Origin of the sequence: Streptomyces sp. NPDC093109, from assembly GCF_040701725.1 — a bacterium.
GTDB lineage: Bacteria > Actinomycetota > Actinomycetes > Streptomycetales > Streptomycetaceae > Streptomyces.
The window spans coordinates 1-48,438 of the sequence record NZ_JBFBEZ010000052.1; the positions used below are offsets into that span (position 1 = coordinate 1).

Sequence of the window (48,438 nt, forward strand, 5' to 3'; positions counted from 1 at the left end):
GGTCGACTTGAGGGCGAAAGCACTGCGTTGACCTGCTGAACTGCGTATCTGCCGCCCGCGCGTTCTCTTCACGAACCCGCACGGACTCCACTTAGGCCCTGGGCGCGCAGCTGGCGGCGGGTGGCCAGGCCCTCATCGGTGGGGGCCATGCGCCAGGGGTAGGTGGGGAGGCCGCCGTGGTGCTCGCCGGTCGGGTCGAAGTCGCGTGCACGCACTGGCTGTTTCCCTCCGGGTGAGTGGGTGGTCTCGCTCGGTGCAGGACCACCATGCCAAAAACCTCTTTCCTCTGTCAATGGGTTTACAGGTGAAAGGCGTTGACAGGGGAAACCGGACAGGTGATCCTCAAGGAATGACGACCCCACCGCCGGCCGACCACGTCGGCGTCACCGACATCGGAGAGATGCTGAAGGTGAGCCGCCAGCGCGCCAACCAGCTCGCCGCCCGCACCGACTTCCCCGCGCCCGTGGTCCAGACCCGGGCGGGCCGCCTCTGGGACAGGGCCGCCGTCGAGCAATGGGCGACCGCCTGGGACCGCCACAACCCCGGCGGCCGGCCCCCAACGGCCCAGCCGTAGAACAACCCCGCAAACGCGGCGGTGCGCCGTACGGAACTTCGGTCCGTACGGCGCACCGCCGTTTGCCGTTTCCGCATGCCGCCGCGTCAACCGCGCGGGCGGCCGGTCCTGCGGCGGGCCCGGCGTATGAGCGCGCGGCACCCTCCGCGCCGACGGCTGTGAGCGGGAGCGTCAGAGCGACCGGATTCCGGCAGCGGGGCGCTCACCCGGCGGCTGTGAAGGCCGCCGTGCGGGCGCGGTGGACGTCGTTGCGGCGCGGGCGGGTGCCGCTGTGTGAGGTGCACAGGTCGCCCGGCTGCGCGTCGCACGCCGGACAGGCCACGGCGAGGGCGGGGAGCTGCAGGGCGGGAGTGTCGGTTTCGTCGAGATCGTGGCTGGAGGTACGGGCGGTCACGGGTTTCTCCTTGTCGACGCGGATGGTGCGGGCCGGCTGTTCCGGCTCCCCGCCCGGCCCCGGCCCCGGAATGGGGTCGGGGCCGGACAGGCAGTCGTCAGCGGTCAGTTCACCGACGGGAGCTGCTGCTGGTCGGGGGTGTTCGGGGTGTACGCGGCGGGCTGGGTCTTGGGAAGGTGGATTTCGGCGCGGATCTCGGGGGCCGGGGGTGCCGGGGGTGTGATGTCGACGTAGACGGCCGGGGTGAGGCTGAGTCCGCGCAGGGCCAGGACCGACAGGGCGGCCCAGGCGAGCAGAGCAATGCCCGCAGCGACCTGGCGGCCGGGGGCGGGAGTTCCGTACCACGTCATGGCAACGGTGAGGGCGCCCCACAGGGTCCAGGTGAGGCGGGCACCGGCGGAGTGCAGGTAGCCCAGGGCGAACGCGCCCGCGCCGACGGCCTGCCAGGTGGCGTAGGCGGTGGTGACGCTGACCGGCAGGGACGTGGTGTGGGTGGCGAGGTAGTGCCGTACCGGCTGGTCGATGGTGGCGAGGAGGCCGGTGTGATCGTCGTCGGCCGGGAGGGGCCAGGGCAGGGCGTGGCCCCAGCCGATCAGGAGAGCGCCCGTCCAGCGCAGCGCGAGGACCGCGCCGGCAGTGGCGCCGATGATGATGAGGGTCTTGATCCATGTGGCCATCAGGGGCCAGCCGTGAGCGGGGGCCGTCCGTACGTCGTGGACGCGGCGGGCGAGCCAGCCGTGCTCGCCGCCGAACCGCCCCCACACGCCTCGGGTGGAAGTGGCCTGTTGGGGGGCGGGTTCGGGCTGCTCCTGCTCGTGGCTGCTGCGGGGTCCGGGGAACGGGGTGTTCATGGGGGTGCCTTCCGTGGTCATCGGGACGGGGTGAGCTGGGCGGGGTCGGCGGGTCAGGCGTGCGGGGCTTCCTGGGCGGGGGTGGTGGGCACGGTGTCCAGGGGCCAGCAGGGTCCGGCGCAGGGGGTGCGGTCGGGCAGTTGGTGGGGGTGGAGGATGGGGGCGCCGCCGGTGGCATGCATGCCGCGGTAGCGCCATACGACGCCGGGGCGGCGGCGGTTGTGGTCGGTGGGCAGGTGGTCCGCGGTGAGGTCGACGGTGTGGCCGGTGGCCGGGTCGGTCCATGTGTCCGGCCGGTCGTGGGCCTGGTTGATGAGGCCGGTACCGGGGTCGGTGTAGCGGTCGACGAGCTGCTCGAGGCCAGCGCGGATGCTGTCGGCGTTGGCGCGGATCCACTGGGGCAGCAGGTGTTCCTGGCCGCGGGCCGCGTAGTAGGCGGCGCTCTCCTGCGGGTCACCGGCGGCGGCCTTGGCCAGGTGCGCGATGGCCGCGAGGAGTTCGGTGACGACGGGCGCTTCGATGCGGGTGACCCGGGCGGCGTGCTCGCAGTACCGGATCTCGGTGGCGTTGATGGTCAACGTGGGACAGCTCCTTGATGGCGGGGAGGCCGGGTGGCCTGTCCGGTCCCCGGCACACTCCGCGTGCACGCGGTTCCGGGGCCGGGCGGGTGGCCCGGTTCAGGGCGCGGTGGAGGAGGTGGTGCCGGCGGGCGTGGTGTGGGCGGGCTGTGCGTCGGCGGGGGTGGTGTCGGTGGAGTGGGAGCCGAGGTAGAAGCCGCCGACGAGCGCGGTGACGGACAGGACCTGGTGGCGGTGGGCCTGCCACCAGGACGGCTTGGGCGGGGTGAAGGGCTGGAGAGTGAAGACGGGGGCGGGCTGCTGTTTGGGCATGACGAAGTCGCTCCTCGGCGGGGGCAGGTGGGGAAGAGAGGGGTGGGCGGGGCCGGTCGGCCTGGCCGGTCCTCGGGTCCGCCGGCGGGGCGGGACCGAAGGCCAGACAGGTCGGCGGGGCAGCTCGGGTGGGGGTTACTGCTTGTTGCGGTTGTGGTCGCCGATCTGGATGTTCACGTTGCCGCCGCGGCCGATGAGGCGGGTGCCGCCGGTGTCGATCTGCGGGGCGAAGAGGACCACCGGCTCGCTGAGCGTGTCGGTGCCGCTGTCCGGCTCGGGGTTCTTGTGGAACAGGGCGCGGGCGACGGTGAGGGCGCCCAGCAGGAGCACGGCGAGGGTGAGGGCGACTTTCCAGATGGTGTCGAGGATGTCCACGAGCCCTCCCAGGGCGGGTGCGGCGATGCGGAGGGCGAGCGCGCCTCCGAGGGCGAGCGCGGTGAGACTGCCGGCGACCATGCCGACGGCCTTGGCCCAGGCGGGCATCGGCTCACTGGGCGCGCCGGCGGCCGGTACCGGGGTCAGCTCGCGTTCGACGGGGCGGGCCCAGGCGGTCCGGCCGTCGGGGAGCTGAACCTGGACGGCGCCGGGGACCGGTACCTGGTAGAGCGTCAGCGCCGGTACGGCGGTGTGCTGTACGGGCTGGGGGGCGGGCTGCCAGACGGCGGTGGGCACGGCGGGGGTGAGGGGGCCGGCTTCCTGGCCGACCGGGTGGTGCTCGGTGTTCATCGGGCGCTCCAAGGGAGTCGGGAATGCCGGAGGCCGGCCCCCGCGTGGCGTGGCGGGGACCGGCCTCCGGTACGAAAAGGGCCGGCGCTGCGATGGGGCGCTGTGTTCCGTTCAGGCGGCGGTGGTGTACTGGCCGGCGTGGTCGGTGTGGATCCAGGCGCCGTGACCGAGGTTGGTGATCGGCGCGCCCGGGTCGTCCTTCATGCGTTTGAGCGCGGTACGGACCTGCGGGCCGGTCAGGTTGAGGGTTTTGGCAATGATCGCGGGGGCGGCGGGTTTGCCGTGCTGGAGGAGGAAGGCGACGATCTTCCGCGCGGTGGCGGACAGGCCCGGTCCTTCCGGCTCGGCCGCGAGAGGAACTGTCTCCTTCTCCAGTGAGGGAGCGGGGGTCTTGGTCTTCTTCCTGGCCGGGGCGGGGGTGGTGGTGTCGAAGCGGTCGGGGTCGTAGGTGTAGTCCTGGCCCGCGTTGCGCAGACTGAGCATCAGCTCGTGCTCGGCCAGGACGTGACGGACGATCGGCAGTGCGTCGATCGTGGTCTGCTCGATGCCGGTGGTCTCGCCCTCGTGGGCGAGGCCGTAGGGGTCTTCTACGAAGGGGGCGCGCCACATCGCGGTGCGGTTGTCGGGTCCGGCGAGGTAGCCGAGGCCGCCGGTGCTGGTGCCGTCGTTGAATTCCTTCGGGATGGCGCCGGGGTCGACGCCGTCGAGGGCGCCGCCGGCGGCCCGCTTGCCGGTGGCGGAGGATCCGGAGCGCAGGACGGCGTTGTTGCCGCCCTGGAGGATGTCGCGGATGAGGGTTTCGCCGCCCAGCTCGCTCGCGTTGGGGGACTGGTTGGCGAGGCGGAACTTGAGGCCCACCTTGCGGGCCTCCTTGGCGAGGTCCCCGATGATTTTCACGGCCTCTTCGCCGTATTCGGGGTCGTTGAGGAGGTCGTGGGCCTCGTCGAGGGTGATGGAGATCAGCGGGTCGGGGTCGCCGGGGACGAAGAACGCGCGGCCGACGCGGGTGCGGCCCTTCTCGTCGGTCCACTTCATGCGGTTGTAGCGCTTGCCGCGTTCCTTCATGATCGCGTGGACGGCGCGCAGGACGACGATGCCGAGGTCGTTGCCGGGGGCGAACACCGCGACGCCGTCGGGCCAGTCCGGCAGGGACAGGCCGGCCTGCGGGTCGATGACGATCGAGCAGACCAGCGGGCTGCGCCGCTCGATGCCCAGGAGCGCGTCCAGGAGACGGGACTTGCCGGAGCCCGAGGTGCCCGTGACGAAGGAATGGACTGCGCCGGAGCCCGGCAGGAAGAACCGGTAGCTCGCCTGCTCGCCGTCGTAGTAGATCCCGATGGGGGCGAGCCCGGTCTCCGGGTCCAGGACGTGGCTGTCGCCGAAGAGGGTGCCCTTCTTCAGCGGGTTCTCGGTGAACACGGTGATCCTGCCCTTGCGTGGGGCGGTCTTCTCCAGGGCGACCAGGTCGGGGTCGTCGATGGCCAGGGAGGACAGGACATCGTCCAGCGACTGGATCCGGAAGGACTTGCCGCGCGGCACGTGGATCTCCGCGCTCCAGCCGCCCTTGGGCGTGGAGATCGGGGAGACGAGCGTGCTGCGGGGGTAGGGGCCGTCGGCGGCGGCCGCGAACTGGGTCCAGTCGAGCATCTGCTGGGTCAGCTCGGGTGCCTTGCCGGTGGCGGGTCGCTGTCCCCAGCGGGTCCAGGCCCAGGTGCCGTAGGCGGCGGACCAGAGCAGGGAGATCCCCCACCCGGGGTTGTCGCCCCACTCGGGCCCGCCGGTCGCGGCCATCGTGGTCAGCAGCGCGCACCCGGTGAGCGGCATCGACAGGCCGATGTAGCGGTCGTTCATACCGGGGAGGGTGCGGGCGGGGCGCCACAGGCCGCGCCACTTGACCAGGCCGGGCAGCCAGCCCCAGGCGCCGGCGCCCGCCGCCCCGGCAGCTCCGAGGGTCAGCGCGGTCTTCCAGCCGTCACCGGCCGCGGACAGCACTTCCCCGGCCGGGCCCATACTCGCCGCGGTCACCGCGATCGTGAGCTTGCCGCGGTTGTTGAGCGCCCAGTCCTTGACGGTGCGGGGCTTGCGGCCGGCCGCCGCCCGCGCGGTGGCCGGGCTGGTCTGCGCGGCGACGAACGCCGCGAGGTCGGTGTACTGGGGGGAGGGTTTTTTGGGGGCGCGCACGGGCGGGGTTCCCTTCATGTTCGGGGATGCGGAGGACGGGGCCAAGGGGGTCCGGTGCTCCCCACCGCCCCCGGAACCGCACGGATGGCGGGGCCGGGGGCGTCTGGGCAACACGGGGACCGGACTCCAGCAGGAGCCCGGTAGCGATGCGGTGGCGCGGTATGCCGGGGTGGCTATTCGGCGCTGTAGAAGGTGTTGTCCGCCATCGGAACGTCGGCGTTGGCCACCGCGTCCTGGATACGGCCGTGGTTGCGGTGCGCGGTGCGCGCGGCGACCTCGGCCTGGACGACGGAGGTGTCGGCGGCACTCTTGTAGCTGGTGGCGGCCCGGGCCTGCCCGGCGATGCTGTCGGCGACGGCCGCGACGTTGCCGACGGTGTAGTAGTCGACGTTCAGGGCTTTGAGTTCCGTGGAGACCACCCGCATGCGGGTGGCCATGTCGCGGGACCAGGCAGTGAGGTTGGTGACGTCCTCCTGGCGGGACTCCACCTCGGAGCGGATGGCCTGGAGCGCCTGGAGCAGCGTGCGGTGGCTGACGACGTCGGGGATCTTTGTGATGGCCATGCTGGTTTCTCCTCGAGTTGTCATTCGCTGTCGTAGTAGCCGGCCACTGCGGCCAGCTCGATCGGCGAGGACTGGACGGCCTCGGCGATGCCGCCGTGAGACTTGTAGGCGGACTGGGCGACGACGGTCGTGAGTTCGGCGGAGTCCTTGGCGGCGAGGCCGTACCGCGCGGCGGACTGTGCCTGGACCCGGATGGACTCGCGCAGGCTGTCGACCTCGGCGCGCGTCGCCGCATCGACTTCGAAGTCCGCCATCTCCGCCTCGATCCGGTCCAGCAGGTTGGACAGGGCCAGGTCGTCGGCGGCGACCGCGTCGGCTTCCTCGGCGCGCATCAGGCACATGGCGCTGGTCATCGTCAGGGCGTTCATCAGCCCGTCGAGGGTGCGGATCTCAGGGATCAGCGTGGCGGACATGGACTCTCCATTCGTCGGTTCAGGGGCAGTCCGCACCACGGTCAGCCGCGGCCGATCCGCCCCCGGAGCCGGATCGGGGTCGGGGGTGGGGGTGGGGGTGGGGTTCTTCTCTTCCAGTTCGCGGATGCGTTCCTCGGCTTCCCGCGCGGTCTCTTCAGCCCGCCGGGCCCGCTCGTTGGCCTCGGCCGCTTCCCTCTGAGCGGCCAGGATCCGGTCCATCGCGGCCCGTGCGCGGGCCTCCTCGGCTTCGCGCCGGGCCTCCTCCGCTCTCGCCTCGGCGGCCTCCGCCCGCACCCGGTCCCGGTCCACGTCGTCCGGGTACAGGAAGGGAAAGTCGGGATCCGGCGGCACCGGGGTGTCTGCCGGGTCCACCAGCACGGACCGCGGTTCCGCGCCCCCGTCCTCCGGGGCCGTGCCGGGAGGAAAGGACGGAGGCGGGCCCGCCGCGGCGAAGGCTTTGTCCGCTTCCGCCTTGGCCAGCGCTGCTTCCTTCGCGGCTTCCTTCTCCGCCTCGCGCCGTACCGCGCGCTCGGCCATCTTCTTGCGCCGCTCCGCGCGGATCTCCGGCCACCGCTCCCGGTAGCCCTCGACGGTCGCCTTCCACATCGTGGAGCCGGTCTCCGTGAGCACCGCCAGCGGCACCGCCGCCTTCCCGCCCAGCAGGGCGCTGCGCGGGGCAGAGGAGCTGAACGTGCCACCGGGCTCGGCCGGCCCCGGCGCCTTCTTCTTCAGCTTGTCGCCCGCACCGTCCGGGCCGTCCGGGCCGTCCGCGATGGCCGCGACCGTCGTGTCGGCGCCCGCGGACAGGCCGCGGTGACGGCGGTCGGAGGTGCCGGTGAGCGACTCGACACCCCGGGCTCCGGCGTAGGCGATCGCCAGTAACAGCAGGATTTCCATCGGTCAGCAGACTCCTTCTCTTTTATGCGATGCCGAAGGCGCCGGCGACGAGCCCGGCGATATTGGTGATGGCCCAGGACAGTGCCGACTGGATTCCGCGTCCGACGGGGCCGGGGATCGTGGCCGCCAGAACGGGCAGCAGCGCGGCCACGAACAGGGTCCGGTGTTCGATTCGCCGGGTGATCATGTCGTTGATGAAGATGAGGGTGGCGAACAGGCCGGGCAGGCCGGTGACGATCAGTCCGGCCCACTGGCCGACCAGGCCGATCGCCCAGTCGTTGAGGGAGTTGACCGTCTCGTTCCACCAGGCCCCGGCCGGCGTCGCGACCATCGCCGCCGACGCGGTCGCCACCAGCGCCGCCTGAATCCGGTCGGTGTGAAGCTTGTGGGTGAGCTTGGCGATGCCGGGGAGCTTCTCCGAGCAGTAGAGGAGAGCCGCGGTCCCCGCGCAGGCGCCTCCGGCAGCGGCCGTCACAGCAGTTTCGATCATGAGAGATTTCCGTCCTTCCAGACAGAGATGACACTTGACGGGTAGTTACAGAGCGTCGTATCCTCGCGCGCGCACCTGCGCGCCCACGCGCCCCCGCACGGGTCGGCCGGATTTTCGCGGTCACAGCCGATGTCACAGGGCCTGTCACAGCCCCGGTCACAACCGGCCGTTACTGCGCGTGCTGCTCGCGGACCCGGTCGACGGCCTGCGCGAGCGCCTCGTAGGCCGTCTCCCGGGCCGCCTCGGGCAGCCGGTCCAGCTCGCCTCGGGCCCGGTCGAACACCATCGCCGCGTACGCGGCCGGCCCGGCCTCGCGGGCCGCCGCCAGACGGCCGCCCCAGTGCCCGGCGCGCCGCGCGAGCTTCTCCGCCCGCTTGTCCCGCAGCTTCTTCTGCCGCGTCGGCGGGCTGCTCCAGGGGCTCGGTTTCCCCTCGTTCACGAACCGGTCCTCCTTCCATTCCGGCCCGAAATCCGGGCCACCCAAATCGGTACATTCCAAACGCCATTCAGGGCCCTGCGGAGGGCGGCGGAAGGCGGTTCAAGACGCTCGGGCGTCCATGCCGAAGCCCGCCCTGTTCGAATCCAGGACGGGCCTCAACAAAGCAGCCGGAACAGCCATCGAGCAGGCCCCGAGCCCTGTGAAACGGGCCCGGGAGCGGGGTGTCAGCGGCGGCGCAGCCGGGGGTGGCACCACCAGCAGCCGGCGCCGTGGTCGTGCCGGGTGCGTCCGTGGATGACCAGGAACGGGGTGACCAGGAGCATCAGCAGGATCTCGATGGCCACGGCGACGGCGAATACGTACTGCATGACGGGGTCCTCATCTCAGCGGGATGGTGGGAGTGTGGGTTCGGCGTTTCGGCGCCCCCGGTCCCCGAGGTGACGTCAACATCTCGGGGACCGGTGAGACGGGCGTGAGACGGGGTCTCAGCCGGTTGGCGGTTCCGCTGCCGGGGTGTCTCACGCCGGGCGCCGGGTGAGACCGCCCGGCCTCCGTGCGGGTGCGCGCCGGGCGGTTGAGACCGGGCGGGTCTCAACGGGCGGGGGTGTAGCGGTTGCGCGCGATCTCAAGGCGGCGTCCCGCGGTGGCCCGTGAGACGTTCAGGATGTCCTTCGCCTCGGTGATGGAGACGGTGTCCACGCCCTTGCGGCGGTGCATGAGACTGAGCAGCGCGGTGATCTGGGTTTCGATCTCAGCGTCCTTGGGGGGCGCGGTACGCGCAGTCTCACTGCGGCGGGTGGCCAGGGCCACCGAGATACCGCCGGTGAGACCGGCCTCAGCGTCTGACCTGCCGGTCTCACGCGAGTGAGCCCCCGTCTCACGGACGCTCACCGCGCCGCCCGTCTCACGCGGCACTGTCTCAAGCTCCCTCCCAGTCTCACCGTGCGCGGTCCCGCCGGTGCGGGTCTCACCCGGCATCCGGGGTGAGACCAGGCTTCCGGTTCCGGGGAGAAAGGAGGGCGCGGGGCGGGGTGTCTCACCGGAGGCTGAGACGGGAGCGGTCTCACTCCCCGAGGTCTCACCGGATCCGCCGGTCTCACCGGGCGTTCCCGTCTCACCGTGCCTGGTGGTCTCAGCGGGGTCCTTGGTGATCTGGTGGATGCGCCACATCACCCACGGGGCGATCGCGGCGACGAGGACGATCAGCCACCACAGCGGCTTCTTGTCCGCGTCGACACCGACCAGTCCGGCATCCGCCAGGTGATAGATCGCGTTCGCGGCCACCATAAGGATCAGCGCGCCAGTGACGTCGCGGTGCCGGCGGAACGCCTGCACGACATACACGTCGATGCCCAGCGGCAGCGCCCAGGCCACCTGCCACGGCCAGCCGGACAACTTGGCGAGCGCGAACTCCCCGGACGCGGTCAGGACGATCGTCGCGCCCAGCGCCACCCTCGGACCCCAGGTGTCCACGAACGCCGTGCGCTTCTCCTGCCGCGCAATCAACGCCTCCGCGAGGGCCGCCTCCTCACGGGTCTGCGCCAGCTGCCGCTCAGCGGCCAGCTGCTCCTGGCGCGCGAGGGCGAGCACCGTCTCGGCGCGGGAGGCGGCCTCGGCCACCAGGCGCTCCGCCTCCTTCTCCGCCGCGCCGACCCGCTCCACGGCGGCGGCCTCGGCACCGGCGACGACACCGGCGGCCTTCGCCTCGGCCAGCGACCGGACCTTCAGGACGTCCTCCTCGGCCTGCGCCTGAGCCTGCGTCAGCGTCTCCTGCGCCTCACTGCGCTGCTCGTGAGCATCCTGTTCGGCCTCACGGATCAGGGAGGCGGCCTCCGAGCGGGCACTGTCCAGGAGCTGGTCCGCTTCCTCCTCAGCGGCCGTGACCGTCTCCCGGGCCTGCGTCCGCCACTGCTCCGCGTCCTGCTCGGCCTCGGCCCGGGACTGCGCGGCGGCCTCGCGGCGGGACCGGGCGTCGTCCTCGGCCGCGGCGACCAGAGCGGCCGCCCGTTCCTTGGCCTCCTCCACCAGGTGCGCGGCGTGGCCGGCCGTGGTCTGCGCCTCCTGCTGCACCCGGGTCTTGTCCCGCCCCGCCTCCGCGAGGATCTGCTCCGCGCGCACCCGGCCGGCCTCCACGATGCGTCCGGCCTCGGCCTCGGCCTCGCTCTGGATCCGGTGCGCGGCCTCCCGGCGGCGGGCGAGGGTCTGCTCGGCCGCCGCCAGGTCGCCGTCGGCGATCGTCCGGGCGCGCCGTACGGTCTCCTCGGCCGCCGTGATCTGCTGCTCGTTGAGCAAGCGGAGCCGCTCGGCCTGCGCGGTCGCCGACGCGGCGATCTCCTGCGCCTCGGCCGTCGCCTTCGCGGCGCCCGCGTCGGCGTCGGCCATCTGCCGGCGTGCCTGCGCGAGCAGGGCGTCGGCGTCCGTGCGCGCCTGGCCGAGCAGCTGTTCGGCCTCGGTACGCGCCGCCTCCACCAGTCCTTGCGGATCGACCGCCTCGGCCGACGCGGCGGGCCCGGCCGTCTCAGCGCTCTGCGCGGGCTCGCTCTTCGCGGCCGTCTCACTGTCCTGGGCCACCTCGCTCGGCTTCGGCTTCGGCGGCGTCTTGACTGCCGCACCGGAGCGGCGGGGCTGGGTACGTCGGGTGGCCACGGTGATCCCTCTCTCTCTCAAATCGGGGGCCGGCCCCGGAGTCTTCCCGGGCCGGGGCGGTCAAAAGGCCGGCCGCCCGTACGACGGGCGACCGGCCAAGGGGCGTGCGGGCAGACGGGCAGAAAACCCGTTCCGCCTCCCGCCCGGCGGGAAGGAGAAGGACGCCGGCCCATCGGAGTTGACGAGACCGGCGCCGTGCCCGCGATCAGTCGGAGTCGCCGCGGGCACGGTCCTTCAGGCGCTTGAGGTAGGCGTCCTGGAGCTGGGCGAACGCCGCGTACAGTGCGCTGCCCGGCCTGCAGGACTGGTCGTTCCGGCAGGCCGGGCAGGTGTCGGTGTGACGCTGGTAGGCGCCGCCGGCCTTGACGTACCGGCCATGGAGCTCGTCAGCCACGCGCGGCGGCGGAAGCGCCGGGCCCGTAGGCGCGGGCGAACTGCGCGCCGGCGATGAGCAGGGCGGTAACGTCGGGATGCGTACGGTGAAGTCGCTGCGCCCACGCGGTGGCGCGGGCCGTTGTCGAGCCGGTGTGCGCCTGGACCACCAGCGTCAGGACCGCGTCGGCAATGTCGCGGGTGTCCGGGTCACCGTGCTCGCTCTCACCCGCGTGACGCAGTGCGGTGTCCATGGTGCGGCGCGGGTCGGTACGCATCTCGTCGCAGACCACGCGCAGCAGAGTCCTGACCATGGCCTCGACCGTCGTCGACTCGTCGTGGACAAGATCCGTACCGGCCGACCAGTCCGCGCTGCTGTCGTAGTCGCGGATCCAGCCGTCCTGGTCGAGCAGCGCGATGGTGGCCTCCAGGTGGCGGGCGACCGCCTCGCCGGAGGACTCCTCACCGGAGGAGCCGGTCCACAGCGGCCGGTAGGCGTCGGCGGCGAGGTCAGCGGCCTTGCGCAGCGTCTCGTCGGTGAACACCACGGCGGCCGCGGGGAGGGGGGCGGTGGTCGTATTAGGCATGCGAGCCTCATCTCGGTCTGGAATCCGGGCTGTCCGGTTCCCCTGTGACTCAGCCCCGGCCGCCCCGCGCGGTATGAGCGGGGTGACCGGGGCTGAGCAGGCAACCGACAGAACGGGGGCTACCAGCCGTTGAGGACGGCCTCGTACATCGGCCAGCCCTCGCGGGCGGCGGCCGCGTGCTCCTGGGCCGCCTGGGCGCCGCGCCGCCAGATCCCGGCGGCGATGTCGTGGCCCTCGCCCGCAAGGCGATCGGCCTCCGCGTGCTGCGCGAGGGCCGACCGCGCGTGGTCGGCGGCGATCGTCTGCATCTCCGCCGGGCTGTAGAGCGGCGGAACGTGGTGAGCAATCTCGGTCAGGACCTCGTAGCTCTCATGATCGGCCGTCGTCCACTCCGTCATGTCGATGTGCGCGGAAAGGAACTGCTCGGGCGTCAGAGTGTCGAGCAGATTCAGCATCGTGGTCCTCCTGACACACGGTGGGACGCCCTCCGGGCTGTTCCCGGGGGCGGATGGATCTCGTGCACGTGATGACCGGCCCTGTACGCGCCGACGGCCGTCATCGCGGCGGCGGCCAGCAGCGCTCGGGCCAGCGGATGCCTGAGCCCTAGGCGGGCAACCGCTCGGGCCGCGCGCAGTTGCGCGGCCCGAGCGGTTCTTATCTGCGGAGTCAGAATCAGGCTCCTACCGGCGGCCCTTGGGCTGCGGCTCGGGCTGCGGGGCGGGGCGCTGGCCGCAGGTGCACGGCTCGTGCCCCACGCCCTGGTACCGCTTGCCGTCCGCGCCAGTGCGGTTGTAGGTGATCAGCCGGTCGGGGTGTCCGCAGGGGGCGCTCATCGGGCCGCCTCCCGCAGTCCGCCCGCGCCGACCAGAAACGCGTCGTCGGCACCAGCTACCGCGTCCCGACGGACCAGAGGCGGGATCGTGTCGGCCGGCTTCCGTACCGGCAGCGGCGGAGGCGGGGGCGGCGTGTCCGCCATACGGAGCCGCATGTCGTGCAGCGTGCGGGCCGCCCGGCGACCGGCACGGGCAGCGCGCCGGTCGCCGTCGGCCACCAGGTGCCGCAGCAGCTGGCTGAACTCGGCGGGGCTGTAGGGCTTGCCAGGCTCACGGCGCGGCAGCGGCGGCTGGCCAGGCGCCACCATCGCCGCGGTGCGCGAGTAAGTGTCCGTCTCGTCCCGCTCGGGACCGCGCCGGTCGTCGTCCTCCGTCATGTCCTCGTAGAGTCCGGCGCGGACCGTAGGGACCGAGGCGAGGCGGGGCGGGATACCGCACCGGCACGATTCGAAGCTGCCCTTGCAGGTCGGGCAGCGCTGCTCGGACATCGGGGTGATGACGGCCGCTCCGGGCCGTGCAATGATCGTTCGCATCAGGCGTCCTTTCAGGGTGTGCCTGTCTGCGGCGTCCGGGAGGTCTAGTCCCGGACGCCGCGCTGCGTGGTGGTGCTGGGGCCGGCCGTTCCGGCGCCCATCACCGGCGCCGCACCCTGTGGGCGCGGTTCCGGCGAAAGGCGACGTTCAGCTGGCGAGGCGGGCAAAGTCCGGCCGGGCGTCGGTGTTGTCGATGGTCGTACCGATAGACACGGTGTTGTCGGGGTACTCGTCGAGACGGCGCATCGGCCTCGGCGACAGGCCCCGTACGGCGGGCGCCGCCAGGCCGGACGGAATCTCCTGGGTGCGGTACGCAGCATGCGGTGCCGCAACCGCATACCGAGTGGCCATGGCCTGCAACATGCGCCATGCCTCGGCATGGCTCTCGGGCAGCACCCGGATCTGGGCGACAGCGGCCCAGACCTCCTGGGTGACGTCGTCGGTGTCGTCGACCGGATCGGCGCCGCCCAGGTCCAGGGTGTGCGCAACCTGAGCGGCGATGCGGGCGGAGTAGCGGGCGTAGAGGTCGACCAGGGTGACGCGCATGAGGACTCCATCAGGGTGGCGGGACGGACCCCCGGGAGTACGGGGGTTGCTGCTGTACGAGCAGCCGCGGCCCCGGCCTCCCCGATCACTCGGGATGGCCGGGGCCGCGGTTGTTCGTCGTGCAGTCCTAGCGGGTGAGCTGCTCTTCCTGCGTCGCCAGGAGCGTGATCGCGTTCATGAGGCCGGCGCGCTCCCCTTCGGTGAGCTGCGGAGCGTCGGCCTTGTGCGGGTTGAGCGTCTGGATCAGCGCGGCCAGGGTGTCGCGGACACGCCGGAGTTCGGTGTCGGCGACCATCTCAGAAACGTTCTGCCACTGCTGCTCGTGCAGCAGGCGCAGGCCCCAGGCGCGGCGGTCGTTCCAGTCCTCACGGTCCATCTGCGCCTTGCGGCGGGCGGGGCCGAGGCGCTTGGTGTGCGCGGCGAGCTGGGCAAAGCGGCGGCCGTCCGTGCACCGGGAGGTGAGGTCGGCGACGCGCAGGATGGTGCCCTTGTCGTCCTTGATGGAGCAGGTGGAGCAGCCGCGGACGTGGGCTTCGTCCAGTTCGCGAACCGTCTTGTCGTCGACGAGGCCGCCGACGATCTGCATGACAGCCGGGGTGGGCATGGGCTGGGGCTTGCGGATGACGCGGTCGGCGCGGCGGCCGTTGGTCTCCGCGACGCCCTGCTCCAGGCGGCGGGACCACTTGGCGACGCTGACGTCAATCGTGACCAGGCGGTGGCTGCCGAGGCGGCAGCGGACCGGGTCTTCGGTGCCGGCCTGCTCGGTGTGGTGGGGAACCAGCTTGGCCGTGGCCCGCTCCGTGTCGGCGACGCGGATCGGAACCCACGTGCGGCAGGACGGGCACACCAGGGAGATGCAGGCGGGATCGAGGTCGTACTCGTGCGCCGGGAGCTGGGAGACGACGATCGGGCCAAGGTGGCTGATCGTGCGGGACCGCGTCCGGCGCTTGCGCTCCTGGCTGACGGTCTGGACCTCACGCTCACGGACGGATGCGGTCATGGGGAAACTCCTCACGAAGCAGGCGGGTCGGGTAAGGCGTCGCGGGTACCCTCTCGGCCACGCCAGCACCCACCGGAAGGGCCGGGCGTCCTGACGGACCGACAACGCATACGCGCTGCGACAGTTCAAACAGCAGTCACGGACACGGGGAGGAGTTAGTTGCCTCAGACTCCCCGAGGCCACCGAAGTGGCGACTGGTCATGCAGTGGTGCAAGGCAATCCGTCCCTGACGGAACGACCGCCTTCGCAACTTCGATATCGAAGTTGCAGTACGATGGTGCTCGATCTCCCTATCGATGTCAAGCACATCGATAGAGATGTACCCGCGCTATGTCGTCGCGAGCCGCAGCTGACGCTGAGCATCGAAGCCCTTAGGATCGCTAGCGAAGTTAGGAGACACATGGCAGGCGGAAAGGGCTCTGCGCAGCCCAGATACCTCCAGATCGCTGACGAGCTGAAGGCTGCGATCGAGCGTGGGGACTACCGGCCCGGGGATCGACTGCCGGGGGAGAACGCCCTTGCGCCGCAGTACGGCGTCGCCGTGATGACGGCTCGGCGAGCCCTGCGCGCGCTCACCAACGAAGGGCTCGCAGAGTCCCGGAAGGGCGCGGGGGTGTTCGTTCAGGCCTTCCACCCCATCCGTCGACGCGGTATTCAGCGTCTGGCACAGGATCAGTGGGGCGCCGGGAAGTCGATCTGGTCGGCTGACGAGGACCGGTCCCTGACAGTCGACCAGGTCTCCGTGCAGGAGGTCGTTCCGCCAGCGCACATTGCCGAGATGCTCGACCTGGACGCCGGCGAGACCGCCTGCGCCAGGTCCCGGCGCTACGTCCTGGATGACCGGCCAGTCATGCTCGCCACCTCGTACCTGCCCTACGCCCTGGTGGAAGGGTCGGCGATCACCCAAGCCGACACCGGGCCGGGGGGAACTTACGCTCGCCTCGCTGACCTCGGGCATGGCCCGGTTCGCTTCCGGGAGGAGATCCGCGGACGGCTGCCCACTGCTGAGGAAGCGGCCACGTTGGGCATGTCCCCTGAGCGCCCTGTCCTGAAGATGTGCCGGACAGCCTTCGACGCCCAGCGGCGAGTTGTTGAGGTCAACGAGATGACCCTCGACTCCGCCTCGTACGTCCTGGACTACGAGTTCGATGCCTGACGGCACGCAGGACTCGATGCGGGCACGGCACTGGGGTGTGCCCGGGATCGCCATAGTTCCTCCGGCCGGAATTGCGGGCGTGGATCAACAAGAACCAGCATCCGCACCAGGGACCTTGAGCGAGATGTCCGGCCGTGGAAGTGGTGTAGCAACAGCGTGGCAATAGGGCCGTTGATACCTGGAAGGTGACCGCCAAGGGGGTGTGTAGTGATCGCTGTGGACAGGTGGACAGGTGAGGAGGCGCTGCTGTTGCGGTCGGTGATGCGAGCGTCTGTGCGCGAGTTCGCCGGTCGCCTCGGCATCAGCCCTCGGACCGTCTCGAACTGGCAGCGGAACAAGGCGAGCGTCTGTCGTCCCCAGATGGCGCAGATCCTGGACACGGCGCTCTTCCAGTGCACCCCGGCTGAGCAGGAGGCGTTCAGCCTCCGTCTGGCAGCCCTGCGTGGAACGGCAGTTCCCCTCAACGCGGAGTCGGCAGCGCGTCCGGCACCGTGCACGGTCGTCTCCCACAAGTTCTTGCCGGTGTACCTCGGTGAGTGCAATGCGCCCCTCTACGCTGCGGGTTCGCCAGGCGAGCCGGGACCAGGCGGCTTGGAGCAGCGGGTCCTGCCGGCTGACCACCACTCCGCGCAGTCGTCGACGGTGCACATATACGCCTGCGGTGTCGCGGTGGTGCATCTCGAGGAGCACCACCGCCTTGAGTCGTTGACCGAGTTGGCGTTGTGGCGTTACCGCACGTACCTGAAGGAACCGGGCTGGGTGGGGGAGTGGATGGATCACCTGCTGACCCGCCACGGCGACGGCAAGGATCAGCCTGCCCAGTCGCTCATTCCGCAGTACGTGCTGTCGGCCTACGAGCTCCGCACACATTCCTGGTCGAGTGCCGGCCTGGATACGGCTCTTCAGCTGCTCGCGACGCCATCAGTGCTGGTCAACCGGCAAAATCCGGCAGATGTGGTGCCGCTTGGGCCGGGGGTAGAGGAAGCCAAGTTCCGTGACGGCTGGGCTCACCCCGAGGCCGTGACGTTCGACGGCGGAGTCTCCCGCGGCGTCGTCGGCTGGTCGGGGGTCGCCTATCACCCGCAGCAGGACGAGCGGGCTCTGACCATGAGCCAGATCGTGGCCCTTGAGCTCGACGTACAGGCCCTCTGGGCTCTCTCGTCGCACATCCTGCACACGATCGAAGACGGCCAGGACCCGGTGATGCCGACGGCCTACCGCTGGCGCTTTCTGCGCAGTGCCTACTTCCGGCTCACGACCGCGCGCCCCACTGAGACCGCTCAACACCGTGTGATGCGCGAGGCCATCCTGGCCACCAGCGAACTTCCTGATCGGCTGCGCGCCGCCCAGGACGCTCTCCGAGACAGCAATCCGTGACGGCCATGTGGAAGGCGGAGTGGGTGGACCCTCGATCGACAGCGCTGCTGGTCATTGACGTGCAGCAGGGCTTTGTCAACCAGCACAGCCGCGGAGTCATCCCAGCGGTTGTGCGGCTGGTGGAGGGCTGGCAAGCAGCCGGCGCTCCAGTGGTGCTGTCGCGGTTCCACAACGAGCCCGGGTCGCCGTACGAGACGATCACCGGATGGACGCGCTTGCGTACTCCCGAAGAACAAGCCCTCGTTGCTGACCTGGTCCCCTTCACTGCCAACGCCGCCGCGATCATCGACAAGCCCCAGGCGTCAGTGTTCACCCCCGAGGGCGCCCGGACCATCCGCAAGGCGGGCTGGACCGATCTGGTGCTGTGCGGCATCGACACCGACGCGTGCGTATACGACTCCGCTGTTGCGGCCTACCAGGCCGGATACCGGCCGTGGATCGTCACCGACGCCTGTGCCTCCACCGGCGGAGCCCGCTACCACGACGCCGCACTCCTGCTCGCCTCCCGGAACATCGGCGCTGAGCAACTGGTCACGAGCGAGGTTGTCTTGTCCCGAATCAGTGGAACGCAAGGAGCCCCCGCATGAACACACCGCATGAGACAGATGTGCTGGTAGTCGGCGCAGGGCCGTCAGGAGTGGCGGCCGCAGTGATGGCGGCCAGCCTGAACCTCCGAACGGTCGTCGTGGAGGCCGGTGCAGTAGGCGGCAAGCTCCATGTCATCGGGGCGCTGGGGAACGTCCCTGGCAACTGGTCGACCGGCCCCCAGCTTGCTGAAGCCCTTGCCGCCGACCTGGAACGCCTACAGCAGGCTGACCGGTGCTCCGTCATCCAGGCCCGTGCGGTGAGTGTCACCGGCTACGACGACCGGGCGGAGCTCGGACTCGAGGACGGGCGCGTACTGAGCGCACAGCTGATCGTGGTCGCCACCGGCGTGGCTGCCCTGACTCCGCCCGATGCCGACTGGATCAGCGCTCCTACACGCTTGTCCGTTCCTCCGCTGTGGCGCACCACGCCGACAGACCTAGCGGGCCGGACCTACGTTCTCGGAGGGGACCGTCCCCTCGGAACGTGGCTCCGCACCCATCCGCACTCCTCAACAACCTTGCATGTCCTTTGCCCGCCGGCGGATGACTACAAGATCGCCGAAGTCGCGGGGAACGAGCGCGTGCGCGTCGTCCCTGTCTCTCACGTCGCCTTGTCGCCGATGGCCTACGGAGACGAGTGGAGCTTGCAGGTCAAGGACCGGCAGGGAGAGCGTAAGTCCTACGTTGCCAAGACGGTGCTGAACAACCTCGGCAACACACCAGCCGGTCTGGACGGTCTCACCTCGAGCGAGGACGGCTACTGCCCTCCCGGCAAACAGCACCCTCGGATCCAGGTCGCCGGCGACTTGAGGTCAGCCCAGTTCCAACGCGTCACGACGGCGCAGGGCTCTGGAGCGGAAGCTGTGCTCGCGTCCTACTACGCATCGATCCTGAAGCCATGCTGAGGCCCGATGCCCACCGCCACATCGGCGTATCGGTGCATGCTGCCAAGATCGATCCCGTGGTGTATCTTTCAGGGATTCGGTGATCATGAGAGGTTGGGGCATGTCCGACGCGGATCCCATGCAGCGGGTCAACGCTCTCCTCGACGACGTCCTGCCGTCGCCGCGCGTGCGGCAGCAGCTGCGCCTCGCTGCGGGGCTCACTCAGCAGGAAGTCGCAGACGCCGTAGGCGTGAAACGTCTGGCCGTAGCCCGCTGGGAGCTAGGTCAAACCCACCCCCGGCGGCCCCATCGCGCGGTTTACATCCACTTGCTCAAAGGGCTCGCGGAGCGTTTTCCCGACGTCGCTGAGCTGGATGCAGGCAGCACGACGCCGGCCTCCGGAAGGGGGTCGGGATGACCTAGCGGCCATCGGCCGCGCGCGCGAATGAGGTGGACTGCAATCCACTGTGGCCCCGCGCGGCCCGTCTCGCCGACCGTCAGGTCGGCCGCCCAGTCCCCGGTTGGCGCCGGTTCTGGGCTCCAGCTCATCGAGCTGGTCTTCATTCCTTCGTAACACCCCGCCTTGGCAGGCGGTTCGTTCCACCCGGTCCGCTTTGGCAAGCGGGCCACCCCGGCTCTCCAGGAGCCCCTTTGGCAGGGGGCCTCTGTTGAGCCACCAGCGTCACCCCGGGTTCCGGCGGCTTTGGCAGGCCGTTCGGTGCTCGGGGCTCCGTCCGCATAGAGCGCTCGGCCGTGGTCGGGTCCCTTGGCAGGGGCCTGGTCGCGGTCGGGGCGATCCATATGAAGGTTGGTGTCCCCGCCATAGTGCACGAGATCGGTGTCCCCTGTCAGCTCGACCGTGCCCGATTCACACCGGTTCGAGCCCCCCGCGCTTCCCGCGTGACGGGATTCGCACACCCTGTTTGCCCTGTTCGCGGCATTAGTCACGAAGATTCTTCGGGGTGGAGTGTCACACCGCCCCCGGTCCCCGACACCTTTACCGAGAGGGGGACCCCTGTCCTCCTGGCGACGCCGGCCGCCGCGGTGCTCCGAGGCTGCGTCCCGTGGGGCGGGACTCGATCGGAAGTTGTTGCCCGCCCGGCGGGAGGGATCGGCGCTCTTGCCGGTTCCCGGCCTCTGTCCACAGGCGGTCCGCGCAAGGCTGCCGGGATGATCTCTGTCTCGTACGTCGGGGCGGGCCGGTGAGCGCCGTGGCGGCGCCAGCAGCCGTGATGCTGCCCGCCCCGCGTCCGTCGGTCGACGACGCCGACGCGGTCACCGTGCTGCCCTTGCTGTTCGTGCCGGAGGCGTCGCAGTGGCTGTCGACGTCGCCGGGGCGGATCGCGGGTGAGGGCTACTCCTGGATGCAGGCGGTGCACTGGGTGGCCGGGTCCGGGCTGTACCGGCCGCGGCGGCACCGGTCGCACGGGCCGCGCAGCTTCGGGCCGACGACCGTGCGCGTCGCGCAGGAGCTCGCGCAGCTCTTTCCGTGCCGTCCGGGGATCGAGTACCTGGTGCGGCGCACCGGGCTGTCGGAGCGGTCGGTGGAGTACCACCTGGGGATGCTGCGGGAGGCCGGGCTGCTCGCGTGGATCGTCAAGGGCACGCGGGTGTCCAGCGGTCCGGCGCAGGCCAGCGAGTTCGCGCGGATGATCCCTGTGGAGTTCGACGTCGCGCTGGGGATCCGCACGGTGCAGCGGGATGAGGCCGCTCCGGCGTACACGCGGACGGCGTCCGGGATCGCGGAGGCCGGCCGGGAGCTGATGGCGAAGCTGGCGAAGAAGGCGGCCCGCAAGGTCCGCAAGCCGCGCTCGAAGGCGTCGTCGAAGGCCCCGGCGAAGGCCTCGGTGAGGGGTGCTGAGCAGGGGGTTGTGACGGCTGATTCGGATGAGGTCCGTTGCACCCCAATGCAGGTTGGTACCTCAGCGTCTTCTACTGCGGGTACTACTTCCTTCCCCCCTGAGAGCAAGCTCGCAAGCGGGCAGAGCGATTCCCCCACCCCGAAGAAGGTCAAGCGCGGCCGCCGGAAGCTCAACAGCGTCGGGCGCCGTTTCCAGCTGGCCTCGGAGCTGATCCGACGGGTGCCGTGGATGGGCCGCGCTGCGGTGCCCCGGATCGCCTGGATCCTCAAGGAGGTTGCGGACGCGGGCTGGACGGCCGATGAGGTGATCGCGTTCCTGGACTGCGGCGACGCCCCGGGCACCGTGCACCGGCCCTCCGGGTTCCTCGCCGGACGGCTCAAGACCGCGACGGCTGAGTGGCCGCACGCCGAAGGCCGGGCCCGCGCCGTTCAGGCGTACCGGGACTCCCGGCGCGCTGAGAAGGCCCGCCATCAGGAGTGGGAGGGCGACTGGACGCCGCCGCGCAGTGAGTCCGTGCGCCGCCTGGTCGCCGATGCCCTCACCCCGAAGCAGCCGCAGTACGACCTCGCGGCCAGCCACCAGGACGCGGGCGAGACCGGCCCCGACGTGCCCGACGAGGAAGAGCTCACGGAGCTCCGGGACGTGGCCTGGCAGGAGTACATGCTCGGCAGGCCCGACCAGGTCGTCATGACGCTCGACACCCTCGGCCCGGCTGGCGCTGAGCAGATCTACGGCGCTGACCTGGTGCGGCGCGTACGCAAGCTGATCAGCAGCACCAACCACATGACCGTCGCACGCCGGTAGGAGGCCGTGATGACCGAAACCCTGAACACCACCACCAGCGACGAGCAGCCGGCCTCGGGACTGTCGGGCGTCGACCTGGCCCGGGTCGCACTGCACCAGGCACGCGAGGCCGCCAAGGCCCGCGGCGAGTCCGGCACCCGCAAGGCGAAGCGCCGGACCGGGACGACGGTGCGGCGCGACGGCCGGGAGCCGACCGGGTTCGCCGCCGTTCTCCAGGGCCTGATGGCCGACCGGGCCTGGGACATCCCGGCCGCTGGCGGAAGCATCCTGGCCCAGTGGCCGGACATCGCGGCCGGCCTCTCCCCGAAGCTGGCCGCGCACGTCCAGGCGGTCGCCTTCCACGCGGAGACCGGACAGCTGGACCTGCGCCCGGACTCACCCGCGTACGCGACCCAGCTGCGCCTGATCAGCTCCCGGATCGTCACCGCGGCGAACGACGCGGTCGGCACCCAGGCGGTCCGCACCGTCCGCGTCCTGGCCGTGGGTGCGACCGCCCCGGCGCTCCGGGAGCCGGCCGCCGCCTCGAAGGCCGCGGCAGCGCCCGAGGCGCCGGTGAAGACCAGGCAGGAGGCGTCGCCCGGCTTCCACCAGGCGCTCGCCGCGCACCAAGCCGTCACCCCCGCCCAGCGGCTGGACCCGGGGATCACGGAAGCTGTCGAGCGGCAGACCAGGGCGATGCGCGAGCTCAGCCGGAGGGCGTTTCCAGAGACGGAGGCTGCTGTCGACGATGCGCCGGCTCCGATCAGCGCTGCCCATCTCCAGCGCCGCCGTGAAGCCGCCGCCACCGAGGCAGCTGCCCTCCGGCGGGCCCGCGCGGAACGTGCCGCCCGGCAGGCCGGGACCGCTGCCTTGGTCCCCGCCGCGCCCCTTCCGCTGCGCACCACCGCATGACGGGGCGCGTAGGCCCGGGGCTACGGCACCGGCAGCCCGAGGCCGGGCAGGAAGACGGCGTGGTCGGAGATGTGGAGACGGGAGGCCATGCCGGAGGTCACCGGCTCGTCGTAGCCGGGGACGGTCCGTAGGTGAACTCTCCAGCGGCTCGAACGCGTGGATCATGCCGCACGCCGCACCGCAGTGAGGTGCACGGGGTCGCGGTGGCCATACGCGATGCACGGAATGTAACTAGACGTGTGGGTACAGTACTTGACCTACCGAGAGGGGAATGACGGTGGCGAAGAGGAAAGCTCGGCCCAAGACGGCGAAGCGCCCGACAGCAGGCGCCGTGCCGCCGCCTCAAGCCCAGGCTGTCAGCGTGAGCGCTCCTGTGGTGACCGCCGGCTTCACGCCGCAGCGTCGACCGGCGTTGACGATGCGCTTCGGCGACCGCACCTTCGACACGGTGCACCTGTATTACGGGGACCACTTCCCTGAGAGCCGGCCACGTGGGATCGCCGAAGGGCGGGGCTTCGCGATCGAGCTGCCTGCGGTCCTGGACATGCTGGACGCCGTGGCGGCCGGCCAGGTGCAGGCCGCCGACGCGCGCGCGGCTCTGCTGGAGGGCGTAGCCCAGCTGTACGGACCGCTTCGCTGCTTCGAAGACGAAGACGAGGACGACCAGCTGGCGGTCTGCCGCGCGCGGGGAGGATGTCCTCTGTGCCAGGGCGAACGCAAGGGGTGGTTCGACGGGCTACTCGACTCCGCCGACAGGGAGTGGGCCCGGTTCACCGCCCCTGAGAAATATCCGTTCACCGCAGGACAGAACGGCATCCACGAAACCACCTGCTCGGTAGTGGCCCGCCACAACCCCGCGACGTACGCCAGGCCAATCGGGCCGGCTTACGTGGAAGCGCTTCGCCGGTACGCCCACAGCGTCGATCCCCACAGCGGCCGCAGTGACTTCTACGGTGATGAGAACTATCCACGGATGCACAGCATGACCACCGAGGAAGCACATCAGTGGATCAGCAAGAACACGGGACCCAAGGGAGGCCGCAACTACAAGCGCTGCGCACGTTGCAGCCCCGCGGTGTAGCTGACTTCACCGCGGTTGCAGGCCGTGGCGTTCGACGCGGACACTGGCCGCCTGGACATCGTCCCCGATGCCCCAGCCGTCGGCACGTAGCTGCGCTGGAGCGCGCCGAAGCTGATCGCGGCAGCCAACGAGCGGGTGCCGAACGCGAACGTCCGCGCCCTGCACGTCCTGGCGCCCGCGCCCATGAAGGCCAGCCTCGCCGTATCGGTCGTCGGCCCGGCCCTGCAGCCGACCTCGCTCGCCGTACCGGTGGAACGCCGGACGCCGCCGGACGGGTATCGCCGTGCTATCGAGGCGCACCGTCAGGCCGCCGTCACCGCCGCCGTCCCGGGTGGATCCGGGTATCGCAGCAGCGGTGGATCGGCAGACGAAGGCAATGCGGGAGCTGCCACGCCGCGCGTTCCCCGAGCCCGACGGCGTCGCGGACGATGCGCCGGCCCCGATCGAGCAGAGCCGCCACCAGGCCGCGGCGACCGAGGCCGCCGCCCTACGCCGGGCCCGAGCCGAACGCGCTGCGCGCCAGGACGGGACTGCTGCCGCGCCGCCGCAGTCGGCGCCGCTCAGGACGACGGCCTGATCACAGCGATGACCTGTGGAATCAACCCTGCGAGTGGCACGATGAGTTGGGATGAAAGGTGGGGGTTCGTGCGAGGTGACAGGCGGCAGATCCAAACGGCGGTCATGGGGAGCGCGGACTCGGAGGAGCCGCTCATGCTGCCGCTCGAGGCGATCGAGCTGGACGCATTCCGGCAGCGGCACGAAGAAGACTCGTTCTGGTGCGGGCTTCTGTTGGGCGGCTGCGGCCTCCAGCTGACCACCAAGCTGTACACCGACCGGGTCTGCCACTTCGCTCACCACCCCGGCCCCGGGGGACAGTCCCACGTGTGCGGGCGCCGGGCCCGCGGCGTCTCCAGCGCCGACCACCTGTACGTGAAGTCCGCGGCCGCGGCCTGGCTCCGTATCCGCGGCACGCAGGCCGACTTCGACTTCGCCCAGCCGGACGGGACCCCGCTGGGTTCAGTCGTCGATATTCAGCTCGCGCACAAGAGGCTGCGTGTGCACCTGGACCAAGAAGTGGCGCCGGAGTGGGACAGCCAAGACGAACCGGTGCTCGGCATGTCGGTTCCGGTGGACCAGGACACTCTGATCAAACGCTGGTACGTGCACCGCATTCGGCTGGACAGCGAAGGCACCAGCCGACGGGTTCGCATCGGGACCGAGGCCTTCGCACGGCCAACCGAATGGTTCTCCCTGGAGGAGTGCGAGGTTACCGAGCGGGGACTGTCCACCCCGGCCGTCGAACGGATCATCCAGGCACACAGCACGCCCGAACCGGCACGATGGACTCCAGGGAAGAAGCAGAAGACTTCGCCACAGGACGAGCGGGCGCAGGAGTTGATGCGCCGGCTGCTCTATGCCCGCCGGACCGAGTCGCCCGGCCTGATGGTAACGGTCTGCCGTGAGATCACCGAACTTCCCGGGGCCAGCCCTCAAATGCAGAAGCGGCTGGATGCCGCGCATCACAGTGCCTCGCTCTGGATGGAGAAAGAAGCCGAATCCCGCCGGATGCAGGTCTCCTTACTTGAACAGGCTGTGGCCGCTCAGAAGGTCAGCCAGGTTAAGAGCTTGATCGCACAGGCCAAAAAGGCCACCAGGATTGACCAGACCGGGGAGGAGAAAGAGGCGATCCGTGCAGCTGCTGACTACCTAGCGAACGCGATTCCAGCCGCGATCGACCGGTTGAATACTCTCCTCGAAGAAGTGAGCCATATCCCAGCCAACGGCGACCCAGAGCTGCTGGCCAGGAAGGTCCAGCAGATGTCCCGAGAGGCTGATGAACTTGGCAGGGTCGGAAAGGGCGTGCCACACCAACGCGCCCAGCTCGCCTTGTGGAAGGAACGCCTCAGGTCGCTCCTCGTTCTGCCACCCCGCTCTCCGACGCCAGGTCCGTTGCACCAGATGGTCGGCCGGGGGTACTGGACCACGAAGATGTGTCCGCTCTGTGCGGCAGATCACGGACAGCAGTGCGTCTTCCTTGACGGCCCCCGTACGGGGCAGTTGCGAGGGACGCCCCATGCCGACCGGCTGCGGATACTCATCGGGGACATCAAAGAAACCCAGACTGTGTGGCAGGCGTACGACGTTACCTGCCCTGTCTGCCAGCAAAAACGAGGGGATTGGTGCCGAACCTCCGGCAGACCACATGCACTACGGTCCAAACGGGCCGCAGATTTCACTCAGAAGAAAAGTCAGAATTCACAAAAGAATAACGCTGCGGAGGAGGAGTCCTGATGCCCGACGCCTGGAACGGCCATCCCCCTGGCCGGAGGCGGGACGATTCACCGCAGGGCTATTTTCACGGCTATGGCTCGGGGATGAGGCGTACGACGGTGATGGTCAGGATTCCGGCGGAGATGACGTAACGGACGATCACCCGGGACACGACGGCTTCGCGCCGGTCCTTGTCACCGGCCACGGAGGTGGACCCGTGGCCGTAGGGATCGGCACCGAGGGTGCGGGCTACGGCGGCCCTGAACCCGGCGGGGGAGGGGAGCTTGCCGAGGGCTTCCTCGGCGACGGGAGCGAACGCGACGCGGTAGCTCACGCGGCGGCCGTCCCGAGCCCGTACGCCCGCTGCTCGGCACGCAGGAGAACGTCGACGCGGTCGATCGCGTCGCCCGGGATGACCTCCAGAGCCCACTTGCGAATCAGCCGGCCGGCCATATTCGGCGGCGCCGTATCGATCTCGCTGTCGAACACGGGACGCAGTTCGTCCGCCAGTGCGGCCCGTACGTCCTTGACGGTGAGCGGCACGACGAACCGCTCACCGTGCACCACCACGCTCACAGGCCCCTGGACCGTATGTGTGCGGGGCATACGGTCCAGTTCCGCGAAGGCATCGTTCTGGTCCCTGATCCGTCTTACAACGGCCTCTTCCTCGGCATCCGGGTTGTGAGAGATCGGTTCGGCCATCGCGCTCGCTCCTTCTTCCGCGTGCAGCCACGCTACCGACGAGCTGCCCTCACCGGAACGCTCACCGGTCCGACCGCGATCCGCGATATCTGTCATGCCCCTTCAACTCCCTGAGAGCCGATGGGTTGCGCACGAGTTTCCCCGCACCGGTGGGTGGCCCGAGTCGCGGATCGTGACGTGGCCCGGCAAGCGCCGTACGTCGGGTGAAGCATCAGACCCGTGCGATGCGGGCGTTCAGCCGGCGTGCCGGGCGGGGATGTGGCCGGGCCGCCCTGTCCGTTGAGGATCGGGGCGGCCCGGGGGCGGGGATGGGTGTGGGTCAGTCCCGTTTCTTCGGTTCGCGCTGGGCGTGGACGCTGATGCCTCCGTTGACCGGGTTCGGTGGTTTCTGTGATCCGGTGTTGCTGTGGCCCGGGTTGTCGCCGGTCCGGCCGCCGTGGGTGTGGATGCCGTGCATGACTCCCGCGCTGGCGCCGCCGCCGGTGACGGCCCGTACGGTGCCGCCGGCGGTTCGGGACGCGGTACGGGCGACTTTGACCGCGTCGCCGATGCCGGGGGCGCGCCGGATGATGTAGAGGGTGACGGCGAGGGCGATGACGGTGACGGCGAGTCCGGTGACGACGTTGCTCTGGCCTGAGTCGTCGGTCTGGAGGGCTGCGGAGAGTCCGAGGACGATGACGGTGACGGGTTCGAGGAGGATCAGCGCGATCATGAATCCGGCCCAGCGGCGTACGTGGTTCCACAGGTCGCGGTCGACGAGGCCGGCGTAGACGACCACTCCGAGGAGGGCTCCGACGTACAAGCCCAGGGCCCGCAGGACGAGGAGGATCCACAGTGCGCCGCACAGCAGGAGGGTGGCGAGGGAGACGAGGGCGAGCATCAGTGGTCCGCCGCCGACCTTGCCGTTCTTGAGGTCGGTGCCGAGGGAGACGAAGAGTCCGCCGGGGCTGGATCCGAGTGCGCTGACGAGGACGTCGGTGACCGCGCTGGTCGCGGCGGTGACGGTGTAGAGAATCAGCGGGGTGAACGCGGAGGCGAGTACGGCGAGCCACAGGAGGCTGATCGCTTCGCTGATCGCGGTGGTCATCGGGACGCCGCGGGCGGCGCGTTTGGCGACGGCGAGGAGCCACAGCACCAGGACGAGCACGGTGGAGGCGGCGAAGACCACGGCGTACTGCTGGAGGAAGCCGGTGTTGGTGAAGTCGGCCGTGTTGCGGTTGCCGACCGTGTTTCCGAGCTGTCCGGCGGTCCAGTCGGCGGCCCTGGCTATGGACCGGGCGAGGACGGTGAGCGGGTCGCTGCTGTCGGCACTGCTGGAGGTGCCGGGCAGGGTGCTGTTTCCGCTGCCGCTGTCGCAGTAGTCCTTGGCGGGGCCGCTGACGTCGCACGGGTCATCGGCGAGCAGCATCGGGCCCCCGGCCGTCGGTGTAAGTAGTGTGCGGGCACACGGATTTCCCTCTCCGGTGGTGACGTTCAGTGCATGGTGCGGCGGGCCTGCCGCAGCTGGGTCGTCGCGCTGGTCGCGGACTGCCCGGCCAGGTGCAGTGCGCCGACGCTCGGGTGGGCCTTTGATCCTTGCAGTTGTCCGAGGCCGGCGGTCATCTGCTGGAGGGCGGTGGCGAGGGCGCCGGTGAGCCGGGTGAGGTCGTCGGTGGCCTGGCGGATGGTGTGGGGGTGGGTCCACTGGGCGCGGCCCGAGTTCACGTCCCGGACGGGGCGTTCGACGGCGTCGGCGGCGATTTTGGCGTGCTGTGCCGGGTTCTGAGGGGTCATCGGGTCTCCGGGCGGGGGTAGCGAATTGATGTGTCCGGTGCGTCTGCGCAGGTCACAGTGTGTCTGTGGTGTGTCGGGCGCGGGCACATCGGCACATCGCCGGGTGGGCCGGCGGCATGTCGGGGCACGTCGCGTACGCACCTGGACAGGACCCTGCCACGTCGCCGGCACATCAGGACAGGGCGCCTTTGATGTCTGCCAGCCGGTAGGCGGTGGGGCGTTTGGGGTCGGTGTCGGCACTGAGGCGTTCGGTGGGGATGTCGAGTCCGGCGGTCTTCAGCCGGGCTTTGACGGTGCGTCCGACCATGAGGAGCCGGTTCTTCTGGCCGTCCCACTTGCCCCAGGTGGCCGGGTCTGCGGCCGTGAGGTGGTCGGCGAGCTGCGCGAGGGTGAGCGCCGGGGGGTCACCGTGTGTGGCGAACGCGGCGAGGAGGAGTCGGGCGATCTCGGGTACGGCGGCCTGCGGCGCGGGCACCTGTGCGCTCTCCAGCCGGGGCAGCCCCGCGGCGAGTCGTTCGCGGGTCCGGCGGTCGGCTTCGGCCGGGGGCAGGGGGGAGACGTAGCGCAGGACCGGGGTCCGGTGGCGGGGGGTGAGGCAGTAGAAGCGTCCGGCGTCGGCGGGGAAGCCGGGTTCGGGGGAGGGGACCAGGAGGTGGGGGAGCCATCCCCGGGAGATGGCGTCGGCGCGGCCGACCACGAGCGGTACGTCCGCTGCCCGGCAGGGCAGCATGATCCTGACGCCGAAGGCGTCCGCGATGGCGTCTCCCAGGACATCGGACGTGGCGTCCTGGGTGCACAGCACGATGGTGATGCGGGCCTCGCGGCCGATCCTGAGCAGCGCGACCGCGAGTTCTTTGCCGCGTTTGCTGAGCTGGGGGTACTCGTCGAGGAAGGCGAGGACGGCCGGACCGGTCGGGCTGGGTATCCAGGTGTCCTGTGTGGGCGGCATGGAAGCGATGCGGTCCCGGGCCCGGGCCAGCAGGCCCTCCAGTACCGTCTCGGCTTCCTGCGGTGTCCGCGCCGTGATGACCGCGGCGGGCGCGAGCGCCTTCAGCCCGCGCTTGACCGGGTCGATGTCCACCACGACGGCGTCCCGGCAGGCAGTGGCGTATTCGGCGATGGCCTGCACCATGGCGGTCTTGCCGCCCCCGGTGTCCGCCACGATGATCACATGCTGCCCGGCCAGGACGACCGGCGTCGTCGCGCCCTCGAGGGACAGCCCGAGGCTGACCGAATCAACGATGGAACACGAGCCGGGCGGCCGCTCGGGATACGGGAGCGGCGTCGCGAACGGGTCGCGGGTGAGGATCTGCAGGCTGACGAGCGCCGCGTCGTCCGGGTCGGCGGGCTGCGCCAGGACCCGGGACTCGCCCACCCGCAGCGTCGTGGCGAGGGGCCGAAGGACGCTGACGAGCTGGCCGGCCGTACCGGACTGCAGGACGAGCGGCACCTTCCACCCGTACGCGGTCTCCTCCGGGACGAGCACCTCGGAGACGCGCGCGTTCTCCTTCTTCAGGGCCAGGCGCACCGCTTCACGGGCCTGGCGCGGGTTGGTGCCCGCTTCCCTGATCGGGAACGGCTGCGGATCGGGGTCTTCCAGCTCGGTGTGGGCGGGCGGCGCGGGCGGTACGAACAGCAGCTTCGGTACGGGCGGGCGGCGCCAGGTCGGGGTGCGGCCCTTCACCCAGGCCGCCGCGGTGAAGACCAGCACCGCCACGGCTGTGACGGTGAGGGCGGCGGGGACCGACAGCAGCCACAGGCCGGCCCACATCAATGGCAGGACGAGCAGAAGGACGCCGGCGGTGAGATGGCGCCGGGAGCGGACCTGCCCGTAGCCGATCTGGAGCATCGACGGCGTGACCTCCAGATGCTTGAACTCCTGCTGTCCCATGCGCATCTGGAGCTGGGCCCACTGCATCATCCGGTAGGAGATCACCGGGGACGCGCCGTAGCCGCCGCCGTATCCGTATCCCCGGCCGCGGGCCTGCTTCTGGAGCGCCATCTGCTGCATCTGCATGTACGTCTGCCGTTTCTGCTGGTCCTTCAGCAGACCGATGTTCTGCTGGACCTCGGCAGCGTTGCGCTGCCGCCACTGCCGCCAGACGCGGTACTGGTCGTTCAGTACGCGGTGCGCGATGTGCGTATCCGTCAGATCCTCGGCACGCCACCAGCGGCCCCACTCGGCACGCAGATGGAGCACCCCTGCGGAGATGGTGCCCCGCCCCCCGCTGTCGGACATGGCCACAACCGCCCTTTCCCGTAATCAGATGCTGCGGAGCAGGATGTCGCCGATGGTGTTGCCGGACGTCCGGATCAGCCCCATGGCCATCCCGAGCAGCCCGGCGGACGCACCCAGCCATATCCCCACCAGCGCGCCCCGGATGAGCGGCGACTTGAGGTCGGCCCGCCCCGACTTGATCAGCCCCGCGTAGAGGGCGAGCAGACACAGCCCGGCGATCACCCCGCTCACACCGACCTTCTCGCCACCGGTCATCGCCGGCCGGGTCCCGACGGCGGCCACAGTGCCGGTCGCGTTCTCCAGCGCGTACGTACCGAGCCCGTCCCCCAGCGCCGCAGCGGCCCCGCCCATCGTGCCGAGAATTCCCCCGCCCAGAAACAGCAGAGCGGCCAGCGCCACCCCGGCGAAGAAGTGCATCTTGGGCGTGGGATCGCCACCCCGCCACCGGCCGATCTGGTACATCAGGACGACGAGACCGAGCGTGACCGCGCCTATCCCTCCGGCCGCAGCACCCGTCGTGTTCATGAAACTCATACTCCCGTCAGCCAGTTGACCGCCAAGCGCCCGACCAGGCGCGCGACGACGATGATGACGCCCCACACGGCCACGGCCACGACCAGGCGCAGCAGATAGCCGGTGAAGGCGGTGTTCCAGGCCCGCGCCACCAGGACGCCAAGGCCGCGCAGCACGGTACGGACAAGATCCGCCAACACGCTGCCGAGCGGGCCGCCGACGGGCGTCAGCATGAACAGGCCCACGGCGAGAGCCGGCAGCAGGATCCACCCGAGGAGCGCGACGGGGCCGTTCTCGGCAAGAGAACGCGGCAGGCCGGCGGGGGCGCTGCCGCGCCATGATGCGAGCAGCGCGAGAATAAAGCCCGGCACGTTGTACTTCAGGCGCATCCAACGGATGTCCAGGCCGCGTTTCTCCGCCTCCGTATGCGGGTTGGGCAGATGCGCGGCGACCGCCTCCCCGATGGAAGCGCCGAGCTCGTGCGCGGCGGCCAGGCCCTCCTGGCCGTGAGTGGCCCACGTATCGCGCCACTCCTCGCGTACGCCGTCGAACCGCCACCAGTCCTCGCCCGCAGCGCCGGCAGCCTCCGCGCCGTCCGTACCCGGACCGGCAGCGTCCTCGTTCCCCTCCAGCCTCGCGGGCTGTTCCGCGCGCGGCGCGGGCACCTCGGGAGGCAGCGGCTGGCTCACCGAGGCCGGCTCCGGAAGGCCACCCGGCTCCCCGGCCGTCATACCGCGCCGCCCCGGTCCGTACCGATACCCAGCTGCCTCCACGACCAGGCCCGCGCCCGCAGCGCATCGCCCCACACCCCGTACGACGGCGCGCCGGCCGCGTCGGCCGACACGGCCGGCGGGGACATCACGGCACTCTGCCCGGAAGCCTCAACCTGCCGGGAAGCCTCAACCGCAACGCCCACCGGTATGTCCGCGTCCGTCATTCCGAGCCGGTCCTCTCCCAAAAAAAAGGGGGCTGGTGCGGGCCCCAGCCGTCAGCGGCCCCGGGCACCGTAATCGATCACCTGTCGCAATCTAACCCCTACACCACGTGATGCCACAGGCGCACCACCAGGCAACCCCGTACCCTCACGCCCCACAGACTCACGGACCGTGCCATACCGGGATGGAACCACTGAGGTACGCGCCGCCCGAGACGTTCCCCTTCACCGCCGACTCCGGCGAGAACTACGGCCCCACGCCCAGCACGGCCGCGTGAACCACAAGGGCGTCGTCCGCGTGCACCCGGGCGAGACACTCCGGCGCTCCCTGGCGCGAGGGCTGGACACCACCACGTCGACAGCCGCGCCGCGCCCCGTGGTGCAACACAGCGGCGCCTTGCAGCGACCAGCCGTCGGTCTGCTGCAAGGCGCCGCTGCACAGGGTCAGCTGCTGGTGGCCCACTTCTCCATCTCGCTCGGGTCCTTCCGCATCAGGGCGTCGCGGCGGTACTGCGCGGTGGCCCGGGTGACGCCCATGGAATTCGCCAGCGCACCGTACGAGCCGCCCTGCGCGGCGTGCTGGCGTACTGCGGCTTCCTGGACGCCTTCCAGCCGGTTCATCAGGCCCGTGGTGACGGCAATGGTCGTCGCGAGGTCCTCGGTGCTCATCCCGCCGGCGCGCAGCTGCGCCAGACCGTGCAGTACGGCACCGAACCGCACGGCCAGCCGCCCAACGTCGTCGCCCAGCGCCTGGGCGTCGGCACCGGAGAGCGGGATCGTGAGGTCGGGAACAGGGTCAGTGTGCTTGGTCATCGGTGGCCTTCCCAGGAACGGTAACGGGTGCAGAGCGGGCTTCTAGAGCCAGTCGAAGGCACGCCGGACGTCGCTCGCGGCTCCGGAGAGGTTGTCGGCGTGCAGCCGCTCGTCGAAGTCGTACGGGTCGACGACGGCGTCCATGACGCGCTCGGAGGCTGCGTCGAAGACGCCGGCGAACGCCTCGTGGACACCGGCGGCCTTGAGGGCCCGGACGATGTCGTCCTGGTCGGCGCCGCCACGCCGGACGGCGTCCGCAAGCAGGTTGAGCGCGGCGGCCGCGGCCGGGGCGAGCACGGCCAGGCCCTCGCCGCCGGCGGTGCCGCCGGTCCGTTCGGCCAACGTCTCGACACTGCTGATCCGGGCGAGGGCCTGCGACTGCTGCTCCATGGGGAACTCCGATCCGGTGCGCGGGTACGAGGGGGACGGTGGTGACCGGGGCCGCCGGAGAGCGATGACATTCGTTGTCGGTGCCCCGGCGGCAAACGGGTACGGCGGGGTCAGGCGGTCCGGGCGAGGTAGCCGGCGGCGGCGTCGACGAACTCGTCGTGAGCGACCTTCGCAGCCTCGCGGGCGGCGGTCAGTTCCTCGCTGGTGGTGTACGCGCCGCGCAGTGCGTAGGTCAGCGTGATCATGTGGTCGGCGGCGGCGCGCACCGCCTGGTCCTCGATGAGGACGCGCAGGGCGACCAGCGGGCGGGTGACCGCGCTGCGGGTCATGTGGCTCTCGCCGCGCAGGGCCTCGATCCGCGCGGGGCCGGCCTCCTTGAGGACGGCGTCGCCGCGCATCCACATCGCCCGGCGGTGGTCGCTGACGGCGCAGGCGAGCGCGGTGACGGCCTCCAGGCGGTCGCGGCGGATCGCTTCGCCGTGGGTGACGCGGACGGACCGTTCGGCGGCGCGCTCCTGGGCACGGCCGCTGACGATCGAGCCGAGCAGGGTGCCGACGATGGCGAGGGCGGCGGTGACGAGGGTGAGTAACACGGCGGATCCTCCCGTAGCCGTATGAACTTCAATACACTGTATGGAAATTCATACAGTCACGCAAGAGCCCTCACGATTCCCTTCGACCCGCCCTCGTTCACCGAGCCCCGCGGAGCGCCGCGCGGCCGACCGGCAGCCGCGACGTACGCCCCGGACTCTGGCCGGCTGACCGCCCGCACCCGGCGCTCCGCACGCCATCTGGAACCTGGACCGGATCCAGCCAGAGGGTTACTTTGCGTCAACAATCGATAACCGAGAGGTGTTGTTGTGTGGTTCGCGGTACACAAGGGGGCTGAAGCGTCGTTCTAAGCAGTCACGCGGGGACGGCTGGTGTCTGAACGGGGGCTAGGCCGGGTGCTGACGATCAACGTGACGTTGCTGCTCATCGTCATCGTGGTGCTGCGGCTGCGTCGTCGGACCGAGGCCAGGAGCCGGCTGGACGAGAAGTTCACCGTCGTCATCGTGCTGGCCCTGGGCGTGTTGCTCGCTCCGACACCGGTCGGTCAGGGAATCCTGGAGTTCCTGGGCCAGCTCATCCGGAGTCTCTCGCAGTCCAGTTTTTAAGCCCTGCCGTGCCCAGGAAGCGGCATCTTCCACGAAAGAGTGAGGGGGGGGAAGGCCGTGAGCGGCCCGCCGGAAACTCCGCTGTCCCATCGCCCCCACCCGTGACGGCACCCGCCGGTTCAAGTGGCATCGGGTCATGTCCTGCCCGGACTGCTCCTGGGCCCAGGCCCTGGACGAGGACCTCCACGAGGACGATGAGGACATCCTCCTGGCCTGGCACACCGCACACACGGACTAACGGTCGACCACCTCGCCCCCCGGACCCCCCGCCGGCCCCCTGGCCGTCCCCGCCCATGTGCGATGGACCGAACAGTAGGGGCGCCTGGCCGTCGGGGACGAGCGCACCGGGACCGCCGTCCTGTTCAACCACGAGTGCCTGGCCATCTTCCGGTCCGTGACCGCCGACGGCGACCTGGCCGACGCCATCACCGCGAACGCCCGCCGCATCGGCGTTCAGCCCCTCCAGAGCCCGCCCGGAAACCATCCACATCGCCACCAGCCTTTACCGCAAAGGACTGCTACGCCCGCCCCGGACCTCAGACGGCAGGGGACCGCGATGACAGTGCTGGTGCTGGTCACAGGGGTGTAGCTTCCGGCCGGTCGGCCGGAAGCTACGGAGCCACGCGGTCCTCGGAAACCGGGTCCGTCAGGCAGTTCGGCGGTTACCGGGTGGTGTCGAGGAAGTCCCTTACGACGGGCACGCCGTGGTGGGTGGCGAGTTTCCTTTTCAGCCCGGCGAAGATGGTGTTTCCGCGGGAGGAGGCGACGCCTCCGAGGATCTGCACGGCCTGGCCGGCGGTATGGACGGCGGTGTCGAGGTTTCCGAGCGCGAGGTGGGCGTCGGCCTCGCGGGTCAGGCGCAGCGCGGCGGTTCTGGGCTGTGCGGGGGTGTCGGGCGGGGTGTGGTGTGTGGTGGTGATGGCGGTGTGGTGGGTGAGGGCGCGGTGGGGGTCGTGGAGGTCGAGGGCGTTGCTGGCGGCCCAGCTGTGGAGTTCGTCGCGGTCGACCCAGTACACGCATGCGGGTTCGTCGTTTGTGGGGCCGGCGCAGTCGTAGGTTTCGAAGGCTGCGGCTTCGGCGCGTCGGCTGGCCTGGCGGTCTCCGGCTTTGGCGTGGGCGCGGGCGGCGCGCGCGTGGAGCATGGCGGTCATCCGGCCGGAGCCGGTCCGGTCGGCGTGGCGGTGTGCGGCGTCGACGAGTTGGAGGGCGCCGGTAGGGTCGCCGGCGCTGTAGCGGAGCATGGCCCAGAAGGAGAGGGTGTTCGCCGTGACGACCGGGTCGCCGGCGCTGGCGGCGGCGCGCAGGGCGGCGAGGTAGTGGCGTTCGGCGATTCCTGTGTTCCCGGAATCGAATGCTGCCCAGCCGCAGACGCGTGAGGCTTCGGCGGCGGCGGCGAAGAGGCGGTGTCCGGTGTCCGCGCTGTACGAGGCGGTTTTCAGGTTGTCGAGGACCATGGTGAGTTCGGCGCGGGCCAGGGCGTATGCCTGTCCGGAGCCGACGCGGTCGTCCAGGCGGCGCAGGGAGTCGAGGCGGCTGTCGATCAGGTCGGTGGTCTCGGTGTCGATGCGTGTTGTTCTGCCGGAGGAGGTGGCGGGGCCGGCCGGGGTGGCGGTTGCCCAGTTTGCGAGTTGGGCGGCGAGTGCGCCGCCGCCCGCGATGATGATCGCCCTGCGTTCCATGTCTGCCAGCCTTTCCGTATGTGCCAGTGCGTCCAGCGCCTGGACTGCCCCCGCCTGTGTCCAGGGCGAGGCCAGAAGTGCGTGTTCGTCGTGGATCGCGAGGCGCAGCCAGCCGGGCCAGCCGAGTGCGTAGAGCTGCTCGGGGGACACACCGAGCAGGTCGGCCATGGCGATCTGGGCGCGGCGTTCCGGGACGGTGCCGCTGCACCAGCGGCTGAACTTTTCCGGCCGGGCGACCATGATTCCCAGGCCGAGGGCTTCGTGGCGGGCCGCCAGGCGGCGCAGGAACTGGCCGGCGTCGCAGCGTTCCTGATCGAGGATCCGCCCGAGTAAGACTCCGGCTTCGGTGACGACCACATGGTCCTCCCGGTGTTGGCGGTTACTCGTCCTGTACCCGCTGTGGCCAGTGTCCAGCACACCCGGGGCCACCCGGCAAGGGGTTGGCTGCGGAAGGCATACGGAGGCAACCGGAGGCATACGGAAGCGGCGCCGGGCGGGTACCCGGGGTCTGCGGGGTGCGTGACGATTCTTCACGCGAGGCTGCGCCGGGCTCCCTTGGACGGGCCCCCGTCTGGGGAGGTCGGCGACCGTACGCCCATCGGCCCGGGGCAATGGAGCCCGGCCGGCGATCTCCGAAGGAGACGACCCGTTCGTCCTGTCACCCGGTCCGCTGCGCTGTGCGCCGGACCGGCCGCCACACAGAGGAGTCCTCCGTGCGCAAGCCCACCCACATCACGTTCCGGTCCCTGATGCGGCCCGGCCGCCTGGTCCGCGTCGCCGGCGCCCACGACGCGCTCGGCGGGCTCCTCGCCGAAGCGTCCGGGTTCGACGCCGTGTGGTCGTCGAGCCTGGAAGTGTCGGCGTCCCGCGCTCTGCCCGACGCGAGTCTCCTCACCATGACCGAGTACTTGGAGGCCGCCGCGAACATGCAGAAGGCGCTGCGCGTGCCGGTCGTCGCGGACTGCGACAGCGGATACGGCAACAACGCGAACGCCGCGCACATGGTCCACGAGTACCAGGCGGCCGGCATCACCGCGATCAGCGTCGAGGACAAGAAGTTCCCCAAGATGAACTCGTTCGCCGACCGGGGCAACAGCCTGGTCGACACCGCCGAGTTCTGCCGCAAGCTCGAGACCGTGAAGAACGCCCAGTCGGGCGGCGACTTCTTTGTCATCGCCCGCACCGAGGCCCTCATCAACGGGCTGCCGGTGACCGAGGCACTGCACCGTGCCCGCTCCTACGCGGACGCCGGCGCGGACGCGATCCTCATCCACTCCAAGGCCGCCACGAACGAGCAGGTGGTGGACTTCCTGAACCGGTGGGAAGGCAGACTGCCCGTCGTCATCGTCCCGACGACCTACCCGAACTGGCACGCGGACGTCATGGCCGCCGCGGGCGTGTCCGTCGTCATCTACGCCAATCACGGGCTGCGCGCCACCATCACCGGGCTGCGGGAGACGTTCGCGTCGATCCTCGCCCACGGCGACACCATGAAGCTGGAGGAGGAACTCGCTCCGGTCCGTGACGTCTTCGCCCTGCAGGGGCTCGATGCCTGGCAGGCCCTCGACTGACGTCCATCCCGGGTGCGGGACCCCGTCGCCGGGACCCCGCACCCGGGCGGCGCCTCCGCTTCCTCCCCGCCCGCCTTCATGGTCAGGAGTGCCTGTGTGCCCCACCCTGCCCGGATCGTGCCGTGTTCTCGTGGTCGATCCGATCGCCCCGCCGGCCCTGGACATTCTCAGCGCCCGCTACGACGTCACGGTCCGCCTCCGGCCGGCACCCCACGAACTGCCGGGCCTTCTGCACGGCCAGGACGCCATCGTGCTGCGCAGCGGCATCACCCTGCCCGGCCCCGTCCTCGCCGCGGCCGGCCGGCTCCGTGTCGTCGCGCGGGCCGGGAACGGCACCGACAACATCGACCTCCCGGCAGCGGCGGCCGCCGGTATCCAGGTGTTCAACGTCCCGTCCGTCTCCTCCCGGGCGGTCGCCGAACTCGCACTCGCGCTCACGTTCGCCGTGGCACGCAATGTCGTGACGGCAGACCGGCAGGTACGGGCCGGTGTGTGGAACAAGGCCGCCCTGGCGGGCGCCGAACTCACCGGGAAGATGATGGGCGTCATCGGCGTCGGTGACATCGGCGGGCATGTCGCCGCCCTCGCCACCGGGATCGGCATGAACGTCATCGGCTCGGTCGGCAACCCGACACCGCAGCGGCGCGAGGCGTGGCAGGCCCGGGGAGTACGGCTCACCAGCACCCGTAATGTCCTCGCCGCGGCCGACGTGGTCGTGGTGGCGTGCCCGCTCACCGGCCGCACCCGCCATCTCATCGACGCCGACGGCCTGGCCGTGATGAAACCGGACGCCTGCCTCATCAACGTGGGCCGCGCCCAGGTGGTTGACGACCAGGCCCTGTATGCCGTTCTGCGGGAGCGGCGCATCGGCGGTGCGGCCCTCGACGTCCACGCCGCCGAGTCCGGCACGCCCGCTCTGGCCGCCCTCGACAACGTCGTCCTCACCCCCCACATCGGGGCGATGACCGCCGACGCGCAGGAACGCATCGGCGGCGCCCTCATACAGGGCCTGGAACTCGCCCTCGCCGGGCGGGACGCGCCCACCCGTATCTGCTGACCTCACCCCCGCGGGAGACCTGTGATGAGTGTGACCGGCCTGGCCGTCGGCGTTGTCGGAGCGGGCGGATATGCCGGAGGAGAGCTCTGCCGGCTCCTCCTCAACCACCCGCACGTCGGCCGTATCGTGCCGACCGCCCGACGCGACGAAACCTTCGAGCACGTCCACCCCAACCTGCTGGGCAGCGGCCTGACGTTCCGTACGTTCGAAGCCCTCAAGGAGCAGGCCGCGCACCTTGACGTCGTGTTCTTCTGCACCCCGTCGGGGACGGCGATGCAGCACGCCGGATGGTTCCTTAACCAGGGCTGCCGCGTCATCGACGTCAGCGCCGATTTCCGGTTCCGCGACCCGGACATCTACAAGCGCGTCTACGGCGCCGAGCACACCGCCCCCGGCCTTCTCGAGGACGCCGTGTACGGGGTGACGGAGCTGCACCGCGAGCGGATCGCGCGCACCCGCCTCGTCGCCAACCCCGGCTGCTACGTCATCACCGCCCTCCTCGCCCTCACCCCGGTCCTGCGATCCGGATGGGCCGACCTCGAGCACCCGGTCCACATCACGGCAGTGAACGGGACGACCGGGGCCGGCGCGAAGCCCGTACGGGCCGTCATGCACGCCGAAGCACTGAACTCGATGCTCCCCTACAGCCTGGACGGGCACCGGCACGCCCCCGAGCTGGAGACCCGTCTCGCCCCCGAGGCGGGTCCCCTGACCATCGACCTGTCCACCGCGCACGGGAACTTCGCCCGCGGCATCTACCTGCAGGCCAGCCTCCAGGCACACCCCGCGCACCGGGACGGCATGTCCCGGGACCGGCTCATCGACCTCCTGACCCGTTTCTACCGGGGCGGACCGGGCGGCCTCCCCGAACCCTTCGTCCGTATCGTCACCACACCCAGGAACGGCCGGCTCAACGCGAAGGACTACGGCCTGTACCCGCGGCTGAACGCCGTGATCGGGTCGAACTTCTGCCACATCGGCGCGGACTGGGATCCGCAGCGCGGCGTCATCAAGCTGGTAGCCACCACAGACAACCTGGTCAAAGGGGCGGCCGGATCGGCGGTCCAGAACATGAACGTCATGCTCGGCCTCGATGAGACGTGCGCGCTGACCGCGTACGGACTGTAGAAGGGGGCGCGGTCGTGAACCCACTGCCGTTGCTGGCCGACCGGCCTGTCCTCCGCGGCGAACGGTGGATCTTCTCCGCCGGTTTCAACGTCGCCCCCACCGGCGGCCTGAGCGACACCGATCGCATCGACAGCGAACTGGACGACATCGCGTCCCTCGCCGACCGGGGCGCGCGCGTGGCGATCCTGTCCCACCAGGGCCGCCACCGCGACGGCACCGCCCGCCACCTCGGCGACGTCGCCCACTACCTGACGATACGGCTGCACCGTCCCGTGCAGTACGTCCCCGACAACGCCTCCGACGCAGCCCGCGCACGGGCGGCGGCGCTTGCTCCCTCTCAGGTGTGCGTGTTCGGGAACACCCGGCACCATGCCGGTGAAGAAGCCAACGATTCAGCGCTCGCCGCCCGGTTCGCGGCTCTCGGCCAGTACGTGGCCGTCGGCGGATTCTCCAAGGCCCACCGATCTCACGCCTCCAATCTCGGCATCCTCGCCCACCGGCCCGGCTGGGCGGCCCGAAGCCTCCTGCGGCAGACCCGCCTCCTGGCCCCGTGGGCGGGCCGCCGGCCGGACATTCCGTCCGCCGCGTTCGTCGGAGGGATCAAGCCGGAAAAGTCGCTCCTCGGTCTGAAGTCGTTCGCCCGTACCTACGACCTGGTGGTCCCCGGCGGGGCCGTCCTCAACCACCTGCTCCACGGCAGCGGGTACCGTATCGGCTCCTCCGAGCGCGGCGACCGGGCCGACGCGTGCACCGAGGCCGTGCTCCAGGCGGTCCGCTCCGCGACGGCCCGCATCCACCTGCCCCGCCACGTGGTCATCGCCCGCCGCGACGGCGACCAGTACACCGGCCGGCAGGTGATACCCGTCGCCGACGGGGTGCCCGACGGGTACGCGATCGTGGATTTCCTGCCCGCACCATGGCTCCTGGACGACCTGCGACGCCTGCGGACCGGGGCCCGCGTCATCGTCGCCGGCACCCCCAGCCTCCACACCGCGGGGTTCTCCACCGCCTCCCGACTGGCCCTCGACCTCGCCCGCGCTCCCGCCGCCGACGCCATCCTCGTCGGCGGGGACACCGTCGCAGAACTGCCGTTCCACGGTCCGACCTCCACCGGCGGCGGATCCGCGCTCCACTACCTCCACCACGCCGACCTGCCCGTCCTCCAAGCCCTGCGCGCCAACACCGCCCGGAGGCCCGCATGACACTGCTCGACTTCCACACACCCACCCGCATCGTGTTCGGCCGAGGCCGCCTCGACGAACTCGGCGCTCACACCCGCCCCTGGGGCCGCACCGCCCTCATCGTGTGCGGACGCACCTCCGCCCGTACCACCGGCATCCTCCACCGGGCCCTGACCAGCCTGGCCGCCGCCCAGGTGACCGCGCACGTCATCGACGGCATCCCGCCCAACCCGCAGTCCGCCGGCATCGACACGGCCGCCGCGACAGCCCGCACGGCCGGCGCGGACGTAATCGTCGGCATCGGCGGCGGCAGCGCCCTCGACGCGGCAAAAGCCATCGCGGTCAGCATCGTTCACGGCCCGTCAGGACCGCTCATCGGCACCACCGTGCCCCCACGCTCCGGCTGCCTGCCGGTCATCGCCGTCCCTACCACAGCAGGCAGCGGAGCCGAAGTCACCAAAGGCGCGATCATCACCGACACCGCGCGCGGCGTGAAGGCCGGAATCCGTGGCGACGACCTGTTCCCGAAGACCGCCCTCATCGACCCCGCACTGACCGACACACAGCCCGCCCACGTCGCCATCGCCTCCGGGTTCGACGCACTCGCCCACGCCGTCGAAGGCCTCGCCGCACGCCGCTCCAGCCCTCTCACCGAAGCGGTCGCCGCCCACGCCCTGCAACTGCTCCCGGACACCCTCCGCCGCGTCGCAGCAGGCGACACCAGCCGGGAAACACGCGACCGCATGGCCTACGGCGCCCTGCTCGGCGGTCTCCTCGTCGCCACCGCCAGTACCTGCCTGCCCCACCGCATGCAGCAGGCCATGGGCACCCCCGACCGCCCCGGCCCCTCCCACGGACAGGGCCTCGCCCTCCTCTACCCGGCCTGGCTCACCAGCCTCGAACAGGCCGCCCCCCACGCCGCGGTACGCATCAGCGACGCTCTCGGCACAGACAGCGCCCGCGGGACAATCACCCAGCTCCTCACCACGATCGGACTGCGCAGCAGCCTCACCGCAGCCGGATACCACCCCGACGACATCCCCGCGTTCACGGCCCGCATCACCGGCAACACCGACAACGACCCCCACCCGGACCCCGGCATCCCCCTCATCACAACAATCTACGAACGGGCCCTGTAGCCGAAGCACCCACCACACCACCGAGCCCTCTGCTAGCGTCCACACCGTGACCAACGGTGTATATGCGGGCAACGCGAGCAAGGACGCGGCCAACGACCGGGGCTGGCTCCTCGGCCACTTCAAAGCCCCCGGCGACCTGCGGCACAGCCGCGAAGCCGAGATCAAATGGGGCACCCATCCCCGCGGCGACCAGCGCACCGCATGGGTCACCGGGGAGGAGCGCACCGGACTCCTCATCCTCATCAGCGGCCGGTTCCGCATGGAGTTCCCCGACCACAGCGTCCTCCTCGAAGAACAGGGCGACTACGTGGTGTGGGGACCCGGCGTGAACCACTCCTGGACCGCGGAGGACGACTCCGTGGTAATGACGGTCCGATGGCCGTCCATCCCCGGCTACAAAGCACCCGAAACGGAGTGACCACCAGTCACGGATGGACCGTCGCGCACACCATCCGGGCAACCTGTGGCATCACGAGTACGGCCGTCGGGTATCTCCCGACGGCCGTACGGCGCCGTCCAGTTCGGGTACCGGCGCGGATGCGGGGTCGGGGCTGACGGAAGTTCGGGGCGGGGGTGACGCATCGCACCAGATTGTGACGCGCGCCACTTTCGGAGCGGCGTGGCGTTTGCTTCCTTTACCGCGCCGGAGAGCGCACGACCGACGCCCTCCGGCGCGGCACTGGGTCCCACCGCGCCGCGGTGTGGGGACCCAGCCGTACGAACGGAACAGGTGACGGGGCTTACGCCCCCGGGACGACGGCCTGGCCACCGCGCCGTACGGCCTCCACCACCCGGACGTGCAGTCCGTGCAGACCTCCCGGGGCTACGGGCACCGGGCTGCCGGTGAGGGTGTACGACTCATCGGCGCCGGTGTACTGGACGTGGATGTCCGCCCGGCTGTCCGTCCGGAGGGCGGTGGTGAGGGTGAGGTTGCCGGTGATGACGCCGACCTCGTCGGTCATGACGCCGCCGGGGCCGGCGACTACCTCGCTGGTGTACTGCTCGGACCGGTCGATGCTCACGCGGGGCAGGTGTCGAGCATGTCGTACAGGGCGGCCTTCTCCGCCCCGGTCACGTTGAGTTCGTAGACGCTCTTCACGCTGACCCACGCCCGGGAGTAGACACACCAGTACGAGCGCAGCGGCGGCTTCCACAGGTCGGGCGTCTGGTCTCCCTTCGACCTGTTGGACGAAGCGGAGACCGCGAGCAACTGGGAATGCACCAGATCGTTGGCGAAAGCCTTGCGCTTGGGGGTGTCCCACAAGTCGGCTCCGGCGCGCCAGCCGGCGGCGAGGGGGACCATGTGGTCGATGTCTGCCTGCCCAGAGGCGGTGAGGATTTTGCCGTCGTACTCGCTGTACCAGGTCCCCGAGACGGCGCGGCACTGCTCGTCCTGGACCACGTCCTGGCCATCGCGCTGCAGGACGACTTCACGGGTGTCGCAGGTGCCGTACTGGGTGGCCCAGTGCGGGAATTTGGACCGGGAATAGCCGGTCATGGTGTGCGGGGCCTCCACGTTCAGACCGGCGAGCTCGGCGCGCGCAACGGCGGCGGGCGGCGGCTCGGGCAGGGCCCGGTAGGAAGCACGCGAGGTCTGCGCGGTGGCAGACGCGGCAGTGGCGTCCGTTGCGGCAGCGGGGAGAACAGCGGCCATCAGGCCAAGGAGAGCGGTCGCGGCGCGCAGCCGCCCGCGTGAAGTGATCACGGGGTCAAGGGATAGCGGCCCGCAGCCCCGCACCGGTCTACCCACTCGTTCGAGGGCGCGCCCTGCTGGCGGCTGACGGTACGCCGGCTGGTCCGGCGGATTGACCCGTAGAACCAGCGGTGTGACACAGTCCGTACGCGCGCTGGAGCGTCGGCACGCTCATGCTGAGGGTTCTGGTCACCGGCGCCGGTGGGGGGGGTACAAGGGCGCCGGCGGCGGACCGCCTGGGGAAGAAACCCACGTCATCGCCATGATTCCAGCCACGACCTGTATCACCGCCCGGCCGGAATGACGCTCTCCAAAAGCATTAACCAGATCCTTACGCTGTTAATATGGCATCCCAGAAGGCACAACAACGCCGCATTTTAGGCGAGTTGCAAGACATGGCCCAGGAGCCGTTGACGCCCTCGGAGATATTCCGCCGCGCCGACGAAGTGCTGCGCGAGGCGGTCGGCTTCGACGGAGTCTGCTGGCACGGCACAGATCCGGCCACCGGACTGGTGACCTCGGTCCTGACCGACGATCTCCGCCTGGAGGATTTCAGCCATGCCGTGGAGCTGGAGATCTGGAGCGAGGACGTCACCCAGTTCGCCGATATCCGCCGCAGCGGCAGAAGAGCGGACACACTGAGCCGCGCGACAAACGGGCAGCCCGGCCTGAGCCGCCGCTTTCGGGAGCAGATAGCACCCGCCGGCTTCGGAGACGAAATGCGGGTCCTCTTCGACACGGCGGGCGGCCACTGGGGGTGCGCCGCCTTTATGCGCGCCCCCGACCGCGGTTCCTACCGGCCCGGGCAGCTCGCCCTGGCGCAGCGCGCGGCCCGCGTCCTCGGGACCGCGCTCCAGCGCAGCCAACTGACGCTCGCCGCAGCTCCGTTCACGACGCAGCCGCCCGCCGTGCTGCTCCTGGGGCCCGACAACCGGGTGACACACGCCGATGAACAGGCCGAGCGCCTGCTCGTCGAGTTCGCCGACGCCGCGAACCGCGTCTTCGCCGTACCTACCCCGTTCGTCATGGCCGCCGAGCAGGCGCGAGCGGCGCACGCGAGCGGCAACGTACCGCCGCCTCTGCGGGTCCGCAGCGACACGGGAGCGTGGTTCGTCCTCAACACCTCGCTCCTGGGCGGCTCTGGTGACGCCACGGTAGCCGTGGTGATCACTGCCGCGTCCGCCGCGGATGTCATGCCCGTGGTGTTCGCGACCTACGGACTCACCACGCGCGAGCGCGAGGTCGCCCTGAGGGTGCTGCGGGGAGACGACACCCGGGAGATCGCCCGCACGCTGTGCATGACGACACTCACTGTGCAGGACCATCTCAAGTCCGTCTTCACCAAAGCGGGTGTGCGCAGCCGCCGTGACTTCGTTGCCCATCTCATCGCCTCACAGGTACCGGTGGTGTGGGACTGATCAGTTCCCCGGAGGTCCCCCGCAGTCCCCGGCGGTCCCCGTGGCCTCCCAGACATCTGGGATATCGCCGGGACGCCACCATGCTCAATTATTTACCGCGTCACGAACGAAGTAACGGTCACGCGCGGCGGCTCCGACCAGGCCGCTCCGTCCACGGCCCGACGGCGTATCACCGTATGCCACTGGGCTGTTGCCCGAACCTCCGCCTGGCGCGGTACCTCTGACCGACCGCACGTCCTTGTCGAACACCGAAACCTGGGGGGTCCTTTCATGACGTATGTGCGAAGAATTCTGGCGACATTCGTCGCCCTGTCGTTTCTTCTTCTGTGGCCGGCGGGATCCGCCTCGGCGGACCCGGGCCCGAAGACCTTGATCGTCAACCAGGCGCAGCAGAGGTGCATGAGCCATTACAGTGGCACTCCCGAGCCAGTCCTCTGCGGCGTTGGCACCGTGCCCAGATGGTCGTTCGAAGCCGTCCCCGGCGGGTCCACCACCATAAAGACCATCCAGTCGGAATACTTTCCGGGTTACTGCCTGGACACCAACGGCAGCCGGCTGTATCTGCATCTCTGCAACGGCGGCGGCTACCAGCATTGGTACGTGACACCGTTCCAGGCACCGGGTGGGACTCCCGCCACCGGTTATGTGGGAGTCCGTCTCAAGAATGTCGCCACCAACATCTGCATCGACAACCCCGGGAAGAATTTCGGCGGCTCGAAGATCGCTACCAACAACACCTGCAACGACGGTCCGTTCCAGCAGTGGAACATCACGCAGGCGGCATTCGACAGCCTCACGCCCGCCCCACCGACCCCGGGACACTGGGGTGGGGGCATGACATGGAAGACGCTGGAGCAGCGCGCCGACAACGTGGTACACGTCGGTTCGGACGAGATCACCAACCCCTACAGGGGGGACACCAGCCCGTCAACGGTCCTGCCCGTGCTCTGTGCCCTACGGGACGGCCGGGCCCCTGCCCCGGGTGTCCCGCGGGGAACGTTCAACTCCTGGTTTGCCGGCATGGTCGAGGTGAGCGCGCCGGTTGCCGGCTCGACCCTGACGAGTCTGGACCGGGCCAACCAGACATGCTCCGACGCTTTCGGCACCGGTTGGCAGATCGCCTCGTTCCATGGCGGCGGCGGCTGGTCGTTCTGGGCCAATGGAACCCTGCCCAGCGACGTGAGGTTCTGGACGTATATCCAAGACCAGGTGGCTAATCCCTGGAACTGACACCGGGACAGCCGAAGCCGGCACCAGAGCCACCTTGAGACGTCCGGGACCGGCCCGTGGGGGCCTCGGGGGAGGCTCCACAGGGGCACACCTCTGTTGTCCGGGCCGGTCCCGCCCACGACTACCGCTTCACCCGCTGCCCGTACTGATGGCGGCATGGCCCGCACGGCTGGACACGCAGGACGACCACGCGCCTGCTCGACATTCCGAGACAGCGGTCGTCAGCGGGCAGCCACGGCCTCATCGGTCTCATCCTGCTCTCGCGCGGTCTTCTTCACGGCCATTTCCAGCTCGTAACGCGACACTGCGGCCGCCGCCGCGTGGTCCGTTACAGCCCGCTGCAGCACGTCTGCCGCGTCCAGCCACGGCTGCCACGCCTCCGTGGAGTAGTTGCCCCGCGTCGCCTCCCGCCGGGCCGCGTTCGCCGTGCGCTGAAGCTGGATCAAGCTCTCGGGGATCTCCACGTTCGTTGCCACGGACGGATGCTACGCCGCAGCCTTGGCCCGCCCGCGCGGGAACCCCTACTCCAGGCGGCGCCGACGTGGGACGAGGATCCCAGGCTGGAGCGCGGCGACGGCGGTTGCCCCGGCGGAATCCCCGCCGTTCACGAACCCTCTCCGCGCTCGCTTTCCCACCCCCGCAGGATAGTGGGTACGGGTACGTACCCGTACCCACTATCCTGCGGGGGTGGGAAGGAGTACGACGATGTCCGATGCCAATGTCCGTATCCCCGAGGATGCCAAGACCAGGCTCGCCGCGATCGCGGCGGCCGAGGGCCTGTCCCTGCGCGCCTACCTGGCGCGCCTTGCCGAGACCCTGCTCACCCCGGACGAACGCGCCGAACGCGCGGCCAAGGCTCTCGCCGCGCTCAAGGGCTGGACGGGATACGCCCCGACCGCCACCGAGCAGCGCGACCTGGACGGTGAGCTGGACCGGCGTCTGGCCCAGGTGAAGCCCCGGTGACCGACACGATGCACATCGTCCTGGACGACACCGCGATGGCCGCGGCCGGCCAGGGCAACGTCCTCGCCTCCCGCCTCATCCATCGCGCCCATGCCGAGGCCGGCTGGTTCCTCTACGCCCCCACCTGCGCGCTCGTGGAAGCCGACCGCGCCCGGCCCGGAACAGCGGAGCACCTCGCGGCCCTGCCCGGGATCACTGTCCTGGACCTGGACCTGCCCGCCGCCCTGGCCCTCGCCACCCAGGAGGCCTGGGCCGCGGCCCACTCCGAGTACACGGCCCGGCCCACCCCGGACCGGCCCGACGGCGCGATCATCGCCACCACCGCTCCGAAACGCTGGGACGGCCGGCCGGTCCGCGTGCTGGACCTCAACCCCTGAAGTAACATCGCCGCCCTTCTGCGTACTTGGCCCACAAGCTGACCACCCGTGCGGATCAGCCGGCCGGACATGTGGACCGTGCTGCGGAGGAGGAGTCCTGATGCCCGACACCTGGAATGACCGTCCCCTGGCCGAGGCGAACCCTGTCCGTGAGCAGGAGCCGATCCACTACCGCGTCCACGACGCCGACGGCGGCCGGCTGCTGGGCTTCGGTACGGCTCGCGGTGGCGACTACCTGTCCGTCACCGACCATTACCGGCGGATCCAGAGTGCCCACCCCGGCCGGTTCCTCGTTCTGCGCCGCTACGACCGTCCGGCGGGCGGCGAGTTCAGCACCGCGGAAGGACCTCAGCCCTAGACGGATGAGGCCAAGGGGTTCCGTTACGGTCAGTGGTTGTTTTCGAACTCTGAGACGCAGAGGCAGATGGTTGGGGGTGTCGGCAGGTGGTCCCGAGTCGTTGGTCGTAGTGAGGCCAGCGCCTTTGGGCTATGCCGCGCGGGTGCGCGGCGGCCGGTGTGGAACGGAGATTTATGACTTAGAGTGTGTCTCACGTGGTAAGTTTCGCGAGCTTCTTGTAGCAGGTCAGGGCGGCGGCCAGGCCGAGGAAGGCGAGGAAGTGCGAGCCCTTTCGT

At 70.4% G+C, this 48,438-nt stretch carries 58 protein-coding genes; 23 read left to right on the forward strand and 35 right to left on the reverse strand.

Going from position 1 to position 48,438, the window contains the following annotated elements; all coding sequences use genetic code 11:
* Window positions 1-68: 68 nt before the first annotated feature.
* Window positions 69-215 (reverse strand): hypothetical protein, encoded by a 147-nt coding sequence (locus AB0389_RS32905; RefSeq protein ID WP_366399262.1) that lies wholly within the window; start codon window positions 213-215, stop codon window positions 69-71.
* Between the two features lie 134 nt (window positions 216-349).
* Here AB0389_RS32905 and AB0389_RS32910 point away from each other — a divergent pair, with 134 nt between their 5' ends.
* Window positions 350-574, forward strand: a complete 225-nt coding sequence (locus AB0389_RS32910; RefSeq protein WP_366399206.1) for a hypothetical protein — start codon at window positions 350-352, stop codon at window positions 572-574.
* A 202-nt stretch (window positions 575-776) separates the two neighbouring features.
* Here AB0389_RS32910 and AB0389_RS32915 read toward each other — a convergent pair whose 3' ends face one another.
* The 19 genes from AB0389_RS32915 to AB0389_RS33005 form a co-directional block, all read right to left on the reverse strand.
* Window positions 777-968 (reverse strand): hypothetical protein, encoded by a 192-nt coding sequence (locus tag AB0389_RS32915; RefSeq protein WP_366399207.1) that lies wholly within the window; start codon window positions 966-968, stop codon window positions 777-779.
* A 104-nt stretch (window positions 969-1,072) separates the two neighbouring features.
* Window positions 1,073-1,819 carry a hypothetical protein gene (locus AB0389_RS32920; protein ID WP_366399208.1) on the reverse strand — a complete coding sequence of 249 codons (747 nt, stop codon included), beginning with the start codon at window positions 1,817-1,819 and terminating at the stop codon, window positions 1,073-1,075.
* A 53-nt stretch (window positions 1,820-1,872) separates the two neighbouring features.
* Window positions 1,873-2,397 (reverse strand): hypothetical protein, encoded by a 525-nt coding sequence (locus tag AB0389_RS32925; protein WP_366399209.1) that lies wholly within the window; start codon window positions 2,395-2,397, stop codon window positions 1,873-1,875.
* A 99-nt stretch (window positions 2,398-2,496) separates the two neighbouring features.
* On the reverse strand, window positions 2,497-2,709 hold the full coding sequence (locus AB0389_RS32930) for a hypothetical protein (RefSeq protein WP_366399210.1): 213 nt from the start codon (window positions 2,707-2,709) through the stop codon (window positions 2,497-2,499).
* 135 nt (window positions 2,710-2,844) lie between these two features.
* On the reverse strand, window positions 2,845-3,435 hold the full coding sequence (locus AB0389_RS32935; protein ID WP_366399211.1) for a hypothetical protein: 591 nt from the start codon (window positions 3,433-3,435) through the stop codon (window positions 2,845-2,847).
* A gap of 111 nt (window positions 3,436-3,546) precedes the next feature.
* Window positions 3,547-5,616 carry a hypothetical protein gene (locus tag AB0389_RS32940; RefSeq protein ID WP_366399212.1) on the reverse strand — a complete coding sequence of 690 codons (2,070 nt, stop codon included), beginning with the start codon at window positions 5,614-5,616 and terminating at the stop codon, window positions 3,547-3,549.
* A gap of 173 nt (window positions 5,617-5,789) precedes the next feature.
* Window positions 5,790-6,179 (reverse strand): hypothetical protein, encoded by a 390-nt coding sequence (locus AB0389_RS32945; RefSeq protein WP_366399213.1) that lies wholly within the window; start codon window positions 6,177-6,179, stop codon window positions 5,790-5,792.
* Between the two features lie 20 nt (window positions 6,180-6,199).
* The gene (locus tag AB0389_RS32950) at window positions 6,200-7,489 is read right to left on the reverse strand and encodes a hypothetical protein (protein ID WP_366399214.1); all 1,290 of its coding nucleotides are present in this window, start codon (window positions 7,487-7,489) and stop codon (window positions 6,200-6,202) included.
* A gap of 22 nt (window positions 7,490-7,511) precedes the next feature.
* The gene (locus AB0389_RS32955) at window positions 7,512-7,979 is read right to left on the reverse strand and encodes a hypothetical protein (protein ID WP_366399215.1); all 468 of its coding nucleotides are present in this window, start codon (window positions 7,977-7,979) and stop codon (window positions 7,512-7,514) included.
* 169 nt (window positions 7,980-8,148) lie between these two features.
* Window positions 8,149-8,418, reverse strand: a complete 270-nt coding sequence (locus tag AB0389_RS32960) for a hypothetical protein (RefSeq protein ID WP_366399216.1) — start codon at window positions 8,416-8,418, stop codon at window positions 8,149-8,151.
* A 224-nt stretch (window positions 8,419-8,642) separates the two neighbouring features.
* Entirely contained in the window at window positions 8,643-8,786 is a 144-nt protein-coding gene (locus tag AB0389_RS32965) for a hypothetical protein (RefSeq protein ID WP_366399217.1), read from the reverse strand.
* Between the two features lie 223 nt (window positions 8,787-9,009).
* Window positions 9,010-11,064, reverse strand: a complete 2,055-nt coding sequence (locus AB0389_RS32970; protein ID WP_366399218.1) for a hypothetical protein — start codon at window positions 11,062-11,064, stop codon at window positions 9,010-9,012.
* A 205-nt stretch (window positions 11,065-11,269) separates the two neighbouring features.
* Window positions 11,270-11,458 (reverse strand): hypothetical protein, encoded by a 189-nt coding sequence (locus tag AB0389_RS32975; RefSeq protein ID WP_366399219.1) that lies wholly within the window; start codon window positions 11,456-11,458, stop codon window positions 11,270-11,272.
* Window positions 11,451-12,023, reverse strand: a complete 573-nt coding sequence (locus tag AB0389_RS32980) for a hypothetical protein (protein WP_366399220.1) — start codon at window positions 12,021-12,023, stop codon at window positions 11,451-11,453. Before AB0389_RS32980 ends, AB0389_RS32975 begins: the two co-directional genes overlap by 8 nt.
* 119 nt (window positions 12,024-12,142) lie before the next feature.
* Window positions 12,143-12,478 (reverse strand): hypothetical protein, encoded by a 336-nt coding sequence (locus tag AB0389_RS32985; RefSeq protein ID WP_366399221.1) that lies wholly within the window; start codon window positions 12,476-12,478, stop codon window positions 12,143-12,145.
* A gap of 225 nt (window positions 12,479-12,703) precedes the next feature.
* On the reverse strand, window positions 12,704-12,856 hold the full coding sequence (locus AB0389_RS32990; protein ID WP_366399222.1) for a hypothetical protein: 153 nt from the start codon (window positions 12,854-12,856) through the stop codon (window positions 12,704-12,706).
* On the reverse strand, window positions 12,853-13,389 hold the full coding sequence (locus tag AB0389_RS32995) for a hypothetical protein (RefSeq protein ID WP_366399223.1): 537 nt from the start codon (window positions 13,387-13,389) through the stop codon (window positions 12,853-12,855). The genes AB0389_RS32990 and AB0389_RS32995 overlap by 4 nt, the downstream gene beginning before the upstream one ends.
* Before the next feature lie 147 nt (window positions 13,390-13,536).
* A complete protein-coding gene (locus AB0389_RS33000; protein WP_366399224.1) occupies window positions 13,537-13,935 on the reverse strand; it encodes a hypothetical protein in 399 nt (132 codons plus the stop codon).
* A gap of 127 nt (window positions 13,936-14,062) precedes the next feature.
* Window positions 14,063-14,935 (reverse strand): hypothetical protein, encoded by an 873-nt coding sequence (locus AB0389_RS33005; protein WP_366399225.1) that lies wholly within the window; start codon window positions 14,933-14,935, stop codon window positions 14,063-14,065.
* A gap of 400 nt (window positions 14,936-15,335) precedes the next feature.
* Between AB0389_RS33005 and AB0389_RS33010 the strand changes: the two genes are divergently transcribed.
* The 10 genes from AB0389_RS33010 to AB0389_RS33055 all read left to right on the forward strand — a co-directional run bounded on the left by AB0389_RS33010 (window position 15,336) and on the right by AB0389_RS33055 (window position 25,869).
* The gene (locus tag AB0389_RS33010; protein ID WP_366399258.1) at window positions 15,336-16,091 is read left to right on the forward strand and encodes a GntR family transcriptional regulator; all 756 of its coding nucleotides are present in this window, start codon (window positions 15,336-15,338) and stop codon (window positions 16,089-16,091) included.
* Between the two features lie 207 nt (window positions 16,092-16,298).
* Window positions 16,299-17,468 (forward strand): XRE family transcriptional regulator, encoded by a 1,170-nt coding sequence (locus tag AB0389_RS33015; protein WP_366399226.1) that lies wholly within the window; start codon window positions 16,299-16,301, stop codon window positions 17,466-17,468.
* Window positions 17,465-18,055, forward strand: a complete 591-nt coding sequence (locus AB0389_RS33020) for an isochorismatase family cysteine hydrolase (RefSeq protein WP_366399227.1) — start codon at window positions 17,465-17,467, stop codon at window positions 18,053-18,055. The genes AB0389_RS33015 and AB0389_RS33020 overlap by 4 nt, the downstream gene beginning before the upstream one ends.
* Window positions 18,052-18,960 carry an FAD-dependent oxidoreductase gene (locus AB0389_RS33025; RefSeq protein ID WP_366399228.1) on the forward strand — a complete coding sequence of 303 codons (909 nt, stop codon included), beginning with the start codon at window positions 18,052-18,054 and terminating at the stop codon, window positions 18,958-18,960. The genes AB0389_RS33020 and AB0389_RS33025 overlap by 4 nt, the downstream gene beginning before the upstream one ends.
* Window positions 18,961-19,060: 100 nt before the next feature.
* Entirely contained in the window at window positions 19,061-19,357 is a 297-nt protein-coding gene (locus tag AB0389_RS33030; RefSeq protein WP_164444066.1) for a helix-turn-helix transcriptional regulator, read from the forward strand.
* 793 nt (window positions 19,358-20,150) lie between these two features.
* Window positions 20,151-21,605: a transcriptional regulator gene (locus tag AB0389_RS33035; RefSeq protein WP_366399229.1), complete on the forward strand. Its 1,455-nt coding sequence runs from the start codon at window positions 20,151-20,153 to the stop codon at window positions 21,603-21,605.
* 9 nt (window positions 21,606-21,614) lie between these two features.
* Window positions 21,615-22,496, forward strand: coding sequence for a DciA family protein (locus tag AB0389_RS33040; protein WP_366399230.1), 882 nt, complete (start codon window positions 21,615-21,617; stop codon window positions 22,494-22,496).
* Between the two features lie 361 nt (window positions 22,497-22,857).
* Entirely contained in the window at window positions 22,858-23,577 is a 720-nt protein-coding gene (locus AB0389_RS33045; protein WP_366399231.1) for a hypothetical protein, read from the forward strand.
* A gap of 376 nt (window positions 23,578-23,953) precedes the next feature.
* Window positions 23,954-24,154: a hypothetical protein gene (locus AB0389_RS33050; protein WP_366399232.1), complete on the forward strand. Its 201-nt coding sequence runs from the start codon at window positions 23,954-23,956 to the stop codon at window positions 24,152-24,154.
* Between the two features lie 134 nt (window positions 24,155-24,288).
* The gene (locus tag AB0389_RS33055; RefSeq protein ID WP_366399233.1) at window positions 24,289-25,869 is read left to right on the forward strand and encodes a hypothetical protein; all 1,581 of its coding nucleotides are present in this window, start codon (window positions 24,289-24,291) and stop codon (window positions 25,867-25,869) included.
* A gap of 70 nt (window positions 25,870-25,939) precedes the next feature.
* Here AB0389_RS33055 and AB0389_RS33060 read toward each other — a convergent pair whose 3' ends face one another.
* The 11 genes from AB0389_RS33060 to AB0389_RS33110 all read right to left on the reverse strand — a co-directional run bounded on the left by AB0389_RS33060 (window position 25,940) and on the right by AB0389_RS33110 (window position 33,805).
* Window positions 25,940-26,182, reverse strand: a complete 243-nt coding sequence (locus AB0389_RS33060) for a hypothetical protein (protein WP_366399234.1) — start codon at window positions 26,180-26,182, stop codon at window positions 25,940-25,942.
* Window positions 26,179-26,550, reverse strand: a complete 372-nt coding sequence (locus AB0389_RS33065; RefSeq protein ID WP_366399235.1) for a hypothetical protein — start codon at window positions 26,548-26,550, stop codon at window positions 26,179-26,181. Before AB0389_RS33065 ends, AB0389_RS33060 begins: the two co-directional genes overlap by 4 nt.
* Before the next feature lie 319 nt (window positions 26,551-26,869).
* The gene (locus AB0389_RS33070; protein ID WP_366399236.1) at window positions 26,870-27,958 is read right to left on the reverse strand and encodes a hypothetical protein; all 1,089 of its coding nucleotides are present in this window, start codon (window positions 27,956-27,958) and stop codon (window positions 26,870-26,872) included.
* A 65-nt stretch (window positions 27,959-28,023) separates the two neighbouring features.
* The gene (locus tag AB0389_RS33075; RefSeq protein ID WP_366399237.1) at window positions 28,024-28,323 is read right to left on the reverse strand and encodes a hypothetical protein; all 300 of its coding nucleotides are present in this window, start codon (window positions 28,321-28,323) and stop codon (window positions 28,024-28,026) included.
* A 172-nt stretch (window positions 28,324-28,495) separates the two neighbouring features.
* A complete protein-coding gene (locus AB0389_RS33080; protein WP_366399238.1) occupies window positions 28,496-30,562 on the reverse strand; it encodes an ATP-binding protein in 2,067 nt (688 codons plus the stop codon).
* Between the two features lie 24 nt (window positions 30,563-30,586).
* The gene (locus tag AB0389_RS33085) at window positions 30,587-31,087 is read right to left on the reverse strand and encodes a hypothetical protein (protein WP_366399239.1); all 501 of its coding nucleotides are present in this window, start codon (window positions 31,085-31,087) and stop codon (window positions 30,587-30,589) included.
* A 5-nt stretch (window positions 31,088-31,092) separates the two neighbouring features.
* Window positions 31,093-31,764: a hypothetical protein gene (locus AB0389_RS33090; protein ID WP_366399240.1), complete on the reverse strand. Its 672-nt coding sequence runs from the start codon at window positions 31,762-31,764 to the stop codon at window positions 31,093-31,095.
* Window positions 31,765-31,802: 38 nt separating this feature from the next.
* Window positions 31,803-31,934: a hypothetical protein gene (locus tag AB0389_RS33095; protein ID WP_366399241.1), complete on the reverse strand. Its 132-nt coding sequence runs from the start codon at window positions 31,932-31,934 to the stop codon at window positions 31,803-31,805.
* A gap of 519 nt (window positions 31,935-32,453) precedes the next feature.
* Entirely contained in the window at window positions 32,454-32,822 is a 369-nt protein-coding gene (locus AB0389_RS33100) for a hypothetical protein (RefSeq protein ID WP_366399242.1), read from the reverse strand.
* Window positions 32,823-32,864: 42 nt separating this feature from the next.
* Window positions 32,865-33,212: a hypothetical protein gene (locus AB0389_RS33105; RefSeq protein ID WP_366399243.1), complete on the reverse strand. Its 348-nt coding sequence runs from the start codon at window positions 33,210-33,212 to the stop codon at window positions 32,865-32,867.
* Between the two features lie 110 nt (window positions 33,213-33,322).
* Window positions 33,323-33,805, reverse strand: coding sequence for a hypothetical protein (locus AB0389_RS33110; RefSeq protein ID WP_366399244.1), 483 nt, complete (start codon window positions 33,803-33,805; stop codon window positions 33,323-33,325).
* 354 nt (window positions 33,806-34,159) lie between these two features.
* Here AB0389_RS33110 and AB0389_RS33115 point away from each other — a divergent pair, with 354 nt between their 5' ends.
* A complete protein-coding gene (locus tag AB0389_RS33115; protein ID WP_366399259.1) occupies window positions 34,160-34,369 on the forward strand; it encodes a hypothetical protein in 210 nt (69 codons plus the stop codon).
* Between the two features lie 662 nt (window positions 34,370-35,031).
* Here AB0389_RS33115 and AB0389_RS33120 read toward each other — a convergent pair.
* Window positions 35,032-36,405, reverse strand: a complete 1,374-nt coding sequence (locus AB0389_RS33120) for a transcriptional regulator (RefSeq protein WP_366399245.1) — start codon at window positions 36,403-36,405, stop codon at window positions 35,032-35,034.
* Between the two features lie 356 nt (window positions 36,406-36,761).
* Here AB0389_RS33120 and AB0389_RS33125 point away from each other — a divergent pair, with 356 nt between their 5' ends.
* From AB0389_RS33125 to AB0389_RS33150, 6 genes are all read left to right on the forward strand, one after another.
* Window positions 36,762-37,619, forward strand: a complete 858-nt coding sequence (locus tag AB0389_RS33125) for an isocitrate lyase/phosphoenolpyruvate mutase family protein (RefSeq protein ID WP_366399246.1) — start codon at window positions 36,762-36,764, stop codon at window positions 37,617-37,619.
* Between the two features lie 130 nt (window positions 37,620-37,749).
* Window positions 37,750-38,676, forward strand: coding sequence for an NAD(P)-dependent oxidoreductase (locus AB0389_RS33130; RefSeq protein ID WP_366399247.1), 927 nt, complete (start codon window positions 37,750-37,752; stop codon window positions 38,674-38,676).
* 24 nt (window positions 38,677-38,700) lie between these two features.
* Window positions 38,701-39,804 carry an N-acetyl-gamma-glutamyl-phosphate reductase gene (argC, locus tag AB0389_RS33135; protein WP_366399248.1) on the forward strand — a complete coding sequence of 368 codons (1,104 nt, stop codon included), beginning with the start codon at window positions 38,701-38,703 and terminating at the stop codon, window positions 39,802-39,804.
* A 14-nt stretch (window positions 39,805-39,818) separates the two neighbouring features.
* Entirely contained in the window at window positions 39,819-41,006 is a 1,188-nt protein-coding gene (gene pgk, locus AB0389_RS33140; RefSeq protein WP_366399249.1) for a phosphoglycerate kinase, read from the forward strand.
* The gene (locus AB0389_RS33145) at window positions 41,003-42,124 is read left to right on the forward strand and encodes an iron-containing alcohol dehydrogenase (protein ID WP_366399250.1); all 1,122 of its coding nucleotides are present in this window, start codon (window positions 41,003-41,005) and stop codon (window positions 42,122-42,124) included. Before pgk ends, AB0389_RS33145 begins: the two co-directional genes overlap by 4 nt.
* A 46-nt stretch (window positions 42,125-42,170) precedes the next feature.
* A complete protein-coding gene (locus tag AB0389_RS33150; RefSeq protein WP_366399251.1) occupies window positions 42,171-42,542 on the forward strand; it encodes a signal peptidase I in 372 nt (123 codons plus the stop codon).
* Between the two features lie 322 nt (window positions 42,543-42,864).
* Here AB0389_RS33150 and AB0389_RS33155 read toward each other — a convergent pair whose 3' ends face one another.
* Window positions 42,865-43,086 carry a hypothetical protein gene (locus tag AB0389_RS33155; RefSeq protein ID WP_366399260.1) on the reverse strand — a complete coding sequence of 74 codons (222 nt, stop codon included), beginning with the start codon at window positions 43,084-43,086 and terminating at the stop codon, window positions 42,865-42,867.
* A gap of 56 nt (window positions 43,087-43,142) precedes the next feature.
* On the reverse strand, window positions 43,143-43,829 hold the full coding sequence (locus AB0389_RS33160; RefSeq protein WP_366399252.1) for a DUF1524 domain-containing protein: 687 nt from the start codon (window positions 43,827-43,829) through the stop codon (window positions 43,143-43,145).
* A gap of 332 nt (window positions 43,830-44,161) precedes the next feature.
* On the opposite strand from AB0389_RS33160, the gene AB0389_RS33165 reads away from it, so the two are divergent.
* Window positions 44,162-45,235 (forward strand): helix-turn-helix transcriptional regulator, encoded by a 1,074-nt coding sequence (locus tag AB0389_RS33165; protein WP_366399253.1) that lies wholly within the window; start codon window positions 44,162-44,164, stop codon window positions 45,233-45,235.
* A 270-nt stretch (window positions 45,236-45,505) separates the two neighbouring features.
* The gene (locus AB0389_RS33170; RefSeq protein WP_366399254.1) at window positions 45,506-46,465 is read left to right on the forward strand and encodes a hypothetical protein; all 960 of its coding nucleotides are present in this window, start codon (window positions 45,506-45,508) and stop codon (window positions 46,463-46,465) included.
* 221 nt (window positions 46,466-46,686) lie between these two features.
* Here AB0389_RS33170 and AB0389_RS33175 read toward each other — a convergent pair whose 3' ends face one another.
* Window positions 46,687-46,941, reverse strand: a complete 255-nt coding sequence (locus AB0389_RS33175; protein ID WP_366399255.1) for a hypothetical protein — start codon at window positions 46,939-46,941, stop codon at window positions 46,687-46,689.
* A gap of 229 nt (window positions 46,942-47,170) precedes the next feature.
* Here AB0389_RS33175 and AB0389_RS33180 point away from each other — a divergent pair, with 229 nt between their 5' ends.
* The 3 genes from AB0389_RS33180 to AB0389_RS33190 all read left to right on the forward strand — a co-directional run bounded on the left by AB0389_RS33180 (window position 47,171) and on the right by AB0389_RS33190 (window position 48,163).
* A complete protein-coding gene (locus tag AB0389_RS33180; protein ID WP_366399256.1) occupies window positions 47,171-47,428 on the forward strand; it encodes a hypothetical protein in 258 nt (85 codons plus the stop codon).
* Window positions 47,429-47,436: 8 nt separating this feature from the next.
* Window positions 47,437-47,805 (forward strand): hypothetical protein, encoded by a 369-nt coding sequence (locus tag AB0389_RS33185; protein WP_366399261.1) that lies wholly within the window; start codon window positions 47,437-47,439, stop codon window positions 47,803-47,805.
* Between the two features lie 100 nt (window positions 47,806-47,905).
* Window positions 47,906-48,163 (forward strand): hypothetical protein, encoded by a 258-nt coding sequence (locus AB0389_RS33190; protein ID WP_366399257.1) that lies wholly within the window; start codon window positions 47,906-47,908, stop codon window positions 48,161-48,163.
* The last annotated feature ends 275 nt before the right edge of the window (window positions 48,164-48,438 follow it).

Coding starts and splice junctions, on each gene's coding strand:
- AB0389_RS32910 (WP_366399206.1), top strand. CDS start 350: ATGACGACCCCACCGCCGGCCGACCACGTCGGCGTCACCGACATCGGA.
- AB0389_RS32920 (WP_366399208.1), bottom strand. CDS start 1,819: ATGAACACCCCGTTCCCCGGACCCCGCAGCAGCCACGAGCAGGAGCAG.
- AB0389_RS32930 (WP_366399210.1), bottom strand. CDS start 2,709: ATGCCCAAACAGCAGCCCGCCCCCGTCTTCACTCTCCAGCCCTTCACC.
- AB0389_RS32935 (WP_366399211.1), bottom strand. CDS start 3,435: ATGAACACCGAGCACCACCCGGTCGGCCAGGAAGCCGGCCCCCTCACC.
- AB0389_RS32945 (WP_366399213.1), bottom strand. CDS start 6,179: ATGGCCATCACAAAGATCCCCGACGTCGTCAGCCACCGCACGCTGCTC.
- AB0389_RS32950 (WP_366399214.1), bottom strand. CDS start 7,489: ATGGAAATCCTGCTGTTACTGGCGATCGCCTACGCCGGAGCCCGGGGT.
- AB0389_RS32955 (WP_366399215.1), bottom strand. CDS start 7,979: ATGATCGAAACTGCTGTGACGGCCGCTGCCGGAGGCGCCTGCGCGGGG.
- AB0389_RS32965 (WP_366399217.1), bottom strand. CDS start 8,786: ATGCAGTACGTATTCGCCGTCGCCGTGGCCATCGAGATCCTGCTGATG.
- AB0389_RS32980 (WP_366399220.1), bottom strand. CDS start 12,023: ATGCCTAATACGACCACCGCCCCCCTCCCCGCGGCCGCCGTGGTGTTC.
- AB0389_RS32985 (WP_366399221.1), bottom strand. CDS start 12,478: ATGCTGAATCTGCTCGACACTCTGACGCCCGAGCAGTTCCTTTCCGCG.
- AB0389_RS32990 (WP_366399222.1), bottom strand. CDS start 12,856: ATGAGCGCCCCCTGCGGACACCCCGACCGGCTGATCACCTACAACCGC.
- AB0389_RS32995 (WP_366399223.1), bottom strand. CDS start 13,389: ATGCGAACGATCATTGCACGGCCCGGAGCGGCCGTCATCACCCCGATG.
- AB0389_RS33000 (WP_366399224.1), bottom strand. CDS start 13,935: ATGCGCGTCACCCTGGTCGACCTCTACGCCCGCTACTCCGCCCGCATC.
- AB0389_RS33005 (WP_366399225.1), bottom strand. CDS start 14,935: ATGACCGCATCCGTCCGTGAGCGTGAGGTCCAGACCGTCAGCCAGGAG.
- AB0389_RS33010 (WP_366399258.1), top strand. CDS start 15,336: ATGGCAGGCGGAAAGGGCTCTGCGCAGCCCAGATACCTCCAGATCGCT.
- AB0389_RS33025 (WP_366399228.1), top strand. CDS start 18,052: ATGAACACACCGCATGAGACAGATGTGCTGGTAGTCGGCGCAGGGCCG.
- AB0389_RS33030 (WP_164444066.1), top strand. CDS start 19,061: ATGTCCGACGCGGATCCCATGCAGCGGGTCAACGCTCTCCTCGACGAC.
- AB0389_RS33040 (WP_366399230.1), top strand. CDS start 21,615: ATGACCGAAACCCTGAACACCACCACCAGCGACGAGCAGCCGGCCTCG.
- AB0389_RS33050 (WP_366399232.1), top strand. CDS start 23,954: ATGCGGGAGCTGCCACGCCGCGCGTTCCCCGAGCCCGACGGCGTCGCG.
- AB0389_RS33055 (WP_366399233.1), top strand. CDS start 24,289: ATGCTGCCGCTCGAGGCGATCGAGCTGGACGCATTCCGGCAGCGGCAC.
- AB0389_RS33065 (WP_366399235.1), bottom strand. CDS start 26,550: ATGGCCGAACCGATCTCTCACAACCCGGATGCCGAGGAAGAGGCCGTT.
- AB0389_RS33070 (WP_366399236.1), bottom strand. CDS start 27,958: ATGCTGCTCGCCGATGACCCGTGCGACGTCAGCGGCCCCGCCAAGGAC.
- AB0389_RS33075 (WP_366399237.1), bottom strand. CDS start 28,323: ATGACCCCTCAGAACCCGGCACAGCACGCCAAAATCGCCGCCGACGCC.
- AB0389_RS33080 (WP_366399238.1), bottom strand. CDS start 30,562: ATGTCCGACAGCGGGGGGCGGGGCACCATCTCCGCAGGGGTGCTCCAT.
- AB0389_RS33085 (WP_366399239.1), bottom strand. CDS start 31,087: ATGAACACGACGGGTGCTGCGGCCGGAGGGATAGGCGCGGTCACGCTC.
- AB0389_RS33095 (WP_366399241.1), bottom strand. CDS start 31,934: ATGTCCCCGCCGGCCGTGTCGGCCGACGCGGCCGGCGCGCCGTCGTAC.
- AB0389_RS33100 (WP_366399242.1), bottom strand. CDS start 32,822: ATGACCAAGCACACTGACCCTGTTCCCGACCTCACGATCCCGCTCTCC.
- AB0389_RS33105 (WP_366399243.1), bottom strand. CDS start 33,212: ATGGAGCAGCAGTCGCAGGCCCTCGCCCGGATCAGCAGTGTCGAGACG.
- argC (WP_366399248.1), top strand. CDS start 38,701: ATGAGTGTGACCGGCCTGGCCGTCGGCGTTGTCGGAGCGGGCGGATAT.
- AB0389_RS33145 (WP_366399250.1), top strand. CDS start 41,003: ATGACACTGCTCGACTTCCACACACCCACCCGCATCGTGTTCGGCCGA.
- AB0389_RS33155 (WP_366399260.1), bottom strand. CDS start 43,086: ATGACCGACGAGGTCGGCGTCATCACCGGCAACCTCACCCTCACCACC.
- AB0389_RS33165 (WP_366399253.1), top strand. CDS start 44,162: ATGGCATCCCAGAAGGCACAACAACGCCGCATTTTAGGCGAGTTGCAA.
- AB0389_RS33170 (WP_366399254.1), top strand. CDS start 45,506: ATGACGTATGTGCGAAGAATTCTGGCGACATTCGTCGCCCTGTCGTTT.
- AB0389_RS33180 (WP_366399256.1), top strand. CDS start 47,171: ATGTCCGATGCCAATGTCCGTATCCCCGAGGATGCCAAGACCAGGCTC.
- AB0389_RS33185 (WP_366399261.1), top strand. CDS start 47,437: ATGCACATCGTCCTGGACGACACCGCGATGGCCGCGGCCGGCCAGGGC.
- AB0389_RS33190 (WP_366399257.1), top strand. CDS start 47,906: ATGCCCGACACCTGGAATGACCGTCCCCTGGCCGAGGCGAACCCTGTC.